Genomic DNA, 57,671 nt, shown 5'->3' with positions numbered 1-57,671 from the left:
GGGAGACGTGGCCCGGCCGGGAGAGATCGGAGGCGCCGATCGGGTTGCGCACGAACGACAGGCCGATGCCGTCCGTGGGGTGGAAGAGCTTGCGCATCACGGTGTCGCGGGTGGTCGCGCTGATCGCTCCGCCGCGCAGCAGGTAGGCGGTGGTGTCGGTGATCGAGGCGCCGCCCCCTTCGAACTGCTGGTAGGTGGTGCCCTCGTTGACGGTGATGGTGTGGTTGGCGCTGCCGCCGGCGGGCCCGAAGGCGATGGGGGACTGCTGCTGGAGGCCCCGTGTGACGGTCCGGCCGCCCGAGTCGGAGGTGGTGGTGAGCCAGATGTTCACGGACTCACCCGCGGCGAGGGCGGGCGAGGCGATGCCGGGCCCTGCCATCCACAGGGCGGCGACGCAGGCGAGGGCCAGGGTGAGGGCCCGGCGGGGAGGTCGAAACACGGCAGGGGTCCTTTCGGGGGGTGCGACAGGGCCGCGGGTGGGGCCGCGACGCTCTGGGCTGCTCGAATCGGGTCGCATTCGGCACCCCGGGAGCCGTCACTGTAACAAATGTAACAAGTAAGAAACCTGTCTGTTACAGGAAAGAACAACACGGTCGGGAATTGGTTGTCAAGGCCAGAATTACAGCGCTTTGTGCGCGCTTTGCCGGGGGCGAGTCAGCGCTGAAACAAATGAAACAATCAGTAAGGGGCGGGTCCGGTGGAGCCGCGGACGACCAGGTCGGTCCCCAGGGAGACGTGCAGCGCCTCCAGCCTGTGCCGGCTGAGCAACCGCGTCAGCAGCGTGACCGCCATCCGGCCCATCTCCTGCAGGGGCTGGCGCACCGTGGTCAGCATCGGCAGGGTCGCCCTGCCGATGTCGATGTCGTCGAAACCCGCGACCGAGAGGTCGCCGGGGACGCTCAGGCCGCGCTCGGCCGCCGCCCACAGCGCGCCGACCGCCATCTTGTCGTTGAACGCGACCAGGGCCGTCGGCCGCTCGGGCAGGTCGAGCAGTTCACAGGCCGCGCGGTAGCCGTTCTCCGTGTTGGGCTCCGGCACGTTGCGCAGCAACTCGGCCGAGGGCAGAACACCGACGTCGGCCAGCGACGCGGTGTAGCCGGCCAGCCTGGCCTCGCTGGGCAGCCACTTCACCGGACCGCCGATGATGCCGACCCGGCGGTGACCGAGCTCGACCACGTGCGCCATCAGCCTGCGCGCGCCGGCGAAGTGCGCCGCCGACACCGCCACGATGTCCTTGGGAGGGGGTGTCCTGGGGTCGATCACCACGAAGGGGAAGCGCCGGTCACGGAGCCGTACGAGCTCGTCACCCGACTCCGGGGGAAGGATCAGGATCGCGCCCGCGATGTCGGGGCGGTCGGGCAGGCCGGAGAGCACCGGGGTGTGCTGGGCGGACTCTCCGGTGCTCAGGATCATCTGCCCGCCGTGCAGTTCGACGGTCTCCCCGACGGAGGAGACGATGAGCCCGAAATAGTCGGTCAGCAGGTAGGGGCAGCGCACGTAGATCGTGCCGCCGGCCATCGCCTCCTGCCTCGCGCGCGGCCGGGGGGCCTGCTCTCCGAGGCGGCCGACGGCCTGTAACACCAGCTCCCGGGTGTGCGGGGCGACATTGGTCTGCCCGTTCAGGACCCGCGAGACGGTGGCGATCGACAGACCCGTCTCCGCCGCGATGTCGCGCACGGTCGCCCGCATCCCGGGTCTGGCCATTCGCGCCCCCTGGTCGCCGCGTCCCTGCCGTCAGAATAACCACCGGCGACCGCGTGATGCCCGGGGCGTGACGCCTTGCGGGGATAGCGGGTCACCTAGTCTGATGCGCGAAGGGCGAAGAGGAGGGTTGGCTCTCTGTCGTGGAGGCGTCTGTCGAGCAGCTGGTGTACGTCCGGGAGGACGAGTACACGATCGCGCGGATGAGCGCCGAGGGCATGCCCGGCTTCGTCGCCTCCGGCCGGGCGCTGGGCGGGGTCCAGCCGGGGGAGACGCTCCGGCTCATCGGCGCGTGGGGCGAGCATCCGCGTCACGGCAGGCGTTTCGAGGTCACGGCGTGCGAGCGTCTGGTCCCGGCCACGGTCAGGGCCATCCGGATCTATCTGGGCTCCGGCCTGATCCGGGGTATCGGGCCGAGGCTCGCCCACGCCATCGTCAGCCACTTCGGTGACACGACGCTGACCGTCATCGACACCGAACCCGAACGGCTCACCGAGGTCGTCAACATCGGCCCCGCGCGGCAGGCCCAGATCGCCGACGCGTGGCAGGAGCAGAAGGCGATCGCCGAGCTGATGGTGACCCTGCAGGGGTTCGGGATCAGCCCGCTGCTCGCGGCCAAGATCTACCAGGTGTTCGGAGCCGAGTCGGGCGACATCCTCACCTCCGATCCGTACCGGCTCATCGGCAAGGTCAGGGGCATCGCGTTCACCACGGCCGACAGGATCGCCCTGCGCTCCGGGGTCTCCGAGAGCAGCCCGCAGCGGATCAAGGCGGCGATCCTGGACAGGCTGGAGACGGCGGCCAGCCGCGACGGGCACTGCTACGTACGGCTGATCGCCCTGGTCACCCGGTCCGCGGAACTGGTCGAGCAGGACCACGACCTCGTCCGCCGGATGCTCGACGCCCTCGTCGCCGACCGCAGGGTGGTCGTCGAGGTGTCGCCCGACGACCAAGGGCAGGCCGTGGTGTACCTGAAGGAGACCCACAGCCGCGAACTCACCCTGACCGCCCAGCTGACCAGGCTCATCCAGGCCACTTCGACGCTGCCGATGCGCGCCTTCCAGGAGGATCCCGGGCTGGACGAGGATCAGCGGGCGGCGGTGAACATGGCGCTGACCAGCACCGTGTCCATCATCACCGGCGGTCCGGGCTGTGGGAAGAGCCATACCGTCAGGACCATCGCGGCGACCGCGAAGGCGATGGGCGGCTCGGTGACCCTTACCGCGCCGACCGGCAAGGCGGCCAAGCGTCTGTCGGAGCTCACCGGCATGCCCGCGATGACCGTACACCGGATGCTGGCCCACCAACCGGACTCCGACAGCGGTGCGCTGTTCGAGCAGACACCCGCGCAGGCCGACCTGATCGTGGTCGACGAGGCCTCCATGCTGGACCTGCACCTGGCCACCCGGCTCACCGCGGCCATCCCGGTGGGCAGTCACCTGCTGATCGTGGGCGACAGTGACCAACTGCCCAGCATCGCCCCCGGCAGCGTGCTGGCCGATCTGCTGCGCGTCGAGGAGATCGCGCGGATCCGGCTGACCCGGGTCTTCCGCCAGGCCGAGGGGAGCGGGATCATCAGGGCCGCTCACCGGATCCGGACCGGAGAGGTGCCGCCGATCCCCGGTGGCGGGGGCTTCTGGTTCGAGGAGGTCGACGACCCCGGGCAGGTCGCCGAGCGGGTGATGCACCTGGCGACGGTGGCGATCCCGCGCAAGCAGGGGGTGGGTCCGGACCAGGTCCAGGTGCTGTGCCCGATGCGCAGGGGCCTGACCGGGACCGCCGAGATCGGCCGGATGATCCAGGAGCGGCTCAACCCGGCTCGCGAGGGAGTCGCGGAGCACTGGTCGGGCGCCTCGGTCTTCCGGGTCGGCGACCGGGTCATGCCGATCCGCAACAACTACGACAAGGGTGTCTTCAACGGAGACACCGGCACGGTCACCGCCATCACCCCCGAGGAGAGGCTCGTCGAGATCCGTACCGACGACGGGCAGATCGTGAAGTACGGCTTCGGCGAGCTCGACGAGCTGACCCACACGTACGCCATCAGCGTCCACCGCTCCCAGGGCAGTGAGTATCCCTTCGTGGTCGCGCCGCTGGTCACCGAGTCCGGGGGTGTCATGCTGCGCCGCAAGCTGCTCTACACCCTGCTCACCCGGGCGCGGTCCTGGGTGGTCGTCGTCGGCGAGCGCAAGGCTCTGGAGATGGCCGTCAACCGGATGGACCACCGCCGCAACACGGGACTCGCCCGCAGGCTCGCGCTGAGCCTCGGTGCGGACCCGTACCCCGAGCCCGCCCCCGCCGCCGGATGACGGTTACGGGGGTTTGTTCAGCCTCGCGATCTTCTTGACAATTTTTATTCACATAACTTGAATTAAGTCAGACAAAAACCGTCCTCGGCTTGCCGAAGTTGTTGGTAACGCCGGTCTCCGTTATGCCCGTGGGCGGGGCGGGCTTCGCCTTTGTCGTTCGTCAGCTCGTCGCGAGACAGAGGAAACACATGACCAGGGAGAACATGGTCGGCGCGACACGGACGTGGGTGAGGCTGCTCGCCTTGCTCGCCCTCGCGCTCGGCCTCACGACCCTTCCCGCCGCAGGGAACGCGCGGGCGGCGATCGCCCCGAGTTTCAAAGTACTCGCCTTCTACAACGGGACGTGGGACGCGGCCCACATCAACTTCGTCCAGGAGGCCAACCGCTGGTTTCCGCAGATCGCCGCGCAGAACAACTTCACCTACACCGCGACCAACAACTGGAGCCAGCTGAACGCGAGCAACCTCCAGCAGTACCAGGTGGTGATCTTCCTGGACGACCTGCCGCAGAACGCCGCCCAGCGGTCGGCGTTCGAGCAGTACATGCGTAACGGCGGGGCGTGGATGGGCTTCCACGTGAGCGCGTTCAACACCAACGCGCAGAGCTGGGCGTGGTACCACAACGAGCTCCTCGGCACCGGGGCATTCAGGTCCAACACCTGGGGTCCCACCTCGGTGGTCATGCGCACGGAGGGCGGGGCACACGCCTCCACGGCGCGGCTGCCCGCCACCTTCACCTCGTCGGTGAGTGAGTGGTACAGCTGGGCCAACGACCTGAGGAACAACCCGAACATCAGGATCCTCGGGTCCATCGACCCGTCGAGCTTCCCGGTCGGCACGGACCCCAACCAGACCTGGTACAGCGGCTACTACCCGCTGATGTGGACCAACCGGAACTACAAGATGCTGTACGCGAACTTCGGCCATAACGCCATGAACTACAGCAACAACACCCCGCTGTCGTCCACGTTCGCCAGCGAGGTGCAGAACCGGTTCGTCATCGACGGCCTGCTGTGGCTGGGCGGTGGGAGCACCCCGCCCCCGCCGGACACCATCTCGCCGACCGCGTGGTACAGCCTCGCCAACCGCGGCAACGGCAAGTGCGTGGACGCCCGCGCGGCGGCCTCGGCGAACGGCACTGTGATCCAGCAGTACACCTGCAACGGCACCCTCGCCCAGCAGTTCCAGGTCCAGCCGACCAGCGGCGGCTTCGCGCGGCTCAACAACCGCCTCAACAGCGCCCAAGTCGTCGACGTGACCAACGTCTCCACGGCCGACGGCGCCCCGCTCCAGCTGTGGACGTACTCGGGAGGCAACAACCAGCAGTGGCAGGCGGTGTCCGAGGGCGGCGGCTACTACCACTTCGTCAGCCGCCTCAGTGGCAAGTGCCTGAGCGTGCCGGGCTCCTCGACGGCCGACAGCGTCCAGCTGGCGCAGAACACCTGCAACGGCGGCGCCGCCCAGTCGTTCCGGATCTCCCAGCAGCCGTAGCCTCCCGGGAGTCGGCACGCCCGGTCTTTCCCGCCGACGGGGGAGAGCGGGCACATGACCGAGGCCCAGGCCGGTGATCCCGGCCTGGGCCTCTGTTGTCGTTCCGGATGTCGCGGGTCTCCGCTAGGAGGCGTAGACCTCGAACTCCGACAGCTGCGCGGCGGGCCAGCCGGTGTTGGCGGTGACGTTGACCCGCAGGTAGCGCTGGCTACTGGCGGGGAAGGTGATCGTCACGGTGTTGCCCGTGGCGGGGTCGAAGACGCGGGGAGCGGACGCGGCCAGCGTGGTGAAGGCGGAGCCGTTGACGCTGCCCTGGATGGAGAGGGTCTGGGTGCGGGTGGCCCAGGCCGCGGCGGGCGGCAGCTTGAGGGTGACCCTGCTGACGCTGGTGGCGGCGCCGAGGTCGACGGTGGCCCACTGGGGGAAGGCGTTGTTGACGCTCTCCCAGTAGGTGTCGGCGTTGCCGTCGACGATGTTGCCCGAGCCGTAGACGTCGGCGTGGCCGCTCTCGGTGGTGCTCTTACCCCGGGCCAGGTTGCCGGTCGGAGGTGTGACGGTCGGGGTCGGGGTCGGGGTGATGGTCGGTGTCGGGTTCGGCGTGCCGTAGACCTCGAAGGAGGACAGCTGCGCGGCGGGCCAGCCGGTGTTCGCGGTGATGTTCAGCCTGATGTAGCGGGCGTTGGCGGCGCCGAACGGGATGCTCACGGTGTTGCCGGTGGCGGGGTTGAAGGTGCGGGCCGCCGCGGCCGACAGGGTGGTGAAGTTGGTGCCGTCGGTGGAGCCCTGCACGGCGATGGTCTGGCTACGAGTGGCCCAGGCCGCCGACGGGGGCAGCCTCAGGTCGACGCGCTGGGCGGAGACGGCCGCGCAGAGGTCAACGGTGATCGTCTGCGGGAAGGCGTTGTTGACGCTCTCCCAGTAGGTGTCGGCGTTGCCGTCGACGGTGTTGGCGGCGGCGAAGCCCTGGTTCTGGGTGCTCGCGGTGACCGGCTTGCTCCGGGCCAGGTCACCGCTGCCGGGGGTGCATCCGGGCGGGGTGACGGTCGGGGTCGGGGTCGGGGTGATGGTGGGAGACGGCGTGGGGTTGCCGCCGCCGCCCGGGTAGATGTAGTTCGGCGCGGGCCAGGTACCGGTGCAGACCGAGTCGCCGGGGCTCCAGCCGCTGTTCCCGGCGCCCGTGTTGATCACGAAGGAGGTGCCGACGCAGTTGTGCACCGACTTGCCGGCGCCGATGTGGGCGGCCCTGACGTTGGTGAACGTGGTGTTCGCCGCCGCCTGCGCCTGGATCATGTAGGTGCCGGTGCCGTCGATGTTCACGTTGTTGAAGTTGACGGTGGCGGTGCTGCCCTCGATGAAGTGGATGGCGGCGTAGGAGCTGTCCAGGATGTCGGTGTCGGTGACGTTGATCGTGGCGTTGATCGGCTCGTTCAGTCCGCTGAACCAGATGGCGCCGACGCCGAAGTTCCAGTTGAAGTCGGAGTTGCCCGCTCGGATCAGGGTGTTACGGGCGATGGTGGTGGTGCCGGAGACCGCGGTGCCCTGGCCGGAGTTGACGCCCGGGTAGCGGTTGGCGACGTGGATGCCGCCGCCGTTGGAGACGGTGTCGGCCACCACGTTGTCGGTGATCTGGATGTTCCTGCCGCCGTACGTGACGATGTTGTTGGCCAGCAGCGTGACGCCGACGGTGTTGAAGGTGAACTTGTTGTTCACGTTCGCCACCCTCTCGGCCCACATGGCCAGGCCGTCGTCCCCGGTGTTGCGGACGAAGGTGTTCGTCACCGTCGAGTTGGTGACGCCGATGTGGAAATTCACACCGTCGGCGGTCTGGTCGAGAATGCGGCTGTTCTTGATGGTGAAGTTGTCCATCGGGCCGTCCATCCAGGCCCCGACCTTGGTGTGCTGCATCCAGATGTTGTCCACGACGGAGTTGCTCATCGCGCCGCCGATGGCGTTGACCTGGTCGTCGTCCACCCGCTCCGTGATCTCGCCGATGATGGCGAAGTCCTTGAGCGTGACGTTGACGCTCGGGCCGCCCTCGTTGACGTACTTGCCGTAGACGCCGACGGCCTTGTGGCGCTGCGTGGGGTGGCGTCCGCCCAGCACGCTGTACCAGGGGCCGGCCCCGCGCAGGGTCACGCCGTCCACGATCACGTGGTCGTAGAGGTTGTAGGTGCCCTCGGGGATCCAGACCGTCTTGTTCTGGGCCTTGCCGGCGTTGACCGCGGCCTGGAAGGCCGCCGTGTTGTCGACGTTCGTGTTGTTCTTGACCGCGCCGAAGTCGTCGACGGAGAGCGAGTCGGCGGGGCGGGTGATCGGTGCGCCGACGAGCTCGAAGTCGGCCAGGTCCACCGTGATGGAGTTGGTGACGGCGGTCGTGGAGACCTGGATGCGGACCTTGGTGCCGGCGGGGAGCGTGGAGCCGAACATGGTCCGGGTCTCGTCATAGAAATGGTGCGGGTTGCTGCCGCCGGGGGTGTTGTTGAAGGGGTACCCGCCGTAGTACCAGCCGTACTTCGAGGTGAAGGTCAGGTCCTTGAGGTGGGAGCCGTTGATCCGGAGGCTGACCGGGGTGCTGAGGCCCGTTCCCGCCGCGTTGTCCGGCACGCTGTAACGGACGGTGACGGCGTTCGCGGGCTTGGTCAGCGTGAACTCGACGTACTTGCCGACGGCGTCCAGGAGCACGGCCCTGCGGCCCGAGGCCTCGGAGGCGAGGCGGCCGTAGATGCGGTCCGGTCCGATGATCTGGCCGTTCGTGGTGGCGTGCGCCGGGTCCTCGGCCTCGAACTCGGTGAAGGGAACTGTCGCTCCACGTCCTGTGACGTCGAAAATCGAATCGACCGCCACCGCGGCCGAGGCTCCCGGCGACATGAGGGCGGGGACCGCCAGCACTCCCGCCGTCAGTGCCAGGGCCGTGGCTGTCGTCCAGCCGCGTAACCTGCCGGTTTTCCTCATCGGGTGACCCTTCTTGGGGGGGAGAAGAGCCGGACCTCGGCGCGGCCGGGAACGAGCCGACCGCCGCCTGCCCGGAGAACTGCCCACACCATAAGATGACGGACAGATCACCGCAATGTTTCGACGAAAACATGCAAGGTAACGACTGCATTACGACATTTTAAGAACAGCTGTCTCGGTGTCGCCGCTGTCGGCCGCTGGGAAGCGGTCCCCGCCGGTGCTTTCGCGGCCACGAGCCGGATGTGGAGACGGGCCGTTCGGCCTCTCAGGGGCGAAGATGAGGTGGCAGATCATGATGCGTCTGCCATGGGGTACGGGCGCAAAGGCCTGAATATGCAAAGGTAAGGTGATTGTTCGTGACCACGTTTCGGATCAGTGAGGCCGCCGCGCTGCTGGGGGTGAGCCCCGACACCGTCCGCCGCTGGGTGGACGCCGGGCGGCTCGCGGCCCGGCGGGACGAGCACGGTCATCGAATGGTGGCGGGTGCGGATCTGGCGGCGTTCGCGCGTGCCCAGATCGAGTCCGAGAACGGTCTGGGGCTCTCCTCGGCGCGGAACCGTTTCCGCGGGATCGTGACCGAGGTGATCAAGGATGCGGTGATGGCCCAGGTGGAGATCGCCGCGGGACCGTACCGGGTGGTGTCGCTGATGAGCCGCCAGGCCGCCGACGAGCTGGGCCTGGAGGTGGGGGTGATGGCGGTCGCCGTGATCAAGTCCACCAATGTCGTCGTGGAGATCCCCGACCACGCCCGTACGGCGGGCTGACAGCCAGATGAGCGGCGGGGCACGTGGCGTGGCGGGCGGTCCGCCCAGCGGTACGGCGGGTGCCTCCTCCGGTGGGGTGGCGGGTCGCCTGCCCTGGGTGCTGGTGCTGCCCGCGGTGGCCGGCATGATCTTCCTGACGCTGCCGCTGGCCGGGCTGCTGGTGCGCGCCCCCTGGTCCACGCTGGTCGAGAGGCTGGGCGAGCCCCATGTGCTGGAGGCGCTGCGCCTGTCGCTGGTGACCGCGACCCTGGCCACGCTGATATGCCTGCTCCTCGGCGTGCCGCTGGCCTGGCTGCTGGCCCGTGTCGACTTCCCCGGCCGCCGCCTGGTGCGGGCGCTGATCACGGTTCCCCTCGTGCTGCCCCCGGTGGTCGGCGGGGTCGCCCTGCTGCTCGTGCTGGGGCGGCGTGGCCTGATCGGCCAGTGGCTGGACGCCACCTTCGGCATCACCCTGCCGTTCACCACGGCGGGAGTCGTCGTCGCCGAGGCGTTCGTCGCCATGCCGTTCCTGGTCATCAGCGTCGAGGGCGCGCTGCGCGCGGCCGACCTGCGCTTCGAGGAGGCCGCCGCGACGCTGGGAGCGTCCCGCTGGATCATCTTCCGCCGTGTCACCCTGCCCCTGATCGCCCCCGGCATCGTCGCCGGAGCCGTGCTGTGCTGGGCCCGCGCGCTCGGTGAGTTCGGCGCCACCATCACCTTCGCCGGCAACTTCCCCGGCCGGACCCAGACCATGCCGCTGGCCGTCTATCTCGCCCTGGAGACCGAACCCGAGGCCGCGATCGTGCTCAGCCTCGTCCTGCTCGCCGTCTCGGTGATCATCCTGGCCGGCCTGCGCGAGCGGTGGGTGAGTGCCCCGTGACGCTGAACGCCCGTCTTGTCGTCACCAGGCCCCGCTTCCACCTGGACATCGAACTGGAGGTCGCCGCGGGACAGGTCGTCGCCCTGCTCGGCCCCAACGGCGCGGGCAAGACCACGGCGCTGCGCGCGCTGGCCGGGCTCACCGCCCTGTCCGGCGGGCGGATCAGCCTGGACGGCGAGGCGCTGCACACCCTGGCGGCCGAACGACGCCCGATCGGCGTGGTCTTCCAGGACTACCTGCTCTTCCCGCACCTGTCCGCGCTGGACAACGTCGCCTTCGGGCCCCGCTGCCGTGGCGCCTCCAGGGCGGAGGCGCGGCGCGGCGCCGCGGTCTGGCTGGAGCGCGTCGGCCTGGCCGGGCACGCCACGATGAAACCCCGGCAGCTCTCCGGCGGTCAGGCCCAGCGCGTCGCGCTGGCCCGCGCCCTCGCGGTGGAGCCTCGCCTGCTGCTGATGGACGAGCCGCTGGCGGCCCTGGACGCCCACACCCGCCTGGAGATCCGCTCCCAGCTCCGCCGTCACCTGGCCGACTTCGGCGGCGCGACGGTCCTGGTCACCCACGATCCGCTGGACGCCATGGTGCTCGCCGACCGACTGGTCGTCATCGAGAACGGCGCCGTCGTGCAGCAGGGCACTCCCGCAGAGGTCGCCCGGCGCCCGCGTACCGACTACGTCGCCCGCCTGGTCGGCCTCAACCTCTACCAGGGCACCGCCGCCGGACAGCAGGTCTCCGTCGGAGAGGTGCTCTTCAGCGTCGCCGAGCATCTGGAGGGCCCCGCGTTCGTCGCCTTCCCGCCCAGCGCGGTCGCGCTGTATCGGACCCGTCCCGACGGCAGCCCGCGCAACCTCTGGCAGGCCACGATCGAGGGCATCGAACGGCACGGCGACAGCGTCCGCATCCACCTGGCCGGGCCGATCGCCGCCGCGGCCGACGTCACCCCCGCCGCCGTCGCCGACCTCGACCTCACCCCCGGACAGCGGATCTGGGCGTCGGTCAAGGCCACCGAGACCCACGTCTACCCGTTCTGACGCCCTGGCCGGCGGGATGGGCGGGATCCGCGTGGCGGCACGGCCGCCGGAACCCCGGTGAGCATAATGACGTGGAGGGGGGATGACCTATGCGCGTTGCCGTGCTCGGGATGGGCATGATGGGGCGGGCGCTGGCCCGGCGGTTGCTGGGGCTCGGTTTCCAGGTCACGGTGTGGAACCGCACGCCGGGCCGGGCGGACGAGCCGGTCAGCCTCGGCGCCGTCGAGGCGGCCTCGCTTGGAGAGGCGGTGCGGGCGGCCGATGCGGTGCTGCTGTCGCTCGCCGACGGCCGGGCGGTCCGCGAGGTGATGGCCCAGCTCGTCCAGGCAGGCCCGATCGAGTCGACCAGGCCGGTCGTGGCCGACCTGAGCACCGTCGCCCCGGCCACGGCCCGCGAGATGCGGGACCTGGTGCCGGGAGGCCGATTCGTGGCGGCCCCCGTGCTCGGCGGTCCCTCGGCCGTCGCCGAGGGGAAGGCCACGGTCCTGGTGGGTGGCGAGCGCGACCTCGTCGACGAGCTGAAGCCGGTGTGGACGGAGGCCTTCGCCTCCTACTCCTACTGCGGCGCCGACCCCGGCGCCGCGCTCGCTTTCAAGCTGCTGAACAACTACCTGCTCATGTCCGGAATCGCGGCGCTCGCCGAGGTGACGGCCACGAGCCAGGCCGCCGGCCTCGACAACGTGCTGCTGCACGACTTCCTCTTCCAGTGGCCCACCGTCGCGCCCGCCCTGCACAACCGGATCGACGACGTCCTGGCCGGCGACCACCAGGGCTGGTTCACGACGAGGCTCGCCGCCAAGGACGTGCGGCTCGCCGCAGAGCTGGCCGAGTCGAGCGGTCTTGAGCTGCCCGTCGCCCGGCTGGTCGAGCGGCGTTACGAGGAGGCGGCCGAGCGCGGCTGGGGCGACGCCGACATCGGCGCGATCGTCGAGCTGCTGCGCGGCGGATCACGCTAGGTGTACTGCCCGGACGGACGCCCCGCGGCGTTGTCGTCGTCGCCCATGACTCCGTCATGAGCTCCTCCGCCGTGCGGGGCGTCCGTCCGGCCGGTCCGCAGCACAGGCGAAGATCCACAGAACACGCCCTGGGGGCGTCCTCCCGCGGGCGGTCCGGCGTCAGCGGGTTCTCGCCACCTCGGCGGCCACGGCGCGGAACGCGGCCAGCGTCTCGCCCTGGTTCTGGTCCAAGGCGGAGCGGGCCGACTTGACGACGACCACCCCGTGCCTGGGCGAGACGTAGATGTACTGCCCGCCGAGCCCGGCGGCCATGAAGTCGCCCCGGCCGTCGCCGCCGAGCCACCAGTGCAGCCCGTAGCCGGGGCTGAAGGAAGCGGAGGGTGTGGTCGACTTCCTGACCCAGGAGCGCGGCACCACCTGGCGCCCTCCTGCCCGCCCGTCGCGGAGGTAGAGCAGGCCGAACCGGGCGAAGTCGCGGTCGGTGGCGTGGTAGCAGCAGTAGCCGAGGCTGTCGCCGCCCGAGTCGCTGTCGACGCGTACCGTGGACGCCATGCCGGCGGGCTGCCAGATCTTCTTCTCCACGTACCGGTGGTACGGCGTGCCCGTGGCGCGGCTGACGATCTTGGCGAGCACGAAGGAGTTCATGCTTGTGTACTCGAACCTGCTGCCGGGTTTCCAGCCGCGTACCTGCCGCGCCGCCAGTTTCGTGACCGACTGGCCCCGGATGGCGCTCCTGTGCAGGTCAGGCACGTCGGAGCGCTCGTCCCAGTCGATTCCCGACGACATCCGGAGCAGGTCGCGGATGGACACTCCGTTGTAGCCCGAGCCGCGTAGTTCGGGCAGGTAGCCGGTCACCGGGTCGTCGATCGAGCGGATGTGCCCCTCGTGCAGGGCGATGCCGACCGCGGCCGACGTGAAGGACTTCGCCATTGACCAGGACTGGAACCGGGTGTCGGGATCGGCCTGGACGTAGCGCTCGTTCACGATCTTCTGGCCGTCCAGGACGACGAAGCCGTTGGTCTTCGTTCGTGCGAGAAAGCCGTCAAGGGTGTGCTCGCGTCCCTGGTAGGTGTAGGTCACGGAGAGCCGCCTGGGGGCGCTCCGCAGTTCGACCGGATGTGCCGACGGCCACATGAGGTCGAAGGAGTCCGCCCTGGTGGCGGCCGGGGTGAAGGAGACCGGCGCCGTCCGGGCCAGGGCGGGAGCCGCCCCGGCGGTCAGTGCGAGCGCAGTGATCGTCGCGACGACCGGTCCTCGCAGGCGGTGGCTGATGTCGATCCTTTCCATGTTCCCTCCGGTGAACTCGGCGGTGGGGGAGTCGCTCGCGTACGGCGGGAATCGTGGCACGCTTTTCTGGCAGTTCTCTGGCAGGGGCCGGCTGGTTCCCCATACGGTCACCGCCCGGAGTCCTCCGGGTGAGGTCTCCCCGGTGAGGGCTCCCGGTGGTGGGCGCGGGCGGGCAGCCCGCCCGGGTCACGAGCCGCCCGATGGCCCGATGCGCCCGTACAGCACGAGGGCCCAGGCAAGGCAGCCGAAGGCGGCGACGCACGCCACGGTGCGGGCGAGGTTCCAGCGAACCCACATCGCCTCGAACCGCTCGCGCACCGCCGCGAGGTCGGCGACGCCGTCGGGCTCCCCGGCCGCGTCGAGCGCGTTGTTGAGCGGCACGTTGACCCGCATGGTGATGACGAGCACCACCACGTACAGGACGAGCGCGGCCACGATCCAGGGCAGCACGGGGCGTCCCTCCCGGTGGAGGTGGAGCACCGCGGCCAGGACGGTCAGCACCAGCGCGCCGCCGAAGCAGACGGCGAACCAGCCGTTGAGGATCGCCACGTTGATCCGCCGCATCGCGCCGACGAAGGTCCGGTCGTCCGTCTGGCCCAGGCCGGGCATGACGGAGCAGGTGTAGGCGTAGAAGAGGCCCGCCATGAGCCCCACGGTGATCGTCGCCGCGACCAGCGCGACGCCTCGGAACAGCATCAACATCACATCCTCCTTGACTGTCGTCGAAACTCCGGCGGCGGGAGCGGACGCGCTCGCCGCCACCGGGGTCCCGGGCGGGCGGAACCGACGAGAGGCGGCACCCGTGCGCCCCGCTCGCCGTCACCGGGCCGTCGGTCCAGAGCGACCGCGACCGAGATCGCGACCGTGGCGGCACCCGGGCGGGGCGGCACCCGTGCGCCCCGCTCGCCGCCGTCCCGCTAGCCGCCCCAGACACCGGTGGCGGCGGCCTCTCGCGCGTAGTCGGTGAAATCCCTGGGCTCCCTGCCCAGGGCACGCCGGACGCCGTCCGTCAGGTGGGCGTTGCGGCCGTCCAGGACATCGGTGAAGAGCCCGGCCAACTGCGTCGCGTACCCGGCCGGTACGCCGTGCTCGACCAGCCCGGCCGCGTACTCCTCGGGGGAGACCGGCAGGTAGCCGATCTCGCGGCCGGTCGCCTTGGAGATCTCCGCGGCCGCGTCGGCGAAGGTCAGCAGCCGGGGGCCGGTCAGCTCGTAGAGCCGCTCCACTCCACCACCCGGCGGCCGGTCTTGCCGGTGCCTCCGAGGACCAGCGTCGTGCTCTTCTCGTGCGTGTTCTCCGTCATACCGCCAGTGAACCGGGAAATGGTGAGACGGTCCATGGTTGAGAAGCGCAATTCCATGTTCCAACGTCTAAAGTGAGTCCGTGGACGCACTCACCGACCTCCTGGACGGGCCGAGAGCCCGTGGAGCGTTCCTGCTCCGCTCGATCCTGAGCCCGCCCTGGTCCCTCCGCATCCAGGATCGGGCGCCGCTCGCCCTGGCGGCCATGGTGCGGGGCGAGGCGTGGGTGGTCCCCGACGGCGGTGACGCGGTGCGCCTGGGCCCCGGGGACGTCGCGATCATCCGCGGTCCCGATCCCTACACCGTCGCCGACGACCCGGCCACGCCTCCCCAGGTGGTGATCCACCCCGGGCAGCACTGCACCACCCTCGACGGGCGGGACCTGGCCCAGGCGATGGATCTGGGCATCCGCACCTGGGGCAACAGCCCGGACGGGTCGACGATGATCCTCACCGGCGCCTACCAGATGCGCGGGGAGATCAGCCGGCGTCTACTGGAGGCGCTGCCCACGCTGCTGGTCCTGCCGGAAGGCGCCTGGAACTGCCCCATCATCCCGTTGCTCGCCGACGAGATCGTCAAGGACGAGCCGGGGCAGGAGGCCGTTCTCGACCGGCTGCTCGACCTGCTGCTCATCGCCGTCCTGCGGGCCTGGTTCTCCCGTCCCGAGGCCGGGGCCCCCGCCTGGTACCGGGCGCACAGCGATCCCGTGGTGGGCAAGGCCCTGCGCATGCTGCACAACAACCCCGCCCACCCCTGGACCGTGGCCGCCCTGGCCGCCGGGGCCGGCGTCTCCCGCGCGGCCCTGGCCCGCCGTTTCACCGAGCTGGTCGGTGAGTCCCCGATGGCCTTCCTCACCGGCTGGCGGCTGGCCATGGCCGCCGACCTGCTGCGCGAGACCGACGCCACGGTCGGCGCGGTGGCCGCTCAGGTCGGGTACGGCAGCTCGTTCGCGCTCAGCACGGCCTTCAAGCGGGTACGCGGGGTCAGCCCGCAGGAGCACCGTGCCGGGGCGAGGTAGCCGGCTCCCCGGGCAGGAAGTCCTCGACACAGGTCGTGACCTGGGCGTTCATTCTCGTACCGACCGGGAAGGCTAGCCGGTCGAGGGGGACGACATGGAATACAAGGACTTCATTCGCGCCGTGGCGGAGCGCGCGGCCCTGTCGCGCCAGGAGGCGGAAGACCTCGCTCGCGCGACTGTGGAGATGCTGGGAGATCGGCTGAGCGCGGGGGAGGCCAGGCGTCTCGCGATATCACTGCCGGAACCCCTGCGGGGTTCGCTTCACGTACAGGACAGGGTCGAGGACTTCGGGCTGCATGACTTCGTCACCCGGGTCAGCGAGCGCACCGGCCTGACCATGAAGGAGGCCACCGCCGGAGTGCGGGCCGTTCTGGTCACGGTGCGCGAGATGGTCGACGACGAAGTTTTCGATCATGTTCTGGCACAGCTTCCCGGGGAATTCCAGGAGATGGTGGAGACCACCACCTGACCCGGGGGGCCGGCGGGCGGGGGGCCTGGCGAAGCGGACAGCCTGGTTCCCCGCCGCGGACCGGAGATCCCGGAACCGGTGGGCGTGACGGCAGGTGTTCCCGAGCAGGGCGACCCGGGGGGAGAAAAGGGCTCATGACAGCGGATCCACCGGTGAGCGTGCTGGGCCACTCTCCCTTCCCGCCCATCGCCGACTACGCGTTCCTGTCCGACTGTGAGGTCACCGCGCTGATCGCGCCGAGTGGGAACGTCGAGTGGCTCTGCCTGCCCAGGATGGACTCTCCCAGCGTCTTCGCCGCCATCCTCGATCGGGGCGCGGGAGGCTTCAGGTTCGGTCCCGCGGATCTGAGGGTGCCCGCCGCGCGCCGCTACCTGCCCGGCACCATGATCCTGGAGACGAGCTGGGGCACGCCCACCGGCTGGGTCATCGTGCGCGACCTGCTCCTGGTGGGACCCTGGCACCACCACGAGGAGCTCTCCCACACGCACCGGAGGGCACCGACCGACTACGACGCCTCCCACGTGCTGCTCCGCACGGCGCGCTGCGTCAGCGGGGAGGCACAGGTCACGCTCGGCTGCGAGCCGATGTTCGACTACGGCCGCATCCCCGCCCGCTGGTCGTACACCGACAGGGGCTACCACCAGGGCGTCGCGAGGGCGGCGGGGCAGAGCCTGGAGCTCAGGCTCACCACGGACCTGCGGCTGGGGTTCGAGGCCGGCCGAGCGACGGCGCGCACCCTCCTCAAGGAGGGGGACACGCGCTTCTGCGCGCTGTCGTGGACCGTGCACGAGCCGCCGTACACCTTCGAGGAGGCCTACGAGCGGCTGGTGTGGACCGCCCACCACTGGCAGCACTGGCTCGCCAGGGGAAACTTTCCCGACCACCACTGGCGGAGCTACCTGGAGCGCAGCGCCCTCACCCTCAAGGGCCTGACCTTCGCCCCGACGGGCGCGCTCGTCGCGGCGGCGACCACCTCCCTGCCCGAGACCCCGGGCGGCAGCCGCAACTGGGACTACCGCTACTCCTGGATCAGGGACTCGACCCTCGCCCTCTGGGGCCTCTACACGCTGGGCTTCGACTGGGAGGCCGACGACTTCTTCTGGTTCATCGCCGACGTCGCGGAGCGGGACGAGGAACTCCAGATCATGTACGGCGTCGACGGTGAGCGTGAGCTGAAGGAGTACGTCCTCGACCATCTTCACGGATACGAGGGCGCCAGGCCCGTCCGGATCGGCAACGACGCCTACCAGCACCGCCAGAACGACGTCTGGGGCGCCGTCCTCGACTCCTTCTACATCCACACCCGGTCGCGGGACCGCCTGGACGAGCGGATCTGGCCCGTCCTGAAGCGACAGGTCGAGTCGGCCATCAGACACTGGCAGGAGCCCGACCGGGGCATATGGGAGGTGCGCGGAGAGCCACGGCACTTCACCTCCTCGAAGGTCATGTGCTGGGTGGCGATCGACAGGGGCACCCGGCTCGCCCTGCTCAGGGAGGAGTTCGAGCTGGCCGCGCACTGGCAGGCGATCGCCGACGAGATCCACGCCGACGTGTGCGCCAACGGTGTCAGCGAGCGAGGCGTGTTCAAGCAGCACTACGACTCCGACGCTCTCGACGCGTCACTCCTGCTCATCCCGCTGGTGCACTTCCTGCCGGCCAGTGATCCCCGGGTCCGTGCCACCGTTCTGGCCATCGCCGACGAGCTGACAGCCGACGACCTGGTCCTGCGCTACAGGACGGAGTACACGGACGACGGCATGTCGGGCGAGGAGGGCACCTTCACGATCTGCTCGTTCTGGCTCGTCTCGGCGCTGACCGATATCGGGGAGTACACCCGGGCCCGCAGGCTCTGCGAGCGGGTCCTCTCCTTCGCCAGCGCCCTCGGACTCTACGCCGAGGAGATCGACCCGGTGACCGGGCGCCACCTCGGCAACTTTCCCCAGGCGTTCACCCACCTGGCACTCATCAACGCGGTGATCCACATCATCCGCGCGGAGCGAGAGCAGTTCATCCCGACCGCCTGGCCGACGTAGCAGCGGTCAGACCGCACGCGGACGTGCGGGAGCACCCGAACGGCCTGGCTAGGCTTTCGGGTATGAACCGTCGGGTGATTGCGATAGTGGTGCTCGTCGGCCTGCTCGCGACGAGCGGTCTGTCGGTGGTGCTGGCCTGGGGACTCAGCGGCTGAACACGCGGGGCCGCTGAGTGGCCGAGCCGTCGCGTACGCCCCCCGACGCCGCGACCGCTCCCTCCGCGGATGTCGCTAGGCGACCACCATCGAGTTCTGGCCTGCGGGCTGTGCGTTCTGCTGAGGGGTGTGCGCGGGCTGCGGGTGCGCGACGGGCTGCTCCGCGGCGGGCTGGGGCTGCTGCTGCTCGGTGACCTGCTCGACGGGGGCCTGCGCGGCAGGGCAGCCGCAGTAGCCGTTGGTCAGGATCAGGCGACCTCGCTGTGCCGTGTAGGTGCGGGAGTCGGTGGCGAGGAGAACGCCCGTACATTTGACGCAGACGACGGACTGATGATCCATGGCCGGCTTCCTTCCTTGAGGGTAGCCGTCGAACGTCTCTCTGTCCGGCCGGCTGGCTGCTCGTGCCCCGCCGGAGAGAGGTGAATCTCCCTATTGGGGTTTCTATCTTACTTCGTAGCGCAGGGCGATCATTGAGCGACCCCAAGTGACAGATGTGAGACTTGGTGACGCTGCTTCATAACGGTCTCATGTGAAGCGATCCCGCGGGTGGGGAATGTCTCTCTCACCTCTCGGCTGATTCCTGGTACGACCGGGCGTCTCCCCGTGGTCTCGGGGCCTTCTCCCTCTCCCGCACCACCGGCCGGAACAGCAGCGCGTTGGCCGCCACCGCGATGCAGACCAGGCCGAGCAGGAAGCCCCAGCTCACGTCGCTCAGGTGGTGCATGCCGCGATACATGCGCGAGTAGCCGATGCCGAGGGGGATGCCCAGGCCGACCAGCCACCACAGCACGTTCAGGATCTTGTAACGGTGGGTGTGGACGGTCAGCACCAGGGCGACGCCGCAGTAGAAGGCGACAGCGGCACTGGTGTGGCCCGAGGGGAAGCTGGAAGTGGGCGGGGCGGGGTCGAGATGCTCGACGGCGGGCCGCTTGCGCTGGGCGAAGACGGTGGCCAGCAGGAAGATCGCCGACTGGGAGAAGACCGCCAGCGCGAGGAAGATCGATTCGTTCCAGCGCCTGAAGACCAGCCGGAAGCCGATGACGAGCAACGCGGTCGCAGTGATGATCACCGGGGTGTCGGACAGGCCCGACACCACGTCGGTGATCGAACTCCAGTAGGCGGTGCGGCCCTGGGCCAGCTGCTCGTTGACCCCCTGGTCGTTCGCCACGAGGGTCGTCGTCTGCAGGATCTTGGTGATGAGGAGTCCGACGCCGATCGTCAGGGCGGCCATGATGGCCAGCGGCACCAGGATGAGGCGCGTCACGCCTCTGAAATCCACCGACATTTTTGACATGGCGCGTCGGCTACCCCGAATGGCCTCACCGGAACGCCTCGGGTTCGATGCCCTCCATGGACGGCTCGACGGGTTTGCGGCCCTCTCCCCGGCGCCAGGCCTCGAAGCCCACGGCCGTCCCCACCACGACCACCACGCCCAGCGCGACCCCGGCGACGACGTCGCTGGTCCAGTGGACGCCGAGCGCCACCCGGCTGTAGGCGACGAACACCACGACGACCGCCGCGACGATCCAGGCGGCGATCCGGGAGGCCGGAGTCCGCAGGAAGGGCAGCCAGACGAGCACGAGGATGCACGCGCCCAGCGCGGCGCCCATCGCGTGGCCGGAGGGAAAGGAGGCGCCGGGCGCCGAGGCCACCGGATCGGGCAGGTCGGGCCGGGCGCGGTCGACGATCCCCTTGACCGCGAGGTTCAGCAGGCCGCCGAAGGTGGTCGTGGCGACCGCCCAGACGGCCAGCCGCGGCGCGCCCCGGTACCAGAGCCAGGCGGCGGTCAGCAGCACCAGCCCACGCCATGTCCAGGGGCCGAACACCTCGGTCGCCACGTTGAGGAAGGCCGTGTAGCCGGGGTGCTCCAGTGCCTGGGCGTGCAGCTGGAGGGCGATGCTCTCGTCGAAGCTCCTGAGCGGTGAGGAGGAGGTCTTCACGAGTACGAGCAGGACCACGAACGGCACCGTGAAGATCGCCACCGCCACCACCGCAAGCGTCAGGCGTATGCCCAGGCGCAGGTCGGCGGAGTTGTCATCGGGATTTCCGTGCGGCGATGACTCACCTTGGACAGTTCGGACCATCGTTCATGGCTACCCGATTTCCGGTGAATATTCTTTCCACTCCGGGTAAAGCCTCAGGCCGCGGGCCGGGATTCGCGCCGGGTGATCCAGCGCAGGACGTCGCAGTGCCGCCGCTCGGCCTCGGCGAGTGCCGCCTCGTCCGGGTAGGCGTCGAGGACGGCCCGTAGCTGCGGCATCTGCGCCGCGACGTCGTCCCACGCCTGGGACGGGTCGTCGACGCCGAGCTCGATCAGCGCGTCCAGATGCGCGGCGTAGGCGGTCCACCACTGCCGGCTCAGCTCGGCCAGAAACCCGCCGAGCCCGTCGAACTCCCGCTGGATCTCCTCCTCCCACCAGACAGGGAGTGTGACATCACCGGTTTCCGCGAGGTCGCGGAGCACGATGTGCGCCAGGGTGCGCCGCCGCCGGGCGATGGCCGAACGTGACAGGGTGTTCATGTATCCACCCTGCCGATCTCTGTTTGCCGAACGCTTAACGATGTGTTGACGGCGATATGCGGCCGGGGAGAGGAACCGCTTGGCCGGAGTCATCGGGCAGCACTAGGCTCTGATCCGCAGATCATTCCGCCCTGTGTCCGCGGAGCTACCTCGACGTGGAGGAAGCCCGCCCATGACACAGGTCCTCGAACTCTCCCGGCTCATCGATCGCACCCTCGGTGCTCTCGCCGACGTTCTCGGCGCCGACGGCGCGGCGCTCATGCTGATAGACGACCACGACCGGTTGCGAGCGATCGGCGGTTCCGACGACCACGGCCGGCGCCTGGAGCTGATCCAGGAGCAGATCGGTTCCGGGCCGGCCATCGAGAGCCTGGCCCGAGGGGAAGACGTCACGGTCGACGACCTGCGGGCGGCCAGACCCCTCGGGTTCCCCGGCGTGGCCGCGCGGGTCTCGGAGGTCCGTGCGGTGCTCTCGGTGCCGTTGCGAACCGAGGAACAGCTGATCGGCACCCTGAATTTCTACGACCGGATGAGCCATGAATGGCAACCCGCGAAAGTCCGGGCCGGAGAACGCCTCGGCGAGCTCATGGTGATGGTTCTCCAAACGCTGGCCAATAGAACTCCTATTTCTGGGCAGTCGTAGTGTGCATGTCAAGTAGCCAGGTCGACGCTGAAAGGCGCCCCACATATGACTCACATTGATCCGGAAGCGCTGGTCGCGAGTTTGAGAAAGCTCAGGACGACCTCGTCCGCCACAGGCATAGTCCATCAGTTGGAGCGTGCTGTGGACGTGGTGAACTCGCTGTTCGGGTATTCGGGTGCGGGGCTGATGTTCGCGGAGGAGGGCAAGGATCTTCGTTATTTGGTCGCCACCGACGATCCGGGGCGGAGTCTTGAGGGCGCGCAGCTCCATCTTGGTCAGGGGCCGTGCGTTTCCGCGTTTGAAGAGAATTGCGCGGTGACCTCAAGCGACGTGAGCGTCGATCCGCGCTGGCCGAAACTCGCCGACCGGCTCCACCCGGAGGTGCGGGCGGTGGCCGGGGTGCCCGTCCGGCTTGGCAGCGAGCCGGTGGGTACGTTGAACGTCTACCAGGCCACGGTTTACCAGTGGGACGAGTCGGACATTCAAGCCCTCTACGGCTACGCGGACGTGATCGAGCAACTGCTCGCCGCCGCGATGGCCGCCGAGGAGAAGAGCGCGCTGGCCGAGCAGCTCCAGTACGCCCTCGACTACCGCGTGGTCATCGAGCGGGCGATCGGCTACCTGATGGGAAAGCACGACCTGACCGCCACCCAGGCCTTCACCGGCCTGCGCAAGCAGGCCAGGGACAGTCGCCGTCGCGTCGCCGACCTCGCAGCCGAGCTGCTTGGTGAGGGAGCCGGAGAAATGCGGTGATCCTGCTCACGTCCCGGGGGTTGAACCCGGCGAATGCCCGCTGATCAGACACACCGGTGACCTGGTCGGCGCGAGCCGGCACTAACCTGATCGGTGATGTACAGATTCGTCTTCTCGCAGGTCCTCAGCCGCCTCGACGCGGAGGACGCGCACCATCTGACGGTGCGCGCGCTCCGTGCCCTCTCGGTCATGCCCGTGGTCAAGAGGCTGCTTCACCGCAGCCTCGCGCCGCGCGATCCCGCACTGCGCGTGCAGGCCTTCGGCGTGCACTTCCCCGGCCCGTTCGGGCTGGCGGCCGGCTTCGACAAGGACGCCGGCTGCGTGGAGGCCATGTCCGCGCTCGGCTTCAGCCACGTCGAGGTCGGCACGATCACCGCCCACGCGCAGCCGGGCAACGCCCGGCCCCGGCTGTTCCGCCTCGTGGGAAACCGGGCGATCATCAACAGGATGGGTTTCAACAACGCCGGAGCCTCCGCGGCGGCCCGGCTGCTGAGCAGGCCCAGGGGCGTTCCGGCGATCGTCGGCGTCAACATCGGCAAGACCAAGGTGGTGCCCGAGTCGGGGGCCGTCGACGACTACGTGACCAGCGCCAGAAAGCTCGCTCCACTGGCCGACTACCTGGTCGTCAACGTCAGCTCGCCCAACACCCCCGGGCTGCGCGACCTCCAGGCCGTGGAGCTGCTCGGCCCGTTGCTGCGGGCGGTGAAGGAGATCGCCGACGCCACCCCCAAGCGCACCCCGCTGCTGGTCAAGATAGCGCCCGACCTGGCGGACGACGATGTGGACGCGGTCGCCGACCTGGCCCTGGAGCTCGGTCTCGACGGCATCATCGCCACCAACACCACGATCAGCAGGCAGGCGCTGACCGGCGCGGAGCGTGACCGGGCTCAGCAGAGCGGCGGCCTGTCCGGCAGGCCGCTGAAGGCCAGGTCCCTGGAAGTGCTGCGCAGGCTGCGCGCGAGGGTGGGCGACCGCCTGGTGCTCGTCTCCGTAGGCGGCGTCGAGGACGTGGACGACGTCTGGGAGCGCCTGCTCGCCGGGGCCACGCTCGTTCAGGGCTACAGCGCGCTGATCTACGAGGGGCCCTTCTGGGCGCATCGCGTCAACCGCGAGCTCGCCCGCAGGCTCCGCCGTCACGGCGTGGTGGACCTCCGCCAGATAATCGGCCGTACCGCGGCCTGATCCGCCCCCGCCAGGGAGGCGATATACCCTGGGTGGGTAACCTTGGGGCATTGGAGGCACGATGAGCGTGATCACATACACCGTCACCGGCATGACCTGTGGCCACTGCGTGAGCTCGGTCAAGGAGGAGGTCGGCGAGGTCTCCGGCGTCACCGGTGTCGACGTCGACCTCGAAACCGGCAGGGTCGACGTCTCCGGTGACTCTCCCGACGACGCGGCCATCCGCGCCGCCATCAAGGAGGCCGGCTACCAGGTGGCGGGCTGATCCGCTGCCGGTTCTCTCCGGCCGACCGGGGCGGTCATGGGTCCTCCGCCCCGGCCCGCCCCGGTCGGCCGGGGTCAGAGGCTGGGCCGGGTCGAGTCGGCGTCGTGGGTCTTCTCCTCCAGATGCCTCATGGCCTCGTCCGCCCTGACGACCCCTGGCCGGTGCCGCCGATGGCCGGTACCGCCCAGCTGCCAGGGGTGCGGGCCGGCCGGCGGCCGGTACTCGACGCCGAGCGCGTCGAGGCGGCCCAGATGCGTCTCCAGCCGGGCGTCGAACCCGGCCCCGGCCGAGCCCGACCAGGTGACCTCGGCCAGCGCGCACCCCCGGGGCCAGGCCCGGTAGTCCACCGCGCGCCCGTCGGGCAGCCGCTCGCTCCACAGCTGGAACTGCGCCCCGAGCACGCGCTCCCGCTCCCCGGCCGTCCACTCCTGTGGCGCCGGGGCGAAGGCCGCGACGTCCGAGACGGTGATCGTGTCGCCGATCGCCACCGGCTCCAGCTCGGACGCGGCCTCGGCGTAGTCGAAGTACAGCGGGAAGACCGGAGTCTGCACCACGTCGTGCCCGGCCGCGGCGGCGCGCCTGGCCACCCCGGGGCCGCGCCAGGGCATCACGATCGTGTCGGGCCTGAGCATGCCGCTGACGAACGCCTCGTCCCACACCACGGCCCGGCTGCCACGTGTCGCCAGTACATCCGCCAGCCGGCGCAGGAACCAGGCGTGCAGGTCGGCGAGGCTTCCCAGCCCCAGCTCCGCCTGGAAGGCGACGATCTCGGGGGAGGCGGCCCAGTCGTCGAGCACGCATTCGTCCCCGCCGATATGGACGTACGGGGTCTCGCCCAGCGCCGCCAGGATCTCGTCGAACACGTCGGTCAGGAAGTCGACGGTGCCGGGCAGCGGGGCCAGGATCGCGGGGGAGATGCCCCAGCGCTCCAGCACCCGGAAGGGCTCGGGCCGCCGGCCGCCGGTGGCGCGGGCGTCCAGCTCGGGATAGGCGGCGAGGATCGCCGAGGCGTGTCCCGGCACGTCGATCTCGGGCACGACGGTCACGGCGCGGGCCCGCGCGTAGGCGCCGATCTCGGCGAGGTCGTCCAGCGTGTAGTAGCCGCCGTGCGGCACGTCGTCGAAGGCGAGGTCCTCCCGGTAGTAGCTGGTGACCGTGCGCGGGCGGTGCGAGCCCACCTCGTGCAGCCGCGGGTGCCTGCGGCTCTCGACCCGCCAGCCCTGGTCGTCCACCAGGTGCAGGTGGAGGCGGTTCAGCTTGTGCGCCGCCATGAGGTCGACCATCCTGAGCACCTCGCGCTTGGGCATGAAGTGCCGTGCCACGTCCAGGTGCACCCCGCGCCAGGAGAACCGGGGCGCGTCCCGCACCTGGCCGAGGGGGACGCTCCAGCCCGTCCCCGCCACCGTGCGGAACGCCGCGGCGGGGAGCAGCTGCCGGAGCGTCTGGCCCGCGTAGAAGGCCCCGGCGCGGTCTCCGGCCGCGATCCGCACGCCCTGGGCCGTCACGTCCAGGGTGTACGACTCGGCGCCGAGCGACGCGTCGGGTTCCACCCTGATCACACCTGCCCCGTCGGGACGCGGGTCGAGTACGGCGAGTGCGAGCCGTACCGCGTCGACCAGCCCGGCGGGGCCCTGGACACCGACTCCGGGAGAGAGCCCGAGGGAGCCGTCCACGGACGTGTACGCGGCAGGAAGCGGAAGGAGGTCAGTCATGGTTCGCATCATGCCAAACCCATCGGCGGATAAGCCTTTTACTTTGCCGATCCGGATCATGAGGCCAAGAACCATCCAAGACCGGCGGGGGAGGGCAGCGGAGGATCTTCCAGGTGGACATGCTGCTGCTCATGTTCCAAACGTCCTGGCATTCGGCCCGTACACCGCTGATGACCCTGATGGCGATACTGCTGGTCGCCGGATGTGGCGCCACCGCCGAGCGGCCCGCAAAGCCGCCCTCGCCCACTCCCTCGACGTCGGCGTCCGCGGTGCGGAGCGCCGGGGCGGCGGACGCCACCACGATCGAGAACGCCAGGCCGGGCACCCCTGACTGGCGAGTGCGCCACCGCGGCGCCGAGCACGAGATCGAGGGCTTCGCCGACCGGGTGAGCGTGCCGCCGGGAGAGAGCTTCCGGCTGTACGTCTCGACCACCGCCGACCGCTACACCGCCAGGGCCTTCCGCATGGGCTGGTACGGCGGAGCCGGGGCCAGGCAGGTCTGGCGGGCGAGCGGGCTGCCCGGCATGAGGCAGGCCCCGGCCAGGACGATCGCCGCCACCCGCACGGTGACCGCCGCCCACTGGAAGCCGGGCCCCGAGGTGGACACCTCCGGCTGGCCGGAGGGCTCCTACCTGATCAGGCTGGACGCCGCCAGCGGAGGCAGTCGCTACGTGCCGCTCACCGTCAGGTCCACCTCCACCAGGGGACGCCTGGTCGTCGTCAACGCGGTCACCACCTGGCAGGCGTACAACGACTGGGGTGGCCGCAGCCTCTACCGAGGGCCCGGCGGTTTCGAGGACAGGTCCCGCGCGGTCAGCTTCGACCGCCCCTACGACACATCGGGAGCGCGGCTCTTCCTGGACATGGAACGCGACGCCATCGAGGTCGCCGAGCACAGCGGTGTCCCGCTCGCCTATGTCACGAGCGCGGATCTCGACCGCGACCCGCACCTCCTCGACGGGGCAAGGGGCCTGGTCTCCCTGGGCCACGACGAGTACTGGTCGGCACGCATGCGCCGCACCGTCGAGGCGGCCCGTGACCACGGCACCAACCTCGCCTTCCTCGGAGCCAACGCCGTCTACTGGCGGATCCGCTTCGCCGCGACGCCTCTGGGCCACCGCCGCCTGGTCGTCTGCCACAAGGACGCCGCCGAGGACGCCCACACGGTCCTGTGGCGCGCGACCGGCAGGCCGGAGAGCTCGCTGACCGGCCCGATGTACGACTGCTTCCCCTCCGAGTCCGCCTACGTGGTCTGGCGTCCCGGCAACTGGATCTTCAAGGGGACCGGGGTGCGGCGCGGCACCACCTTCCCCGGCATGGTGGGGGTGGAGACCGACCGGGTCGGTGCGGGCGTGCCCCGCCCGATGGAGGTCCTGTCCGTCTCCCCGGTCGACTGCGGCGGACGCTCCACGGTCGCGCACAGTGCCTACTACACGGTGCCGAGCGGCGCCGCCGTGTTCTCCTCGGGCACGATGCGCTGGGTGTGCGCGATGCGGGGAGCCCGCTGCGGCCACGGCGTCACGGAACGGGCCGCCTCCTTCGTCCGCAGGGCCACGGCGAACATCCTGCGGGCCTTCGCGGCCGGTCCGGCCGCGCGCCGCCACCCGGCCGAGGACAACCTCGGGTCGCTGGGCCTGGCCGGTCCGGCGAGAGGCTGAGCGGGCCTCAGTGGGTCAGGTACTGCTGCAGCCCGTTGGCCAGGGAGAGCGCGATCTTCTGCCGGAACGCCGCCTGCTGGAACTTGGCCGCCTCGGTCGGGTTCTTCATGTTGCCGCACTCGACGAGGACCTTGGGAACCGTGGAGAGGTTCAGGCCGCCGAGGTCGTTGCGGTAGTCCAGGGCCGCCTTGCCGATGTAGGTGGAGTACGACAGGCCGGTGCCGCGCCTCATGGCGTCGCGCACGTCGATGCCGAGCCTCGCGGAGTCCTTGACCACCGGGTCGACCGGGCCGTTGATCTTCTTCGGCATGATCACGTGGAAGCCGTGGTTGGCGGGGCCCGCCCCGTCGGCGTGGATGGAGATCGCCGCGTTCGCCTTGGCCTTGTTGCCGATCGCGGCCCGCTGGGTGATGCACGGTCCGACGCCGTTGTTGTTCTGGCGGGTCAGCACCACCTTCGCGCCCCGGCTCTTGAGGATCTTGTCCAGGCGCTGGGAGACGTCCCAGGCGAAGGCGGCCTCGCTGTAGCCGTTCGCGGTGGCGGTGCCCGTGGTGTCGCAGGCCTTCCGCTTGGTCAGCACGTCGACCTGCTTGTTGATCTCCGCGGGGTGGCGGTAGTTCTGCCCGTTGTGGCCGGGGTCGATGACCACGACCTTGCCGCTCAGCGGTTTTCCGGCCGCGGTGGGACTCGCCGTGGAACCGCTCGCCGCGCCGGCCGCGGGGCCGGTCAGGGGGGCGGCCGTGTCGCCGGTCACGGGGCGGGCGGTCGTGGCGGCCGCCGGTGGGACTCCCACACGATCTCGCGCGAGGTCCGCGGTGCCGCCGCCGCAGGCGGCGGCGCTCAGGCCGCACAGGACAAGGGCCGTCGCGAGTGCTCTGCCGGTCACGCTCATCGCCCCCAAGTAGGTCGTCAACCACCCAACTTACGCGGCGCGACGCCATGGCTAGGCCGTTGTCGCGATATGTACCCGGCTGTCACCTTCTGTTACCAGGCGTGCTCGCCGACCTCCTGCTTCTGCAGGAGCGAGGCGAGTTCCCTGGCGTCCTCGGCGTCCAGCCCGAGGACCACGCGCGGGCGCCCCCACGGGTGGTCGATCGAATGGGCCACGTAACTGGCGACGGACTCGGCTCCGGCGTCTCCGCTGCGGCCCCGGGCGGCCCGCCAGTGCGCCCACGCCCGCTCAAGCTCGGCGGCGGCCCGCTGGGCGCATGACACCAGTTCTGGATCACGCATTGTTACCCCCCTCGTCTCGGCCAGAGTCAACACCGGCGGCACACCGGCGTTCGCGATGTTGACCTGATTTTGGGGAGTTGATGAAGCCTGCCTGGGCGTCCTGTAACGCTCCAGGCAGGCGCTTCAGCGCTCGGTGGAACTCGTGCTGTTCCGTACGACCAGCTGCGGCGCGACCTGGCGCAGGCGTGCGGCCTTGCCGGGGTCGCCGATCCGGTCGTTCAGCAGCGCGGCGGCGGAACGGCCCATGGCGCGGCGGGGCTGGTCCACGGTGGTCAGCGAGATCGGCTGGGTCCCGGCACGGTGGATGTTGTCGTACCCGACCACGGACAGGTCCTCGGGAACCCGCAGGCCCAGCTCGGCGGCCGCGGAGAGCACGCCCATGGCCACCAGGTCGTTGGCGGCGAAGATCGCTGTGGGCCGGGGGTCGCGGGTGAGCAGGCTGTGCGCGGCCCGCGCGCCGCCCTCCTCGCTGGAGGCCCCCTCCTCGACCATGATGTACGGGGCCAGGGAGTGCCTGCGCATCGCGACCAGGTAACCCTCGCACCGGAAGCGCCCGGAGGAGATGCCCGAGGCCTCTATGTGGGCGATTCGGCGGTGGCCGAGCTCCACGAGGTGGTCGACGGCCAGGCGGGCGCCGAGTTGGTCGTCGTCGACGACGATGTCCACGCCGCCGAGGTCGATGTCGCGCTCGCCCACCACGACCGTGGGCGTGTAGCCGGTGGCCTCGATGAGCGTGCCGCTGGTGGGCGCGATGCCGAGCAGGACGAGCCCGTCGACGCGCAGTTCGAGGAATGCCTCGACCGCCTCGTCCTCGAAGGCGGGGTCCCACTGGCTGTTGCCGATGAGGAGCCTCAGCCCGTCGCCGTGCAGGCTCTCCTGCAGGCCGTCCAGGAACTCGGCGTAGAACGGGTTGTGCAGGTCGGCGACGAGCGCCCCGACCAGATGGGTACGGCCCTCGACCAGGCTGCGCGCGACCGCGTTGGGCCGGTAGCCGAGGTCTCTGGCCGCCTGGAGCACGGCCTGCCTGCGATGCTCGCTGACGTGTGGCGATCCGCGCAGGACGAGCGAGACCAGTGATTTGGAGACACCGGCCCGTTCGGCCACATTGCGGATCGTGGGTCTCGGGCGTGGTCCGCACCCGTCGGATAAGACGGGCTCGGCGAACCCGCGGGCTCGGGTGACGGTGGTGTTGACCGGCGGTCCTGACATGGCTCTCCCCCGCGATGGTGGATGGGCACCTGTCACTCAAAACGATCGAGTTCCGAATGGGGTACGGCCTTTGGGGTAGGGAACTCCGATCTTGACCTCAACGCCGTGCGTACCGACTCCGATAGTCTGCACGGTGTGGGTTCGACATCCGGAGCCGCCGAACAGGCGAAACCTGCGGCGGGTGACGCGCGACCGGCGCGGCGCAGGCTCAGCGTGGACCGGCGCCGTGAGGAGCTCATGGCGGCGGCCCTGGAGCTGTTCAGCAGGCGGGACGCGGAAGACGTGTCGATCGATGACGTGGCCTCCGCGGCCGGCGCGTCGCGGGCTCTGGTCTACCACTACTTCGGCGGCAAGCAGGAGCTCTACGTCGCCGCGCTGAAAAGCGCCGCGGCCCAGTTGGAGGCAAGGCTCAAGCCCCACGAGGACGGCCGCCCGCTGGACGAGCTGGCTGGAGGGCTCACCCGATACTTCGACTTCGTGGAGGAGCACGCGGCGGGTTTCGCCGCGCTGCTCAGGGGCGGTCCCGCCAACCGCAGCGGCGACATCGGGGAAATCGTCGACTCGGTCAGGAACCGGCTGTTCATACTGATCATGAAGCAGATGCGGGTCGAGGAGCCCGGCCCCGCGCTCCGCATCACGCTGCGTTCCTGGATCGCCTCCGTCGAGACCGCGGGCCTCGACTGGCTGGAGCACCGCGACATCGAGCGGCCGACCCTGGAGCGCATGCTGGTCGACCACATGGTGGCGCTGCTCGGTGTGGCGGCCAGGCACGACTCGCAGGTCGGCGAGTTGCTGGACAACCTGCTCCGGGACCAGACGAGCTGATCCACGGCCCGGGAAGGACACCGGGCAGGTGGCTGGGGCGGCGCCGGGCGGGCGACGCCGCTCCCCATAAACCTGTGTGGCCTACGCGCTCACAGGGTGAGCGCGCACCAATCCCCCTAGGTCAGTGACGGCCCCCGTCTTACTCTGAGCGCTGCTGCGGAATCCCCGCGAGCAGCGCGCGAACCTCGGTCTCCCGGTACCGGCGGTGTCCACCCAGGGTGCGGATGGACGTCAACTTGCCCGCCTTCGCCCACCGGGTCACGGTCTTGGGATCGACGCGGAACATGGTTGCGACCTCCGCCGGGGTGAGCAGCGGCTCTGCCTCGGGTGTACGAGCTGACATTTGTGCGGCCTCTCCTCCATGTGGACCGGCGACAGCGATCCTGCGACTTGACGCTTGTCACGGATGTCCGCCTATGGCCATTGCGTGCGGCAGTTTGGGCCATATACGGCATCACCCGATGTGACCATACAGCCACGTAGAGCGATTGGCGAGTCTTTGAGTGACTCATCTCTCTTGTGCACGTGTTGTTGTCACGCTCGGTGATTCTAGCGACACGTTTCGTGGTATCGCAGTGAAAACGGCAAACTACTCAGTTCGTAGGTGCATCCCCGGTCATCGACGGACCTACTTACGCAGGTCGAAGGGATGATTTGCGAGTCAGTTTGCCGATTCGAGAAGTTGTATTGATCGCCAGCGGAGGATGACGCGCTGGTACATGGCGAACGCCAGTTCTTCCTCGCCTTTTTCCAGACCTGTCAGCGCCGCCGCGAGCTCCGCCACGGACTCGTCGGCCTGGAGTGTCTCGTCGTCCATGAGGTTGACGATGCCGCCGTAGTCGAGCTCGACCAGCGAATGCGGGTGGAACTCCTCCAGCCAGCGCGCCACGTCCTCGACCTCGGCGGTGATCGAGACCTCGCCGACCTGCCTCCTGATGATCTGCAGGGCACGGGCGCTGCGGCGCCTGGCGTGGGCCATGGAGGTGACGTAGATCAGATTGCGCGTGGTGGTCGTGCCCCCCTGGCTCCCGTCGCCGTCGATGACCAGCCAGCGCTCGTTGCCGTCGAAGGGGACGAACCACGAGGTCGGAACGTGCCAGGTGGAGCCGCGGATGTGCGTGCGCAGCGCGGCCGAGTCGGTACGGCGCTTGAACCGGTCGAAGTCGTCGGCGGTCTGCTCCGCGACGGCGGGTGGCACGAACCGCTCCATCAGCTTGGGCGGGGTCGCCCCACGGAAGCGTGAGAAGGCCAGCCACGACCTCAGCCTGCTCTGCCATGGGCAGACGTACAGGACCTCCTCCACGCGCCTCAGATAGGCGTTGGGGCTCTCCTGGGCGGGTGCCGGGGCCGGTGGGATCCCCAGGAGGCGCCGCACCGCCTCGCCGTGTTCGGCGTGGAGGGCGCCGGCTCGGCGCGGTCGGTCGGCCGCCTCGGCGTAGGCGGCCCACGAGACGCGTTCCGCGGGGGTGAACGCGACCAGTGGCTCGTAGACGCGGAGGTACGCGGCGTAGGGCAGCACGTCCGCATCGTGTCACGAACGACGGGCCGCTGTCCGTACCGGACCGGCTTTCGTGGCCGCCGTCCGGGCGACTCCTCCGCTCCTTCGAAGGCCTGACCGTTTCGAACGCGGGAACCACGGCGGCGAGGCGGCCTCCTCGTCAAGCGTGATGAGACCTTCGCGTGAGTCGTCCCGCTGCGGGCTTGTGGTTACGCTGAAGGCGATCTCCGCCGCAACGGAGCGGCGGGAACGGACGACTGGGAGTCACCACAGTGACCGACGTCTTCGGGCTGTCCCACAAGGACGCGGGCCCGGTAACCGGCCAGAACAGGCACGAGCAGGTCGTTTTCTGCTCCGACGAGCGCAGTGGCCTGCGGGCCATCATCGCCATCCACAACACGGCCCTGGGCCCAGGCCTGGGCGGCACCAGGTTCTACCCCTACGAGAGCGAGCAGGCCGCGCTGGCGGACGTGCTCAATCTCTCACGGGCGATGGCCTACAAGAACGCCCTGGCGGGACTCGACCTCGGTGGCGGCAAGGCCGTCATCATCGGCGACCCGGCGAAGGACAAGAGCGAGGCGCTGCTGCGCGCCTACGGCCGGTTCGTCCAGTCACTCGGGGGCCGCTACTACACCGCGTGTGACGTCGGCACCTACAGCGAGGACATGGACGTCGTGGCCCGCGAGAGCTCCTACGTGACCGGCCGCACGCTGGCCAACGGCGGAGCCGGGGACTCGTCGATCCTGACCGCCTACGGCGTTTTCCAGGGCATGCGCGCCGCCGCCGAGTACACCTACGGCACGCCGACGCTGCGCGGCAGGCGCGTCGGTGTCGAGGGCGTGGGCAAGGTCGGCCACCGCCTGGTCGATCACCTGGTCGAGGACGGCGCCGAGGTCGTGGTCTGCGACGTGAGCGAGGCGGCCGTGGAGCGGCTGCTGCGGCGTCACCCGCGGGTGGAGGTGGTCGCCGACCGGCTGGAGCTCACCGGATCCGACATCGACGTCTACGCGCCGTGCTCCCTCGGCGGGGCGCTGGACGACGAGACGGTGGCCCGCCTGCGCGCCACGATCGTCTGCGGCGGGGCCAACAACCAGCTGGCCCATCCCGGCGTGGAGAAACAGCTCGCCGACCGGGGAATCCTCTACGCGCCCGACTACGTGGTCAACTCCGGCGGGGTGATCCAGGTCGCGGACGAGATCGCCGGGTTCGACATGGACCGGGCGCGGGCAAAGGCCACCCAGATCTACGACACGACTCTTAAGATCTTCTCCACTGCGGCGGAGGACGGCGTTCCTCCGGCTGTCGCAGCCGATAGGCTGGCTGAGCGAAGAATGTCGGAAGTCGGGCGAATTAGGGGCATTTGGCTGGGCCACTAGCCCCACACGCCCATACGGCGTACCGAGCCGGGCGTAAAACGGGTACGGTTGTAGGCGAACGAGAGCTGGCGCCTCAAGTCAGGTGGCGTCAGTGCGTGGTGCGTTAGCGACGAGGGGTCGGGCACGACCCCACACGAGGGGGTCGAGCCAATGGGGCGCGGCCGAGCAAAGGCCAAGCAGGTCAAGGTTGCTCGCCAGCTGAAGTACAACAGCGGTGGCACTGATCTTGAGCGTCTTCGCGACGAGCTCGGAGTCAGAGACGACTCCAACCACAACGACGACTCCAACGACGCCTACGACGAGCTGGCGGATCGGTACGCCGATTACGCCGATGACTTCGGCTCCAAGGATGACCGCGACGACGGGACATCCGGGCGCCGCTAGGCGGGTTTCGGTTTGACGGTGAGCAGGGCACCCGGCGGTGAGCACATAGCGGCCGGGTGTCCTTCTCGCTGGGAGTCGACAATATGCGGCGCTCCGGTGGTCCGGGGCGCTTTTCGTGGTACTCGACTTATCCGGGATCTTCCCCGCCCCGGCCCGGGGCGGGGAAGATCCATCGGGTCATCGGAAACGTGCCTGGCCGGAGCCCTCGACGATCTCGCCGAGCACCCAGGCCGGAAGGTCACGCTCGCCGAGCAGCGCCAGGGCGGGCTGCACGGCCTCCGCGGCGACGATCGCGGTCATGCCCACGCCCAGGTTGAACGTGCGGTCCATGTCGGCCTGGGCCACCTGGCCGTGTCCGGCGAGCACCTCGAAGACGGCGGGCGGGGTCCATGACGAGCGGTCGAGCAGCGCGTCCAGCCCGTCGGGCAGCGAACGGGCCAGGTTGCTCGCCAGGCCGCCGCCCGTGATGTGCGCGTACGCGTGGACGTCGACCGTGCGGGCCAGCTCCAGGCAGTCGAGTGAGTAGATCCTGGTCGGCTCCAGCAGCTCCTCGCCCAGCGTCCGGCCCAGCTCGGGCAGTTCGGCCTCCAGCGACAGCCCGGCCCGGTCGATGATGTGCCGGACCAGCGAGTAGCCGTTGGAGTGCACGCCGGAGGAGGCCAGCGCGAGGACCACGTCGCCCTCGCGGACCCTGTCCCGGCCGAGCATCCGGTCGGCCTCCACCACGCCGGTGGCGGCACCCGCGAGGTCGTACTCGTCGGCGCCCATGGCTCCGGGATGCTCGGCGGTCTCCCCGCCGATGAGGGCGCAGCCCGCCAGGCGGCAGCCCTCGGCGATGCCGCCCACGATCTCGGCGATCCGCTCGGGAACGACCTTGCCGCAGGCGATGTAGTCGGTCATGAACAGCGGCTCGGCACCGCAGACCACCAGGTCGTCCACGACCATGCCGACCAGGTCGAGGCCGATCGTGTCGTGCTTGCCCAGCCGCTGGGCCAGCATGACCTTGGTGCCGACGCCGTCGGTCGACGTGGTGAGCAGCGGCCGCCGGTACGACAGCAGGGCCGAGGCGTCGAAGAGGCCGGCGAAGCCGCTGGCGTCGTCCACGACCTCGGGCCGCCGGGCCCGCGCGACCTTCGACCTCATCAACTCGACGGCGCGCTCACCCGCGTCGATGTCCACTCCTGCGGCCGCGTAGCTGGTCATGGGGCCTCTCTCGTCGGCCGGGCGGTCTGACTGCCTGACCTGCTCAATGCTTGGCCTCCAGCACGTATTTGCCCACGTTGTCCTGGTCGATCGGGATCGGGTAGTTACCGTCGAAGCAGGCGCGGCAGAGCCGGTCGGCGGGGATCGTGGTGGCCTTGGTCAGGCCCTCCAGCGAGATGTATCCGAGTGAGTCGGCGCCGAGCGAGGCGCGGATCTCCTCCACGCTGAGCGAACCGGCGATCAGCTCGGCCCGGGTGGCGAAGTCGATGCCGTAGAAGCACGGCCAGCTGACCGGCGGGGAGGAGATCCGGACGTGCACCTCCCTGGCGCCCGCCTCGCGCAGCATCTTGACGATCGCCCGCTGGGTGTTGCCCCGGACGATCGAGTCGTCCACGACGATCAGGCGCTTGCCGGCGACGACCTCCTTCAGCGGGTTGAGCTTCAGGCGGATGCCCAGCTGGCGGATCGTCTGGGACGGCTGGATGAAGGTCCGGCCCACGTAGGAGTTCTTGACCAGGCCCTGGCCGTACGGGATCCCGCTCTCCTCGGCGTAGCCGACGGCGGCGGGGGTGCCCGACTCGGGCGTGGGGATGACCAGGTCGGCCTCGACCGGGTGCTCGCGGGCCAGCATGCGGCCGATCTCGACGCGCGTGGTCTGCACGCCGCGCCCGGCGATCGTGGTGTCCGGGCGGGCCAGGTAGACGTACTCGAACAGGCAGCCCTTGGGTTCGGCGAGCGCGAACTTCCGCGAGCGCACGCCGCGCTCGTCGATGGTGATCAGCTCACCCGGTTCGATCTCGCGGACGAACGTGGCGCCCACGATGTCCAGGGCCGCGGTCTCGGAGGCGACCACCCAGCCGCGCTCCAGGCGCCCCAGGACCAGCGGGCGGACGCCCTGGGGGTCACGGGCCGCGTAAAGTGTCCGCTCGTCCATGAAGACGAGCGAGTAGGCGCCCCTGACCTGCGGAAGAAGTTCGGCGGCCGCGTCGTCGATGGACTGGCTGCGGTCCTGGGCCAGCAGCGACGTCAGCACCTCGGTGTCGGTGGTCGCCCGGGTGGACCCCGGGGCCAGACGCCTGGCCAGCACCGGGGTGTTGATCAGGTTTCCGTTGTGGGCGAGCGCGAGCCCGCCACCCTCGGTCGAGCTCAGCGTCGGCTGCGCGTTCTCCCAGACGCTCGACCCGGTCGTCGAGTAGCGGCAATGGCCGATCGCCAGGTGGCCGCGGAGGGTGCCGAGCACGGACTCGTCGAAGACCTGGGAGACCAGTCCCATGTCCTTGTAGACGAGGATCCTGCTGCCCTCGCTGACCGCGATGCCCGCGGACTCCTGACCGCGGTGCTGTAACGCGTACAGTCCGTAGTAGGTGAGTTTGGAGACTTCCTCCCCAGGAGCCCAGACCCCGAAGACGCCACATGCGTCCTTCGGAGGCCGGTCGTGGGGGTCAAGGTCATGGCTCAGATGGCCGTCGCCCTTCAACACATGCTTCATTCTAGGTCGGCTTCTTCCCTGCTCGCACCTAGGGTCCGTTCCGTGGCATGTCGCACCCTGACCGAACGATCATCGGTGTTTTGCCGTGTCAGCCTGTTTCGTCGGCAGGTGACAGGGGAGTGTGAGATATCCGGCATGCCCAAGCGTCGGGAGAAGAGACGTGACAACACCTGTGGACCCGAACCAGCCCGATCCGCGGCGGGAGCCGTGGAAGGAGCCGGATCCCGAGTCGCCCGTACCCGACCCCGGCGAGACGCCGAACCGGCCACCGCCCCCCGTTCCCGAAGAGCCGAGGGTGCCGCCGCACCCGGACACGCCGGTCGCGCCGGAGGTCCCCCAGCCTGACCAGGCCGGTGATCCGGACGCCCCCAAGGGGGACGAGACGCCGGAGTCCGGTGGGCGGGAGCGGGAAGTCCCCGAACCGGAGGAACGGCCGCCGCACCCCGTGCCCGGTGCCACGCCCGCCGCGTATCCCGGCTGGGAGGGCGCCTCGGAGGCTCCGGGCGGTCCTGATCACCCCGGCCCCACCCAGCCCTCGCGCTACGAACCGCCTGAGCCCTCGGCGGAACCCGCGGCCCAGCCTCGGCCCACCGAGCCCGCTCCCGGCACTCCCCAGCCGGGCTATTCGGGCCGGCACGCCTACGGGGAGCAGCCGAGATACGGGGAGGCCCAGCAGGCCGGGCAGCCCTACGGAGGTCCCGGCCCGCAGACGCCGTCCGCGGAGGGCCCCTACCAGCCGCCTCAGGGCGCGCCAGGCCCTTACCAGCCGCCGCCGTACCCGCCGCCTGGCATGCCCGCCTATCCGGGCGCCGCGCCTTATCCGGCGTATCCGGGTGAGGGGCGCAGGCAGAGCGACGGGCTCGGCACCGCCGCGCTCGTGCTCGGGATCGTGGCCATCGTGTCGCTCGTCGTCTGCGGCCTCGGTGTGCTGGTGGCGATCGTCGGCCTGATCGTCGGCATCGTCGCGCTCGTCAAGAAGTCCGCCCCGGGCAGGGCCTGGGTGGGCATAGCGCTGAGCGTCCTCACTCTGATCATCGCGGCGGCGTTCCTGAGCTGGCTCTACAGCAAGATCGGCGACTGCGCCAACCTGCCACCGGAGCTACAGCAGCGCTGCATCGAGGACAGGTTCGGCGTCCGGCTCCAGCCCACCCCCTGAGGGGCGGTGGGGCGGTGAGCCTCCAGAGAGGCTCAGCGTCCCACCATGTGCCGGGGAACGGCGAGGGCTATCGCAGAGGCAGATGCTCCGACAGGTCGGCGCGGGCTCCGCTCGCCGCGACCTTACCGGCGGCCATCGCCGCAGACCAGGTCAGACGGCCGGTGGCCAGGTCCAGCCAGGTGCGCGCGTCGGTCTCCACCACGTTGGGCGGGGTGCCGCGGGTGTGCCGGGGACCTTCCACGCACTGCACCGCCGCGTAGGGCGGGACCCGGACCTCGACGGTCCGGCCGGGAGCGGCCGTCGCCAGCCTGTCCAGCAGGTGCCGTACGGCGAAGCGGGTGATCTCCCGTTCCGGGCGGATCTCTCGCTCGAAGGCTCGCAGCACCACGCTCACGCAGGCGTCCAGCAGCGCCGTGACCCCGGTAGGGCCGTCGTAGGGCGGCTCGTCGAGGGAGCTCAGCTGGGTGTCGAGAACGGCGTGAACCTTGGCGGGATCGGGCTTGTAAGGCGGCACGCCCTCCATGATGCCCGCCGGAGCGGGCCGTCCCGACGACAGGGCACCGCCGAGCTGCTCGATCCCGATGATCGCCGGGCCCGCTCCACCGAACGGTTCACCGTCCGGGCAAATGTCGTTCACCTCAGGTTTGGCCGGCGCACGTAGCGTCCGGGCGGTAAGACTCCACCCCTTTTTGGAGGACCCTGTGGCGAACATGTCGCCGCGTCGCCTGCTGCCCCTGCTCATGAGCCCTCACAAGGGTGGCCGCAGCGCGCTCACCTGCCGGTTCCGTTGCGGTGACCAGTGCGCCCACGATGTGATGAACACCAGTGACAACACCTACTTCGGCGACGTGGTCGCCGAGGCGATGACCCGGCGCGGGGTGCTGCGCGCGGGCGCCCTGGGCGCCGTCGTCGCCGGGGTGGGGGTCGGTACGGCGCTCCCTGCCGTCGCCGACCCGGACCGGGGGGCGAAGGCCACCGGCCGGAAGGGCGGCCCGCGCTTCACCGCCATCGCGCCGAACACCGACGACAAGGTGACGGTCCCCACGGGCTACCTGTCGGCGGTCGTGGTGGGCTGGGGTGACCCGGTGCTGCCCGGCGCTCCGGCGTTCGACTTCGAGAACCAGACGGCCGCCGCGCAGGCCAAGCAGTTCGGCTACAACTGTGACTACGTGACGCTCTTCCAGCTGGGGCAGCACCGTGGCCTGCTCTGGGTCAACCACGAGTACACCGACGAGAACCTGATGTTCCGCGGTTACACGGACGGCACCGCCGCGACGGAGGAGCAGATCAGGATCGCGATGGCCGCGCACGGCGGCTCGGTGGTCGAGGTCGAGCGGGTGGGCGCCTCCGGCCAGTGGAGGCTGGTGACCAAGGGCTCCCGTCGCTACAACCGTCGCATCACCGTGCAGACCCGGATGAGGTTCACCGGCCCGGCGGCCGGCAGCGACCTGCTGAAGACCGCGGCCGACCCGAGGGGCACCACGCCGGTCGGCATGCTGAACAACTGCGCGGGCGGCACCACGCCGTGGGGCACGGTGCTCAGCGGCGAGGAGAACTTCAACCAGTACTTCGTCAACGGCAACGGCGTGCCCGAGGCGCAGAAGCCCTACCTCACCCGGTACGGGGTGAGCGCCACGACGGGCATCCCGAGTGGAAACCGCAGGTTCGACCGGGTCGAGGACCGGTTCGACCTGGCGAAACACCCGAACGAGATCAACCGTACCGGCTGGATCGTGGAGATCGACCCGTTCGATCCGGACTCCACCCCGATCAAGCGCACCGCCCTGGGCAGGCTGGCCCACGAGGGCGCCACCACCTCCCTGGCCGCCGACGGCCGGGTGGTGGCCTACATGGGGGACGACTCCCGGTTCGAGTACGTCTACAAGTTCGTCTCCAGGAAGCGCTACATTCCCGGCTTCGACCGGAACAACCGGGACCTGCTGGACGACGGCACGCTGTACGTGGCCAAATTCACCGGAGACAGCCCCGCCACCGAGATCGACGGCACCGGCAGGCTCCCGGCCGACGGGCAGTTCGACGGCTCGGGCGAGTGGATCCCGCTGGTCACCGGTGACGTCTCGCACGTGCCGGGGATGACGGCCGCGGAGGTGCTCGTCTACACCCGGGTGGCGGCCGACAAGGTCGGGGCGACCAAGATGGACCGCCCCGAGGACGTGGAGCGCAACCCCGTCACCGGCGGCGTCTACGTGGCGCTGACCAACAACACCAACCGGACTCCGGCCCAGGTGGACGAGGCCAACCCGCGCCCGGCCAACAAGCACGGCCACATCCTGGAGATCGTCGAGCGGCGGAACGACGCCGGGGCCACGACCTTCGCCTGGTCCCTGCCGCTGGTCTGCGGCGATCCGAACGACCCCGCGACCTACTTCGCCGGGTTCGACAAGACCAAGGTCTCGGCGATCTCCTGCCCGGACAACGTGGCCTTCGACGCCGACGGCAACCTCTGGATCGCCACGGACGGCAGCCAGCTCGGTGCCAACGACGGCCTGTTCGTCATGCCGGTCCGTGGTTCCGAGCGCGGCCACCTCAAGCAGTTCCTGAGCGTGCCGGTCGGCGCGGAGACCTGCGGCCCGCTGGTCAGTGCGGACCAGCGCAGCGTCTTCGTGGCCGTGCAACACCCCGGCGAGACCAACGGCGCCACCCCCGAGGCTCCCAGCAGCCACTGGCCGGACGGCGGCACCTCCCAGCCCCGCCCGTCCGTCGTGGTCGCCTGGCACGCGAGGGGCGGCAAGATCGGCTCCTGACCGCCGTCTCCGCTTCCGGGAAGCACGGGTCCGATCCTCGTGGCGTGAGGATCGGACCCGTTGGCGACACCCGATCAGTCGAAGAACTGCCAGATGCTGAATCTCCGTACGAAGAGCGGGGCGGAGGACCGGCCGGTCACCCGGATCCGCCTGATCCGGGTTTTCTTGTTCATCGTGACCTTCACGCACTTCAGGCAGGCCCCGTGGGGTCCGGGCAGGGCGAAGTAGGAGATGGACGCGGCGCGGTGTGCCAATCCCCGGTCGGAGAGTCCTACCCCGATCTCCCGGTAGATACGGTTCGACCCTTTCAGGTTGAACGCGGTGGAGCCGACGATCGCGTGGTTCGACGAGGGAGGGCAGTGCACGAATATCCGGACGTGGCTGGCCTGGCGGGGCCACGGGGGAAGGATGCGGAGCGACGGGACGTTCTTCAGCGCCTTGGGGATGGTGTTTCTGCCCCCTATAGGGGGAATTGTCACCGTCTGATGGTTTTTGGTGGTGACGGTGGCGGTGGTGTCGGAGGTGGCGCTGGACGTCACTGTGGCGCTGGGTGTGGGTGTGGGGGTGGGGGTGGGGGTGGGGGTAGGGGTGGCGCTGGGGGTGGGTGTGGACGTCGTCGTGGGGCTGGGTGTGGGCGTGGGTGTGGGGGTGGCGTCCGGTTCTATCGGAACGCCCGGACTCATCATGAGCGCGGTGGCCATCCCGATTCGTGTGACGAAACGCATGTGCTCCTCCTGTCGGACACCCGAGGGGCGGTGCGACGCGGGTTTCTGGGGAGAAGACATGTCCGGGACGACCCGGGCGGGGGTGCCGGCATCCATCCTGATCAGGCGGGCCGTCTCCATTATGTCGGCCATATCGCACAAGGAGGGGGAGACACGCTGGTACGGGGCCATGTCCGGTTATCGGGCCCGCCGCCGAGCCGATCAGTCGTTCCCGGCCACCCGAAGGGGACGGCGAGGGCGGGCCAGCGCCGCGGCGACGGCCCCGCACAGGGCGACGGAGAACAGGACCGCGTAGGTCCGCTGGAAGCCGGCCATCAGGTGGTCCACGGCGACGGGGGAGAGGCGCGACAGCGTGCCCGCGTACACCTGCCCGCGTAGCTCGGCGCTGACCGAGCCGGTCAGCACGCTGAGCGTGAGGGCGACCCCCAGCACGATCCCGACATTCATGATCATAAGCCGGAAGCCGTTCACCACTCCCAGGCTCCCCGCCGGCAGAGCCGCCATGACCTGGGTGGTGTTGCCGGTCAGGAAGGTGCCGCTGCCGCAGCCGCACAGGAACAGGCCAACCCCGATGATCCAGTACGGCGTGGCGGGAGCGGTGTTCAGGAGCAGGATGCCCAGCCCGGCCGCGCTCATCAGGGTGCCCCCCACCGACAGCGCGTACGGCCTGATCCGGCGGCCGAGGGCGCCGGTGACCGGGGAGGCCAGGGCCATGCCGATCGGGACAGGGAGCACGCCCAGGGCCGCGGTGACGGCGTCGACGCCCCTGGCGGCCTGGAAGTAGAGGGCGACCAGCAGGATCAGCGCCGAGCGCGCCAGCGCGTTGCAGAAGGAGGCGAGGTTGGCGAAGGCCAGCATGCGCTCGCCGAACAGGCGCACGTTGAGTACGGGGTGCGACGCCCGGCGCTCCACCAGGACCAGCACCGGGACCAGCGCCACCGCGATCGCCATGCCGACGGTCACCACGGGGCTGGACAGGCCCCGGGACCCCGCCTCGGAGAGCGCGATCAGGGCCGCGGAGAGGGCGGCGAACACGATCAGGTTGCCGAGCGCGTCCACCGGCCTGCGCGCCCCCCGGGGCCCCCGGCGCAGCGTGAGCGCTCCCCAGACCAGGGCGGTCAGCCCGGCCGGTACGTTCATCCAGAAGATCCACTGCCAGCCGGCGGTCTCGGCGATGAGGCCGCCCAGGGTGGGGCCGGCGAGCTGGGCGACCGAGAGCGTGCCGATGTAGACGCCCATGCCCTGGCTGAGCCTGTCCGGCGGGAAGGCGTCGGTGATGATCACGGTTCCGTTGGCGAGGACCATCGCGGCTCCGATCGCCTGCACGGCGCGCATCGCGATCAGGAACCAGACGCCGGGTGAGAGCCCGGCGAGCAGCGATCCGACGGTGAACAGGAGGAACCCCGCCAGATAGATCTCCCGTCGGCCGAGCAGGTCGGCCACCCGGCCGAAGAACACCAGCGTCGCGGTGTTGACGAGGAGGAAGGCCAGCAGGACCCAGCCGGCCGCGAACGCGTCCGCGTGAAAGTGCCTGACCACGGTGGGAAGTGCGACGTTCAGCGTGCTGCCGGAGATGCCGATCATGACCATGCCGAGGCTGGTGACCGAGCAGACCCGCCACGCGTACCGGAGTTTGGATAGGTATTCAGGGGATCCGGGCAGGTCTTGGGGGATTGCGACCATGAGCTACAGTCTGACGTACGTTGTACGTCGATCTTGATCCAGATCCGCCACAGAGCACGTCCAACCCGCTCGCGCCTCGCGTCAGGCCACATCCGGCGCGGACGGCAGCCGGGTGGCGGGGCACAGCACGCCCGTCCGGATCGCGTCCCGGGTCAGGCCGGAGGCGGTGATCGTGGTGCTCGTCACCGCCGGGGGCGACGTTTTCCCTCTCGCAGGTAGGCGCGCCCTCAGCGCGCCCGTCTGCGCAGGCCCTCCAAATCGTGGATGATCACGCGGCGGCGGCCCGTCTCGATCAGCCCGCGGTCGCGCAGGGAGCGCAACGCCTTGCTGACCGCCTCGCGGGAGGCTCCGGTCCAGCCGGCCAGCTCGTCCTGGGAGAGCGGCAACGTCACCCGGACCCCGCCGTTGGTGGGCTCGCCGTACCGCTCGGCCAGCTCGACCAGCCGGGTGGCCACCCGGCCCGTGGTGTCGAACGCGCCGTACTCGATCCGCTTGCGGTCGGAGTCGCGCATCTTGCCGATCACCATCCGCATGAGCAGCACCGCGACTCTCCCGTGGTCCCGCAGGTAGGCGGGAAAGTCGCGGACCGTGACTCCTTCGACGGGTTCGAGGGCGGTGATCGTGGCGGACCTGGGCAGCCCGTCGATCGCCGCGAACTCGCCGAGCAACGCCCCGGGTCCCCGGATCGCCAGGACCACCTCGCTGCCGATCGCGGTGTGCGAGGACACCTTGACCCGGCCGGATGTCAGGATGACCACCCAGTCGTTCACGTCGCCTTCGGTGAACATCGTCGCGCCCCTGTCCCAGCGCCGGGGACGCCCGGCGGCGTACAGAGCCGCTACCTCATCGCTCGTGAGCAATGTGATGAACTCACCTGGTTCGGGGGAAGAAGTCATAACCACCTCATGGTGATCTCGATCGTGTCCGTACGGCTCCCGGGGCGAGAGGCGCTGCTACGAGAGCCCGGACAGCACGTGGGCATGGACGGGTTGTTCCCTGCCCTTGAGGTTGAGCGGGCCCAGGGAACGAGTCTGGGCCCGGGGGCCGATCAGGTCGAGGGTGCTCTGGCCGATCACGACGCTGCCGGGATCGGCGATTCCCTCAAGTCTGGCGGCCACGTTGACGCAGTCGCCCATCGCGTTGAAACCGCGAAGCTCGGGGCTGCCGATGTTTCCGACAAGCGCCTCACCGGTATTGATCCCAATCCTGAAGCGGGGATAGCCGGGCATCCCCGCTGCGATCTTCTCGGCGGCCTCCTGCATCGCCAGGCCCGCCCGCACCGCGGCGAGGGCGTGGTCGGACTGCCGGGCGGGGGCGTTGAACAGCGCGAGCAGCGCGTCACCCACGAACTGCACGATCGTGCCGCCGTTGCCGAGCACGATGGGCACGGCCGCGGTGTGGTAGCGGTTCAACATCTCGACGATCTCGCCGGGCGCCACCCGCTCGGAGAAGCTCGTGAAGCCCTTCAGGTCGGCGAAGAGCGCGGTCAGTTCGACCAACTCGCCGCCGAGCGCGGCGGTCTGCGGGTCGGCCAGCAGTGACTGGGCCACGTCCGGCGACATGTACTGCCGAAAGAGGGTCTCCAGCTCGCTGTAGAGGCGGGCGTTCTCCAGGGAGATGGACAGCTGACCGGCCAGCATGGCGGCGAGCGCCTCGTCCTGCGGGGTTCTGCCGGTCGGCACCTCCAGCGCCCCGGCGAGCCTGCCCTTCACGGTCAGGGGGTGGACGACCTTCCTCTCCAGCCGGATCGGCTGGTCGCCGGGGAAGTCCTTCGGACCGTACTCCCTGGAGTTCACGGTGACCCGGCCGTTGTCGACCAGCTTGATCCGGACGTCTCCGTACGCCTGCCGTACGCGGTCGAGGCTCTGCGCCAGCAGTTCGCGCTCCGGCAGGCCCACGCGGGCCTTCCTGCCCACCTCGACCAGCGCGGCGAGCCTGTCGGTCAGCTCCCGCTCGTTGGCCAGTGCCTCACCCGCCCGGTCGAGCACCGCCACCTGGGACTCGGTGAGCTCGAACTTGCCCGCCAGCCTGTTCGCGATCGGAACCCTGCTCTCCTCCCTGCGCCGCAGGTGGCCGACGAGTTCCTCCAGGGCGGCCTCGTAGTCGGCTCTGATCCTGCGGACCGTCGCCGACAGCGCCACCGAGTCGAACAGCCCGGCGCTCGTGCCCTCCCGCCGGAACTGCAGGTAGGCGCTGTAGGCGACGAAGAGGAACGCGGTGGTCAGCAGCACGTGCCAGAGCCACCACGACAGGTGCCAGTTGTGGTGGGACAACCCCGCGACCAGGGACTCGGCGAGCAGCGTGTACGCGGTGACCAGGCTGATCAGCACGACCGCGGGGCGGCCACGGTGCAGCTGGAACATCATCGCGGCCGCCACCAGGTACAGGGCCACCCCGATCCACTCCAGGCCGCCCAGGCCGGTGCCCTCGGGGGGCGAGTCGCTCAGCGGGGTCAGGCCCGGCACCAGGCAGGCGATCCCCCACCCGGTGATCAGGGTGGCCAGACCGCCGCGTAGCCACATCTGGCGCCGCAGGACGATCTCGGCCGCTCGGTCCCCCAGGGGCAGCGCCGATATGAACGCGAACACCGAGGCGATGAGGAGGCCCACCGGGTGGGACAGGTCGAACCCGTGGCTCGGGGTGCCCAGGATGATGCCCGGGGTGCTCAGCCCGTGCACCAGGAAGGATCCGGCGCTGCTCAGGAAGACCAGCGAGACCAGGAGCAGGCGTGCGTCCGCCCGCCTGGCCGACGCCTCGCTGATCATGAGGCCCAGAACCAGGCTGATCCCGGCGACAGTGATGATCAACCAGAAATGACTGGGATTGTCCTGCAGGACGATGTTCAGGTCGGGCTGGGCCAGCAGCAGCCAGAGTCCGAGCATCGGCAGTGCCAGATGCAACGCCCACACCAGGGTGCGGACCGGCTGGGTCGCGGGCGGCAGGTACGGTTCCCGTTCGGAACGGTCTTGTGGGGCCGTGTCCGTCGGGTTGATGGTCGGCACGGTGGCCTCCGTGTCTGGAGAACCCGGTTGGTTCCCTGTGTTGTTCGTCCACGCCCAGTGGGCGGGTTCCCCCGAACGGCCCGATTATCCCGCACGCGACCGCTGTCGGCAGGCATCCGGACATTTGTGCTTCCGAGATCAAAGTGTGATGTTTCGCGAGTCAACCATTGGAACGGTTGAACCGTGTACTACGTGTATCTCTCCCATCACACCAGACTCTGGTGTCGCAGAAAGGAAGCCCAGTGGCTATCAAGTTGCCGGGCGGACGCACGCTCGCCGTCGTGACCGTTGGTGTGCTCGCCGGAACGTTGTTCACCGCGAGCGGCAGTGCCGTAGCCTCGTCGGCGGGTGCGGAGATCCACGCGTGTGTCCACAAGCAGACGCGCTACGCCCGCATCGTCAATGCGACGGCCAAGTGCAAGCCCACCGAGATCCGGATCAGATGGGGCCAGGAGAGCGAGGGCCAGCAGGGCATCGCCACCGCCGGACCGCAGGGACCGCAGGGAGCGCGCGGTGCACAGGGTCCCAAGGGCGACACCGGTTCGCAGGGTCCGCAGGGGCTGCGCGGTCTCCCCGGCAAGGACGGTGCCACCGGTCCGCAGGGCCCCAAGGGCGACACCGGTGCTCAGGGTCCGAAGGGCGAGGACGGCAAGGACGGCGCCCCCGGGGCGAAGGGCGCCGACGGCAAGGACGGTGCCACCGGTCCGCAGGGGCCGAAGGGTGTCGACGGCAAGAACGGCAAGGACGGCCGGAACGGCTTCAACGGCAAGGACGGCAAGGACGGCAAGGACGGTCTCCCCGGCAAGCCCGGTGCCGACGGCAAGCCCGGTCTCCCCGGTAAGGACGGTGTCGACGGCAAGGACGGTGCCAAGGGTGCTCAGGGTCCGGCCGGCCCGGCGGGTCCGACCGGTCCTGCGGGTCCCGCGGGTAAGGACGGCACCGGCGCCAAGCCCACCATCACCACCGTCACCGACTCCTTCACCTTCGGCGGTCAGGGCGGAAGCGAGACCGTGAGCTGCGGTGCGGGCAAGGTCGTCACGGGCGGCGGCTTCAGCAGCAGCCCCGGTGGCGGTGGCGGCAGCTCTTCCGGTCAGATCTACACGAGCGCGCCCAGCGGCTCCTCCAGCTGGACCGTGAGCGGCAAGAACTCCAGCGGCACCGTCTACGCGCTCTGCATGGGCTGATCCCCGACTGAGCACGACAGCGCGACAGAGGGCCTCCCGGATGGCTTCCGGGGGGCCTTCTCCCATGTCGGGGGCCTTCTTCCAGGTTGGAGACGGACCCGACCGGGTGCCGTGCAAAGCATGGAAAACGAAAAGGGGGTACGGCTCATGCGAGCCGTACCCCCTCCGCGGTGCCTGAGGATCAGCCGAAGATGCCCGGCAGGGTGGACGTGTGGGTCTGGCGGAGCTCGGTGACCGGGATGTCCAGCACGCCCTTGATGTTCAGGGAGTCACCGCCGGTGGTGCCCAGGCCGTAGCAGGGCACCTCGTGGGCCGCGCACAGCTTCGCGAAGGTGTCGAACGACTCGGGCCTGATGGTCACCAGCGCGCGGGCCGACGACTCGCTGAACAGCTCGACGAACGCGTCGTCGCCGGTCAGGGAGACCGCGCAGCCGATGCCCTGGGCGAGACAGGCCTCGGCGAGGGCGATGGCCAGCCCGCCGTCGGACAGGTCGTGGGAGCCGGTCAGCAGTCCCTGCGAGGCGGCCGTGGTCAGGACGAGAGCCAGGTCGCGCTCCGAGGCCAGCCGTGCCTTGGGCGGCAGGCCGCCCAGGTGGCCGTGGGCCACGTGCGCCCACTCCGAGCCGCCGAACTCCGCCTCGGTCTCGCCGAGCAGCACGATCCGGTCGCCGTCACCGGTGAAACCGGACCGTACCCGGGTGGCCACGTCGTCGATGACACCGAGCACGCCGACGACCGGCGTCGGGTGGATCGGGACGGATCCCGTCTGGTTGTAGAACGAGACGTTTCCGCCGGTCACCGGGACGCCGAGGATCTTGCAGGCGTCGGCCAGGCCGCGCACGGCCTCGGCGAACTGCCACATGACCTCGGGGTCCTCGGGGGAGCCGAAGTTGAGGCAGTTGGTCACCGCCAGCGGCGTCGCGCCGGTGGTGGCCACGTTCCGGTACGCCTCGGCGAGGGCGAGCTGGGCACCCGCGTACGGGTCGAGGCGGGCGTAGCGGCCGTTGCCGTCGGTGGCCAGCGCGATTCCGCGCGTCGTCTCCTCGGCGCCGGGCATGGCCTCGCTGATCCGCAGCACGCCCGCGTCGGCGGGCTGGGCCAGCACGGTGTTGCCGCGGACGTAGCGGTCGTACTGGGAGGTGACCCACTCCTTGGACGCCAGGTTCGGTGAGCCGAGGAGCTCCAGCAGCGCCGCGCGCAGGTCGGTGGGGCGGGCGAGGCGCTTGGGAGTGTCGCTGTTCAGCGCGACCTGGCCGGCCGGCTCCTGGAACGGCCGCTCGTAGACCGGGCCCTCGTCGGCCGCGGTGCCCGGCGGGATGTCGACGATGGTCTCGCCGTGCCAGGTCATCACGAGGCGGCCTCCATCGGTGACCTCGCCGATCACGGTCGCGGGGATGTCCCACTTCGCGCAGATCGCCATGAAGGCATCGATGTCGTCGGGTGTGACGACCGCCATCATGCGCTCCTGCGACTCGCTCATCAGGATCTCCTCGGGCCGCAGCGAGGGATCGCGCAGCGGCACCAGGTCGAGCCTGACGTTCATGCCACCGGTGCCCTTGGCGGCGAGCTCGGTGGTCGCGCAGGAGACACCGGCGGCGCCGAGGTCCTGGATGCCGACGACCACGTCCGCCTGGTAGAGCTCCAGGCAGCACTCGATCAGCAGCTTCTCCATGAAGGGGTCGCCGACCTGGACGCTGGGGCGCTTGGCGTGCGAGGAGTCCTCGAAGGTGGCCGAGGCCAGCACGGACGCGCCGCCGATGCCGTCGGGGCCGGTCAGCGCGCCGAACAGGACCACCTTGTTGCCCGGTCCGGGGGCCACCGCGAGCTTGATCTGGTCCTTGCGGAGCAGGCCCACGCAGAGGGCGTTGACCAGCGGGTTGCCGATGTAGCAGGGGTCGAAGACGACCTCGCCGCCGATGTTGGGCAGGCCCAGGCAGTTGCCGTAGTGGCTGATGCCCTCGACCACGCCGGGCAGCACCCGCCGGGTGTCGTGGGCGTCGGCGCCGCCGAAGCGGAGCGCGTCCATCACCGCGACCGGCCGGGCGCCCATCGACATGATGTCGCGGACGATGCCGCCGACGCCGGTCGCCGCGCCCTGGTGGGGCTCGACGTAGGACGGGTGGTTGTGCGACTCGATCTTGAAGGTGGCGGCCCAGCCGTCACCGATGTCCACGACCCCGGCGTTCTCCCCCATGCCGACGAGCAGAGCCGCCGACTTGGGGGCCTTGGTGCCGAACTGACGCAGGTGCACCTTGGACGACTTGTAGGAGCAGTGCTCGCTCCACATGACGCTGTAAATGGCCAGCTCGGAGCTGGTGGGACGGCGGCCGAGGATCTCGCGGACCCGCTCGTACTCCTCGACCTTCATACCCAGCTCGGCGTACGGCTGACGCTCGCCGGGGGTCTCCTCGGCCCGCTTGACGGTGTCGAGACTCATGCGTTCACCAGCTTCTTCAGGATCGAGGAGAAGAAGGCGCGCCCGTCGGTGCTCGGGGCGCCGGTGAGGTCCTCGACGGCGTGCTCGGGGTGCGGCATGAGACCGACGATGTTGCCGGCCTCGTTGCGGATGCCCGCGATGTCGTTCAGGGAGCCGTTGGGGTTGCCACCCGTGTAGCGGAAGACGACCTGGCCGCCCGCCTCCAGCGCGCCCAGGGTCGCCTCGTCGGCGACGTAGCGGCCCTCCCCGTGCTTGATCGGCAGCACGATCTCCTGGCCCTCGGTGAAGTCGGAGGTCCAGGGGGTGGTGTTGCTCTCGACCCGGATGCCCTGGTCGCGGCAGATGTAGTGCAGCCCGGCGTTGCGCATCAGCGCCCCGGGCAGCAGGTGGGCCTCGCAGAGGATCTGGAAGCCGTTGCAGGTGCCGAGCACGGGTAGCCCGGCCCTGGCGGCGGGGATCAGCTCCTCCATCAGCGGGGCGAACCTGGAGATGGCCCCGCAGCGCAGGTAGTCCCCGTAGGAGAACCCGCCGGGCAGGAAGACCGCGTCCACCCCCTTGAGATCGGGATCCGCGTGCCACAGCGGCACGGCTTCGCCACCCGCGTGGCGCACGGCGCGGGCCGCGTCCTGATCGTCAAGAGTTCCTGGAAAAGTGACGACGCCCACGCGGGCAGCACTCATGGCAACGTTCCCCTCCGCAAACGGGCGCCGCGCCGGCGTCTCTTACATCGGACGTCGGTCTGCGGCGGTGCGTCCAGGCTATCCGCTCCGGACAAGCGGTCATACGCGGAGTGCCGGATCACACAACCGGGCAGCGGGCATGGGCGTCTTCCGGCCCGTATGAGGCCGGAGAGAGCGGCGGGACTATACGGCGGCGAGCACCCGGTCGCGGGAGAAGACGGCGTCGTCATCCCAGTCCAGGTGTTTGCGCAGGTGCACGACGGTGCCCCTGCCCGGGGTGATGTCGAAGGAGATCTCGTCCACCACCGCCTGCATGATGAGCAGGCCCCTGCCGTTCTCGACGTCGGCCGACGGGTAGTGCTCCGGCACTCCGACGAGGCCCTGGCCCCGGTCGATGATGCGGACGTCGCAGCGGCCGTGGCCGATGGCGGTCTCGACCTCGTAGCGGTTGGCCGGACCCCCGTGCCGCACGGCGTTGGCGCATGCCTCGGTCACCGCGAGCAGGATGTCGGAGACGCAGTCCTCGGTGACGCCGAGTGAGCGCAGGGAGTCGCCGAGCGCCCTGCGGACCATCGGGATGCCGATGGCCTGTCGTGGCAGAGCCAGCGAGAACTCCATGTCCACCGGTTTCCTCCCGGGGTCAGACGTCACCTCGTGAAGGCTTCCCTGCAGAATCCGGGCTAACCGCAAAATAACCGTAATGTTATTGACTAGTGGTCAAGCCGTGGGATTGCTCCGCCCATATTGCCGGATATAGCTGGATCTGGGCGGTTGATCTGCGCGGAGTGACGGCCTAGGACTCGACAGTGACGGTGTAGTCCTCGATCACCGTGTTGGCGAGCAGGGTTTCGGCCATTTTCCGGACGTCCGAAAGTGCCGCCTCGTCGGCGGGCCCATCGACCTCCACCTCGAACCGCTTGCCCTGCCGTACCGCTGAGACACCGGAGAAGCCGAGCCGCGGCAGCGCGCGGGCGATCGCCTGCCCCTGCGCGTCGAGAATCTCGGGCTTCAGCATGACGTCGACGATGACGCGCGCCACGATGTTCCTCCTGGTTGCGACGGGGACGGTTCGGCGCCTCAAGAGTAACCGGCTCCGGCCGTGCTCAGGCGCGGGGGCCGGACCCGCGCCACGCGGACGAAACGGGCGGGTGAAAGGGAGCGCGCGGGGAACGGGGAGCATATGGACGCCGAGGTAGGTCTTGCGCACACGTATGTGACCTCTGCCACGATGGCCACAAGCGCGTACGAACCACCATCAGACGGGTCGAACGCGTCGCGAATCGGCCGGACAGCGGTGGCGAACCCATCCAGACGGCCCCTAGCACACAGGAGTGGCACGTGACAGCCGACGCCTCTCGTGGTGCGGAAGCACCCCCGGAGCTCATTCAACTGCTGACACCGGAAGGAGAACGGGTCGAGCATCCCGACTACGACATCGATCTGACCCCCGAGGAGATCCGAGGTCTCTACCGGGACCTGACCCTGGTCCGCCGCGTCGACCTGGAGGCCGTGGCCCTGCAACGCCAGGGCGAACTGGGTCTGTGGGCATCGCTGCTCGGACAGGAGGCCGCGCAGATCGGCTCCGGCCGGGCGCTGACCGAGGCCGACATGGCATTCCCGACCTACCGCGAGCACGGGGTGGCCTGGTGCAGGGGCGTCGACCCGGTGAACCTGCTCGGCATGTTCCGCGGCGTCAACCACGGAGGGTGGGACCCCGCGGAGCACAACTTCCACCTCTACACCATCGTGATCGGCAGCCAGACCCTGCACGCGGTCGGCTACGCCATGGGCATCCAGCGCGACGGTGCCGAGGCCGCCTCGATCGTCTACTTCGGCGACGGCGCCACCTCCCAGGGTGATGTGAACGAGGCCTTCATCTGGGCCTCCGTGTTCAACGCGCCGGTGGTGTTCTTCTGCCAGAACAACCAGTGGGCCATCTCCGAGCCGCTGGAGAAGCAGACCCGCATCCCCCTGTACCGCAGGGCCAGCGGGTTCGGGTTCCCCGGTGTCCGGGTCGACGGCAACGACGTCTTCGCCTGTCTGGCCGTCACCCGAAAGGCACTGGCCGAGGCCAGGTCGGGGCAGGGGCCCGTGCTGATCGAGGCGTTCACCTACCGGATGGGCGCCCACACCACCTCCGACGACCCGACCCGCTACCGGGTGGCCGCAGAGTTGGAGGGATGGAAGCTCAAGGACCCGATCGAGCGGGTCAGGGCCTACATGTTCAAGAACCAGATCGCCGACCAGGACTTCTTCGACACGATCGACGCGGAGGCCGACGAGCTCGGACGGGACGTCCGCAAGCGCTGCCTCGCGCTGCCCGACCCCGAACCGCTGGCCATCTTCGACCATGTCTACGCCGAGCCGCACTCCCTGATGGACGCCGAGCGCGCGGAGTTCGCCACCTACCTTGAGGGGTTCGAGGCATGACCATTCTCACGCTGGCCAAGGCGCTCAACGAGGGCATGCGCAAGGCCATGGAGGACGACTCCAAGGTCCTCGTCATGGGGGAGGACGTGGGCAAGCTCGGCGGTGTGTTCCGGGTGACCGACGGCCTGCAGAAGGACTTCGGCGAGCAGCGGGTCATCGACACCCCGCTGGCCGAGTCGGGCATCATCGGGACGGCCATCGGCCTCGCGCTCCGGGGCTACCGCCCGGTCTGCGAGATCCAGTTCGACGGATTCGTCTTTCCCGCGGCCGACCAGATCATCACGCAGCTCGCCAAGATGCCGTTGCGCTCGCTGGGCAAGCTGAGACTGCCGGTGGTCGTCCGGATCCCCTGCGGCGGTGGCATCGGCGCGGTGGAGCACCACAGCGAGTCGCCCGAGGCGTACTTCACGCACACCGCGGGCCTGCGCGTCGTGGCCTGCTCCAACCCGGCCGACGGCTACGCCATGATCCAGCAGGCGATCCGCTGCGAGGACCCCGTCGTCTTCTTCGAGCCCAAGCGGCGCTACTGGGAGAAGGCCGAGGTGGATGTCGACTCCTCGGACTGGACCCCCTTCGACGAGGCCAAGGTGGTACGGCAGGGCACGGACGCCACCCTGCTCGCGTACGGGCCGATGGTGAAGACCTGCCTGGAGGCCGCGAAGGCGGCCGAGGACGACGGCCGGTCCCTGGAGGTCGTGGACCTGCGCTCGCTCAATCCGCTCGACGTCCCGAAGATCACGGAGTCGGTGCGCAGGACCGGGCGCTGCATCGTGGTGCACGAGGCGCCCGTCTACAACGGCTTCGGCGCGGAGATCGCCGCCCGCGTCACCGAGGAGTGCTTCTACAACCTGCAGTCCCCGGTCCTGAGGGTCGGAGGGCCCTCCACTCCCTATCCGCCCTCGCGGCTTGAGGACCACTACCTGCCCGATCTGGACAGGGTCCTGCACGCCGTCGACCGCGCGTTCGCGTTCTAGGGGAGGGCTGAAATGAAGGAGTTCAGGCTCCCCGACGTGGGAGAGGGACTGACCGAGGCGGAGATCGTCCGCTGGCACGTGAAGGTCGGAGACCCGGTCAAGGTCAACCAGACCATCGTGGAGATCGAGACCGCCAAGGCGGTCGTCGAGTTGCCCTGCCCGTTCGAGGGCGTCGTGGCGGCCCTGATGGCGGACGAGGGCGAGACCGTGGACGTCGGCAAGCCGATCATCTCGGTGGACGACGGTGCCGGTCCCGGGGCTCCCGTCGCGGAGCGGCCGGCGGCCCTGGCCGACGCCGCCGCCGACCTGGTGCCCGCGCCACCCGCCGAGGTGCGGCAGCCGGTGCTGGTGGGCTACGGCGTCAAGCCGGGTGCGGCCAAGCGCCGCCCCCGCAAACCGTCGCCGTCCGGCACCTCTCCCACCGGCGGCTCCCCTGCCGGTACGCCTCCCGCCGGTGCGTCCCTTGCCGGTACGGCCACCGGGTTGCGGTCACCCGAGGCGGTGCCGTCCGGTGTGCGGGAGGGCGGCGCCGGCACGGCCGCACCGCCTACGAATGCCGCGGTGCTGGCGAAGCCCCCGGTGCGGAAGCTGGCCAGGGATCTGGGCATCGACCTGACCGTTCTCACCGGGACCGGCCCGCACGGCTCGATCACCAGGGACGACGTCCAGGCCGCGGTCGGCGCCGCGACGGCCTGGCCGCGGTCGGCGGCCGTGACGCAGGCGGCGGAGGACGAGGAGCGGATCCCGATCAGGGGGGTGCGCAAGGCGACCGCGCAGGCCATGGTGGCCTCCGCGTTCACGGCGCCGCACGTGACGGAGTTCCTCCAGGTGGACATGACGGAGACCATGGACGCGGTCCGGCGCCTCCGGGAGCTGCCCGACTTCGCCGAGGTCAAGGTCTCGCCGCTGCTCCTGGTGGCCAAGGCCGTGCTCGTCGCCGCCCGCCGCCACCCGATGATCAACTCTGTCTGGGACGAGGCGCGTCAGGAGATCGTGGTCAAGCACCGCGTCAACCTGGGTATCGCCGCGGCCACCCCGCGCGGCCTGCTCGTCCCCAACGTCAAGGACGCCCACCTGCTGTCGCTCCCCGCTCTGGCCGGCGCCCTCGGCGCTCTCGCCGAGACCGCCAGAGCGGGCCGCACCCAGCCCGCGGACATGGCCGGGGGAACGATCACGATCACCAACGTGGGCGTCTTCGGGGTGGACTCGGGCACCCCGATCCTCAACCCCGGCGAATCGGCGATCCTGGCCCTCGGCCAGGTCAGGGATATGCCGTGGGTGGTGGACGGGCAGGTCGTGCCGCGTAAGGTCTGCACGCTCGCGGTCTCGTTCGACCACCGGGTGGTGGACGGGGAGATCGGCTCGCTGTTCCTGCGCGACGTCGGCGCGATGCTTGAGGACCCTCTCCGGATGCTCGCCTGGGGATGACCCGGTGATTCCGGAGCCGGTTTCATGACAGAGCGGTGATTCGCCTGCCGGGTAAATCCGGCAGGCGAATCGCTAAACATGACGGCCGGGCCTGTCAATTGGTGTTACGGGAAATGGGTGAGGACTCCGGGACGGCCCTCCCGGCCGCCGCGACGCCGTGCGGGCCGCCGTCCCGGCGATAATCGGGAAGCCGCTTTTTGTCCCCTGTGGATCAGGGTTTGTGGTGCGTATCCCCAGTTCGGGCAGGCGGTCGGGCTGCCGTGTGAAACTTTTGTCAGGCTTTGCTCTCGATACGTTTTACGGCCTTTCTGAATTGGTTGTTAAAACATCTTTAATGCGCGTCGATATGGGGTGTTTGTCTGGGTATGGGTGCTAGTGTCGTGGTTGGTAAGCGCGACAAGCTCAGCACGAAGGGGGAAGCCATGACTTTCAAGCAGCTCTTCCCGTCCAGCCAGTACGTGACCTGGGGTGGATGCTGCTGCCGGCGCCGCCGCTGTGGATGTGGGTGTGGCGGCGGGTGGTGGTGGTAACCAGATCCGGTGCTAGCAGAAACAAATGAGAGCCGGCGGGTGAACCGCCGGCTCTCATTCTCAGAGTCGCTCTCGCCCCACGGGGCGAGGGCAGCGGTGCGTCGTCCTCCCACGGCGCCGACGGTCTCCATCCGCAGGACCTTCCGGGAGTTCTGGCCGTACACCCGCGGCCTCCGCCGGCTGCTCGTGGCCGGTGGCGTGCTCGCCATCGTCGCGGCCGTCTGCGAGGTCGCCGCGATCGGCCTGTTCGGCTTCATCACCGACGAGGTGCTCAGCAAGCAGAACCTGGGGGCCTTCTGGCTCCCCGCGGCGGCCTGGCTGGGCCTCGCGGCCGTCGCGGGGCTGGTCTCCTTCGTGGGGTCCTACCTCACGGCCCTGGGCGGCGAGCGCTTCCTGCTGCGGCTGCGAGACAGGGTGTTCGAGCACATCCAGACGCTCACGCCCGACTTCTTCGACAACCGCCGCCTGGGTGACCTGATGGCCAGGCTCACCGACGACATCGAGGCCATCGAGGAACTCATCGCCTCCGGCCTGGTCAAGCTCTTCACCACGCTCGCCAGTGTCGTCTTCTTCGCCGGTGCGGCCTTCTACATCCGGTGGGACCTGGCACTGCTGACGTTCCTGCTGGCCCCGGCCTTCCTGCTGGTCTCCAAGGTCTTCGCGGGCAGGTTCAGGACCGTGTCGGCGCGCGAGCGGCTCAGCAACGGGACCATGAACAGCGTCATCGAGGAGAGCCTGTCCAACCAGGCGCTCGTCCAGTCCTACAACCGTCAGGGCACCGAGGCCGAGCGGCTGCACGCGGAGGGGAGCACCTGGATGCGGGCCAACGTGGCACAGGCGTGGCTGTCCTCCCTGTACGGGCCCGTCGTGCAGGTGATCGAGACCATCTGCCTGATCGCCATCCTCGGGTTCGGCGCGTGGGAGATCTCCTCGGGGCGCCTCACCATCGGCGGACTGCTCGCCTTCGCCGCCTACCTCGCCTACCTCTACCCGGCGGTGCAGAGCCTGGGGCAGATCGCCCTCACCGTCTCCGAGGCGGCGGCGGGCTCCGACCGGGTCATCGAGATCCTGCGGGCCCGGCCGGCCGTCACCGACCGCGAGGCCCCCGTCCATCTGGGGCGTGGCCGTGGCCGCGTCGAGTTCCAGGACGTCGGCTTCACCTACCCGAACAGGAGGAGGCCGACGTTGCGCGGCATGTCCTTCGTCGCCGAGCCCGGGGAACTGGTCGTGTGCACCGGGCCGAGCGGGGTGGGCAAGTCCACGCTCGCGAAGCTGCTGCTCCGCTTCTACGATCCCACCGCCGGGCGCATCCTGCTCGACGGAACCGACATCCGGGATCTGTCGCGCGAGTCGCTCCGTGACAACATCACCATCCTGCAGCAGGAGAACCTGCTCTTCTCGGGGACCGTACGCGACAACATCGCCTACGGCCGCCCCGGCGCGGACCTGGACGACATCGTCCGCGCCGCCGTCATGGCGGACGTCCACGACTTCGTCAACACGCTTCCCCGCAGGTACGACACGCCGATCGGGCAGCGTGGGCGACTGATGTCGGGCGGGCAGCGCCAGCGGATCGCCATCGCCAGGGCCATCCTGCGTGACGCCCCGGTGCTCGTCCTCGACGAGCCGATGACGGGGCTCGACGTGCTCACCGCGGAACGGATCATGGAACCGCTCAAGAGGCTCATGGCCGGCCGCACGACCATCCTGATCACCCACGATCTCCGCTTCATTCCCGAGGCGGCCCAGAAGATCGTGCTCGAAGCCGTGCCGCGGCGTTCCAGCCGGATAAGGATCAGCCGCCGTTCCGCACCGCGCTCGGTGTGAGCGCGGATCACCTCTCGACGGCGATTCAGGTCCCGGACGGGCCGCGACACCCGTCCGGGGCTCGCCGTCGTCCGTCACCCCGTCCCGCCCTGCCCCGCTCCGCGGTCGCGGGGCCGTTGCCGGTTCCGGTGACGCCTGGCCTTACGCTGGCCGGGCACCCAAACGAAGGGAAGATCATGTTCCGGCATGTCGTGCTGTTCACCTGGGCACAAGAGGCCACCGATGAGCAGAGGGCCAGGGTCGCGACGGAGCTCGGCAAGTTGCCCGAAGCCATCACGGAGATCCGCTCCTACACCCTTGGCACGGACGCGGGCGTGAACCCGGGCAACCACCAGTTCGCGGTCGTCGCGGACTTCGACAACGTCGACGACTACCTGGCCTACCGGGACCACCCGCTGCACCAGGCCGTGATCGCCGAGCACATCAAGCCGATCGTGGCCTCGCGGGCGGCGATCCAGTTCGAGCTCTAGGGCCTATCCCGCGGATCTTGCCGTGGCGAGGATCGGTCAGGTGGTGTCTCGCAAGGCGGAGGAGGGAGCCGCAGCGTGCTGCGGTGACCGGCGACAACGCGGCGAGG

52 protein-coding genes (1 of these 52 running past the window's edge) are annotated in these 57,671 nt (G+C 69.7%); 25 read left to right on the top strand and 27 right to left on the bottom strand.

Features of this window, described 5'->3' with window-relative positions; all coding sequences use genetic code 11:
• Both ABT130_RS25040 and ABT130_RS25035 read right to left on the bottom strand, forming a co-directional pair.
• Positions 1–439 carry the 5' end (the start) of a ricin-type beta-trefoil lectin domain protein gene (locus ABT130_RS25040; protein ID WP_350959085.1) on the bottom strand. 1,433 nt of this gene lie to the left of the window's left edge, so only the first 439 of its 1,872 coding nucleotides appear in the window; the start codon lies at positions 437–439; the stop codon falls past the left edge of the window.
• 239 nt (positions 440–678) lie between these two features.
• Positions 679–1,704, bottom strand: coding sequence for a LacI family DNA-binding transcriptional regulator (locus ABT130_RS25035; protein WP_350927805.1), 1,026 nt, complete (start codon positions 1,702–1,704; stop codon positions 679–681).
• 140 nt (positions 1,705–1,844) lie between these two features.
• On the opposite strand from ABT130_RS25035, the gene recD2 reads away from it, so the two are divergent.
• A complete protein-coding gene (gene recD2 / locus ABT130_RS25030; protein WP_350927807.1) occupies positions 1,845–4,010 on the top strand; it encodes an SF1B family DNA helicase RecD2 in 2,166 nt (721 codons plus the stop codon).
• A gap of 188 nt (positions 4,011–4,198) precedes the next feature.
• Positions 4,199–5,500, top strand: a complete 1,302-nt coding sequence (locus ABT130_RS25025; RefSeq protein WP_350959082.1) for a ThuA domain-containing protein — start codon at positions 4,199–4,201, stop codon at positions 5,498–5,500.
• 123 nt (positions 5,501–5,623) lie between these two features.
• Here ABT130_RS25025 and ABT130_RS25020 read toward each other — a convergent pair whose 3' ends face one another.
• Positions 5,624–8,452: a galactose-binding domain-containing protein gene (locus ABT130_RS25020; RefSeq protein ID WP_350959080.1), complete on the bottom strand. Its 2,829-nt coding sequence runs from the start codon at positions 8,450–8,452 to the stop codon at positions 5,624–5,626.
• Between the two features lie 356 nt (positions 8,453–8,808).
• On the opposite strand from ABT130_RS25020, the gene ABT130_RS25015 reads away from it, so the two are divergent.
• The 4 genes from ABT130_RS25015 to ABT130_RS25000 all read left to right on the top strand — a co-directional run bounded on the left by ABT130_RS25015 (position 8,809) and on the right by ABT130_RS25000 (position 12,059).
• On the top strand, positions 8,809–9,216 hold the full coding sequence (locus ABT130_RS25015; RefSeq protein ID WP_350959077.1) for a TOBE domain-containing protein: 408 nt from the start codon (positions 8,809–8,811) through the stop codon (positions 9,214–9,216).
• 124 nt (positions 9,217–9,340) lie between these two features.
• Entirely contained in the window at positions 9,341–10,075 is a 735-nt protein-coding gene (gene modB / locus ABT130_RS25010; RefSeq protein ID WP_350959093.1) for a molybdate ABC transporter permease subunit, read from the top strand.
• Positions 10,072–11,103, top strand: coding sequence for an ABC transporter ATP-binding protein (locus ABT130_RS25005; RefSeq protein ID WP_350959074.1), 1,032 nt, complete (start codon positions 10,072–10,074; stop codon positions 11,101–11,103). The genes modB and ABT130_RS25005 overlap by 4 nt, the downstream gene beginning before the upstream one ends.
• An 89-nt stretch (positions 11,104–11,192) precedes the next feature.
• Positions 11,193–12,059: an NAD(P)-dependent oxidoreductase gene (locus ABT130_RS25000; protein ID WP_350959071.1), complete on the top strand. Its 867-nt coding sequence runs from the start codon at positions 11,193–11,195 to the stop codon at positions 12,057–12,059.
• A gap of 159 nt (positions 12,060–12,218) precedes the next feature.
• Here ABT130_RS25000 and ABT130_RS24995 read toward each other — a convergent pair whose 3' ends face one another.
• From ABT130_RS24995 to ABT130_RS24985, 3 genes are all read right to left on the bottom strand, one after another.
• Positions 12,219–13,406 carry a serine hydrolase domain-containing protein gene (locus ABT130_RS24995; RefSeq protein ID WP_350959068.1) on the bottom strand — a complete coding sequence of 396 codons (1,188 nt, stop codon included), beginning with the start codon at positions 13,404–13,406 and terminating at the stop codon, positions 12,219–12,221.
• A 126-nt stretch (positions 13,407–13,532) separates the two neighbouring features.
• Complete coding sequence (locus ABT130_RS24990) at positions 13,533–14,048, bottom strand: anthrone oxygenase family protein (RefSeq protein ID WP_350959065.1); 516 nt, start codon at positions 14,046–14,048, stop codon at positions 13,533–13,535.
• A 215-nt stretch (positions 14,049–14,263) separates the two neighbouring features.
• Positions 14,264–14,572, bottom strand: coding sequence for a Rossmann-fold NAD(P)-binding domain-containing protein (locus ABT130_RS24985; protein ID WP_350959062.1), 309 nt, complete (start codon positions 14,570–14,572; stop codon positions 14,264–14,266).
• A gap of 157 nt (positions 14,573–14,729) precedes the next feature.
• Here ABT130_RS24985 and ABT130_RS24980 point away from each other — a divergent pair, with 157 nt between their 5' ends.
• The 3 genes from ABT130_RS24980 to ABT130_RS24970 all read left to right on the top strand — a co-directional run bounded on the left by ABT130_RS24980 (position 14,730) and on the right by ABT130_RS24970 (position 18,167).
• Positions 14,730–15,665, top strand: a complete 936-nt coding sequence (locus ABT130_RS24980) for an AraC family transcriptional regulator (protein ID WP_350959059.1) — start codon at positions 14,730–14,732, stop codon at positions 15,663–15,665.
• A 94-nt stretch (positions 15,666–15,759) separates the two neighbouring features.
• Positions 15,760–16,134, top strand: coding sequence for a DUF2267 domain-containing protein (locus tag ABT130_RS24975; protein WP_350959057.1), 375 nt, complete (start codon positions 15,760–15,762; stop codon positions 16,132–16,134).
• Between the two features lie 134 nt (positions 16,135–16,268).
• Entirely contained in the window at positions 16,269–18,167 is a 1,899-nt protein-coding gene (locus ABT130_RS24970) for a glycoside hydrolase family 15 protein (RefSeq protein ID WP_350959055.1), read from the top strand.
• Between the two features lie 230 nt (positions 18,168–18,397).
• Here ABT130_RS24970 and ABT130_RS24965 read toward each other — a convergent pair whose 3' ends face one another.
• The 4 genes from ABT130_RS24965 to ABT130_RS24950 form a co-directional block, all read right to left on the bottom strand.
• Positions 18,398–18,661, bottom strand: a complete 264-nt coding sequence (locus ABT130_RS24965; protein ID WP_350959052.1) for a hypothetical protein — start codon at positions 18,659–18,661, stop codon at positions 18,398–18,400.
• Positions 18,662–18,884: 223 nt separating this feature from the next.
• A complete protein-coding gene (locus ABT130_RS24960) occupies positions 18,885–19,586 on the bottom strand; it encodes a phosphatase PAP2 family protein (RefSeq protein ID WP_350959049.1) in 702 nt (233 codons plus the stop codon).
• A gap of 55 nt (positions 19,587–19,641) precedes the next feature.
• Positions 19,642–20,406, bottom strand: a complete 765-nt coding sequence (locus ABT130_RS24955) for a phosphatase PAP2 family protein (RefSeq protein ID WP_350959046.1) — start codon at positions 20,404–20,406, stop codon at positions 19,642–19,644.
• Between the two features lie 53 nt (positions 20,407–20,459).
• Positions 20,460–20,843 (bottom strand): hypothetical protein, encoded by a 384-nt coding sequence (locus tag ABT130_RS24950; protein ID WP_350929740.1) that lies wholly within the window; start codon positions 20,841–20,843, stop codon positions 20,460–20,462.
• A 172-nt stretch (positions 20,844–21,015) separates the two neighbouring features.
• Between ABT130_RS24950 and ABT130_RS24945 the strand changes: the two genes are divergently transcribed.
• The 4 genes from ABT130_RS24945 (at position 21,016) to ABT130_RS24930 (ending at position 23,686) form a co-directional block, all read left to right on the top strand.
• Positions 21,016–21,486, top strand: coding sequence for a GAF domain-containing protein (locus ABT130_RS24945; protein WP_350959043.1), 471 nt, complete (start codon positions 21,016–21,018; stop codon positions 21,484–21,486).
• Positions 21,487–21,615: 129 nt separating this feature from the next.
• On the top strand, positions 21,616–22,239 hold the full coding sequence (locus tag ABT130_RS24940) for a GAF and ANTAR domain-containing protein (RefSeq protein ID WP_350959040.1): 624 nt from the start codon (positions 21,616–21,618) through the stop codon (positions 22,237–22,239).
• 96 nt (positions 22,240–22,335) lie between these two features.
• Entirely contained in the window at positions 22,336–23,421 is a 1,086-nt protein-coding gene (locus ABT130_RS24935; RefSeq protein WP_350929744.1) for a quinone-dependent dihydroorotate dehydrogenase, read from the top strand.
• A 61-nt stretch (positions 23,422–23,482) separates the two neighbouring features.
• Positions 23,483–23,686 carry a heavy-metal-associated domain-containing protein gene (locus tag ABT130_RS24930; protein WP_350929745.1) on the top strand — a complete coding sequence of 68 codons (204 nt, stop codon included), beginning with the start codon at positions 23,483–23,485 and terminating at the stop codon, positions 23,684–23,686.
• A gap of 74 nt (positions 23,687–23,760) precedes the next feature.
• On the opposite strand, the gene ABT130_RS24925 is transcribed toward ABT130_RS24930, so the two are convergent.
• A complete protein-coding gene (locus ABT130_RS24925; RefSeq protein WP_350959037.1) occupies positions 23,761–25,398 on the bottom strand; it encodes a beta-N-acetylhexosaminidase in 1,638 nt (545 codons plus the stop codon).
• Positions 25,399–25,517: 119 nt separating this feature from the next.
• Here ABT130_RS24925 and ABT130_RS24920 point away from each other — a divergent pair, with 119 nt between their 5' ends.
• Positions 25,518–27,056, top strand: coding sequence for a N,N-dimethylformamidase beta subunit family domain-containing protein (locus tag ABT130_RS24920; RefSeq protein ID WP_350959090.1), 1,539 nt, complete (start codon positions 25,518–25,520; stop codon positions 27,054–27,056).
• 7 nt (positions 27,057–27,063) lie between these two features.
• On the opposite strand, the gene ABT130_RS24915 is transcribed toward ABT130_RS24920, so the two are convergent.
• The 3 genes from ABT130_RS24915 to ABT130_RS24905 form a co-directional block, all read right to left on the bottom strand.
• Positions 27,064–27,969, bottom strand: coding sequence for an N-acetylmuramoyl-L-alanine amidase (locus tag ABT130_RS24915; protein WP_350959035.1), 906 nt, complete (start codon positions 27,967–27,969; stop codon positions 27,064–27,066).
• A 71-nt stretch (positions 27,970–28,040) separates the two neighbouring features.
• On the bottom strand, positions 28,041–28,289 hold the full coding sequence (locus ABT130_RS24910; protein WP_030917491.1) for a hypothetical protein: 249 nt from the start codon (positions 28,287–28,289) through the stop codon (positions 28,041–28,043).
• 123 nt (positions 28,290–28,412) lie between these two features.
• Positions 28,413–29,498, bottom strand: a complete 1,086-nt coding sequence (locus ABT130_RS24905; RefSeq protein WP_451935509.1) for a LacI family DNA-binding transcriptional regulator — start codon at positions 29,496–29,498, stop codon at positions 28,413–28,415.
• Between the two features lie 135 nt (positions 29,499–29,633).
• Between ABT130_RS24905 and ABT130_RS24900 the strand changes: the two genes are divergently transcribed.
• A complete protein-coding gene (locus tag ABT130_RS24900) occupies positions 29,634–30,323 on the top strand; it encodes a TetR/AcrR family transcriptional regulator (protein WP_350959033.1) in 690 nt (229 codons plus the stop codon).
• 139 nt (positions 30,324–30,462) lie between these two features.
• On the opposite strand, the gene bldC is transcribed toward ABT130_RS24900, so the two are convergent.
• Positions 30,463–30,666 carry a developmental transcriptional regulator BldC gene (gene bldC / locus ABT130_RS24895; protein WP_013133571.1) on the bottom strand — a complete coding sequence of 68 codons (204 nt, stop codon included), beginning with the start codon at positions 30,664–30,666 and terminating at the stop codon, positions 30,463–30,465.
• Positions 30,667–30,984: 318 nt separating this feature from the next.
• Positions 30,985–31,842: a DUF8083 family protein gene (locus tag ABT130_RS24890; RefSeq protein ID WP_350929750.1), complete on the bottom strand. Its 858-nt coding sequence runs from the start codon at positions 31,840–31,842 to the stop codon at positions 30,985–30,987.
• A gap of 251 nt (positions 31,843–32,093) precedes the next feature.
• Between ABT130_RS24890 and ABT130_RS24885 the strand changes: the two genes are divergently transcribed.
• Positions 32,094–33,197, top strand: a complete 1,104-nt coding sequence (locus tag ABT130_RS24885) for a Glu/Leu/Phe/Val family dehydrogenase (RefSeq protein WP_350959030.1) — start codon at positions 32,094–32,096, stop codon at positions 33,195–33,197.
• 150 nt (positions 33,198–33,347) lie between these two features.
• Entirely contained in the window at positions 33,348–33,581 is a 234-nt protein-coding gene (locus tag ABT130_RS24880) for a DUF3073 domain-containing protein (RefSeq protein ID WP_030917477.1), read from the top strand.
• A 177-nt stretch (positions 33,582–33,758) separates the two neighbouring features.
• Here ABT130_RS24880 and purM read toward each other — a convergent pair whose 3' ends face one another.
• Both purM and purF read right to left on the bottom strand, forming a co-directional pair.
• A complete protein-coding gene (purM, locus tag ABT130_RS24875; RefSeq protein ID WP_350929752.1) occupies positions 33,759–34,784 on the bottom strand; it encodes a phosphoribosylformylglycinamidine cyclo-ligase in 1,026 nt (341 codons plus the stop codon).
• 43 nt (positions 34,785–34,827) lie between these two features.
• The gene (gene purF / locus ABT130_RS24870; protein WP_350929753.1) at positions 34,828–36,273 is read right to left on the bottom strand and encodes an amidophosphoribosyltransferase; all 1,446 of its coding nucleotides are present in this window, start codon (positions 36,271–36,273) and stop codon (positions 34,828–34,830) included.
• A 160-nt stretch (positions 36,274–36,433) separates the two neighbouring features.
• Between purF and ABT130_RS24865 the strand changes: the two genes are divergently transcribed.
• Entirely contained in the window at positions 36,434–37,429 is a 996-nt protein-coding gene (locus tag ABT130_RS24865; protein WP_350959028.1) for a hypothetical protein, read from the top strand.
• 67 nt (positions 37,430–37,496) lie between these two features.
• Here the strand turns inward: ABT130_RS24865 and ABT130_RS24860 are convergent, their stop codons facing one another.
• On the bottom strand, positions 37,497–38,066 hold the full coding sequence (locus ABT130_RS24860; RefSeq protein ID WP_502992209.1) for a sterol carrier family protein: 570 nt from the start codon (positions 38,064–38,066) through the stop codon (positions 37,497–37,499).
• A 64-nt stretch (positions 38,067–38,130) separates the two neighbouring features.
• On the opposite strand from ABT130_RS24860, the gene ABT130_RS24855 reads away from it, so the two are divergent.
• The gene (locus ABT130_RS24855; RefSeq protein WP_451935537.1) at positions 38,131–40,194 is read left to right on the top strand and encodes a PhoX family protein; all 2,064 of its coding nucleotides are present in this window, start codon (positions 38,131–38,133) and stop codon (positions 40,192–40,194) included.
• Between the two features lie 74 nt (positions 40,195–40,268).
• Here the strand turns inward: ABT130_RS24855 and ABT130_RS24850 are convergent, their stop codons facing one another.
• From ABT130_RS24850 to ABT130_RS24835, 4 genes are all read right to left on the bottom strand, one after another.
• Complete coding sequence (locus ABT130_RS24850; protein ID WP_350959025.1) at positions 40,269–40,919, bottom strand: hypothetical protein; 651 nt, start codon at positions 40,917–40,919, stop codon at positions 40,269–40,271.
• 201 nt (positions 40,920–41,120) lie between these two features.
• The gene (locus tag ABT130_RS24845; RefSeq protein ID WP_350929756.1) at positions 41,121–42,602 is read right to left on the bottom strand and encodes an MFS transporter; all 1,482 of its coding nucleotides are present in this window, start codon (positions 42,600–42,602) and stop codon (positions 41,121–41,123) included.
• Between the two features lie 227 nt (positions 42,603–42,829).
• Entirely contained in the window at positions 42,830–43,462 is a 633-nt protein-coding gene (locus ABT130_RS24840; RefSeq protein WP_350959022.1) for a Crp/Fnr family transcriptional regulator, read from the bottom strand.
• Positions 43,463–43,555: 93 nt separating this feature from the next.
• Entirely contained in the window at positions 43,556–45,604 is a 2,049-nt protein-coding gene (locus tag ABT130_RS24835) for an adenylate/guanylate cyclase domain-containing protein (protein WP_350959020.1), read from the bottom strand.
• Positions 45,605–45,846: 242 nt separating this feature from the next.
• Between ABT130_RS24835 and ABT130_RS24830 the strand changes: the two genes are divergently transcribed.
• On the top strand, positions 45,847–46,788 hold the full coding sequence (locus ABT130_RS24830) for a collagen-like domain-containing protein (RefSeq protein ID WP_350959017.1): 942 nt from the start codon (positions 45,847–45,849) through the stop codon (positions 46,786–46,788).
• A 181-nt stretch (positions 46,789–46,969) separates the two neighbouring features.
• Here ABT130_RS24830 and purL read toward each other — a convergent pair whose 3' ends face one another.
• The 4 genes from purL to purS form a co-directional block, all read right to left on the bottom strand.
• Positions 46,970–49,225 (bottom strand): phosphoribosylformylglycinamidine synthase subunit PurL, encoded by a 2,256-nt coding sequence (gene purL / locus ABT130_RS24825; protein ID WP_350959015.1) that lies wholly within the window; start codon positions 49,223–49,225, stop codon positions 46,970–46,972.
• Positions 49,222–49,905, bottom strand: coding sequence for a phosphoribosylformylglycinamidine synthase subunit PurQ (gene purQ / locus ABT130_RS24820; protein WP_350929761.1), 684 nt, complete (start codon positions 49,903–49,905; stop codon positions 49,222–49,224). The genes purL and purQ overlap by 4 nt, the downstream gene beginning before the upstream one ends.
• A gap of 183 nt (positions 49,906–50,088) precedes the next feature.
• Positions 50,089–50,556: an ATP-binding protein gene (locus ABT130_RS24815; protein ID WP_350929762.1), complete on the bottom strand. Its 468-nt coding sequence runs from the start codon at positions 50,554–50,556 to the stop codon at positions 50,089–50,091.
• Between the two features lie 142 nt (positions 50,557–50,698).
• The gene (gene purS / locus ABT130_RS24810; protein ID WP_350929763.1) at positions 50,699–50,944 is read right to left on the bottom strand and encodes a phosphoribosylformylglycinamidine synthase subunit PurS; all 246 of its coding nucleotides are present in this window, start codon (positions 50,942–50,944) and stop codon (positions 50,699–50,701) included.
• 299 nt (positions 50,945–51,243) lie between these two features.
• Here purS and pdhA point away from each other — a divergent pair, with 299 nt between their 5' ends.
• The 5 genes from pdhA (at position 51,244) to ABT130_RS24785 (ending at position 57,564) form a co-directional block, all read left to right on the top strand.
• A complete protein-coding gene (gene pdhA, locus ABT130_RS24805; RefSeq protein WP_350929764.1) occupies positions 51,244–52,335 on the top strand; it encodes a pyruvate dehydrogenase (acetyl-transferring) E1 component subunit alpha in 1,092 nt (363 codons plus the stop codon).
• Positions 52,332–53,309, top strand: a complete 978-nt coding sequence (locus ABT130_RS24800) for an alpha-ketoacid dehydrogenase subunit beta (RefSeq protein WP_350929765.1) — start codon at positions 52,332–52,334, stop codon at positions 53,307–53,309. The genes pdhA and ABT130_RS24800 overlap by 4 nt, the downstream gene beginning before the upstream one ends.
• Before the next feature lie 12 nt (positions 53,310–53,321).
• Positions 53,322–54,737 (top strand): dihydrolipoamide acetyltransferase family protein, encoded by a 1,416-nt coding sequence (locus ABT130_RS24795; RefSeq protein WP_350959012.1) that lies wholly within the window; start codon positions 53,322–53,324, stop codon positions 54,735–54,737.
• A 626-nt stretch (positions 54,738–55,363) separates the two neighbouring features.
• A complete protein-coding gene (locus ABT130_RS24790; protein WP_350959010.1) occupies positions 55,364–57,094 on the top strand; it encodes an ABC transporter ATP-binding protein in 1,731 nt (576 codons plus the stop codon).
• Between the two features lie 176 nt (positions 57,095–57,270).
• The gene (locus tag ABT130_RS24785) at positions 57,271–57,564 is read left to right on the top strand and encodes a Dabb family protein (protein ID WP_350959008.1); all 294 of its coding nucleotides are present in this window, start codon (positions 57,271–57,273) and stop codon (positions 57,562–57,564) included.
• Positions 57,565–57,671: the final 107 nt, after the last annotated feature.

Source organism: Streptosporangium sp. NPDC001681, assembly GCF_040298085.1.
GTDB lineage: Bacteria > Actinomycetota > Actinomycetes > Streptosporangiales > Streptosporangiaceae > Streptosporangium.
Note: the sequence above shows the minus strand (reverse complement) of the source record. Positions and strands in the feature narration are given on the sequence as shown.

Coding starts and splice junctions, on each gene's coding strand:
- ABT130_RS24935 (WP_350929744.1), top strand. CDS start 22,336: ATGTACAGATTCGTCTTCTCGCAGGTCCTCAGCCGCCTCGACGCGGAG.
- ABT130_RS24785 (WP_350959008.1), top strand. CDS start 57,271: ATGTTCCGGCATGTCGTGCTGTTCACCTGGGCACAAGAGGCCACCGAT.
- ABT130_RS25025 (WP_350959082.1), top strand. CDS start 4,199: ATGACCAGGGAGAACATGGTCGGCGCGACACGGACGTGGGTGAGGCTG.
- ABT130_RS25000 (WP_350959071.1), top strand. CDS start 11,193: ATGCGCGTTGCCGTGCTCGGGATGGGCATGATGGGGCGGGCGCTGGCC.
- ABT130_RS24990 (WP_350959065.1), bottom strand. CDS start 14,048: ATGTTGATGCTGTTCCGAGGCGTCGCGCTGGTCGCGGCGACGATCACC.
- purM (WP_350929752.1), bottom strand. CDS start 34,784: ATGACCAGCTACGCGGCCGCAGGAGTGGACATCGACGCGGGTGAGCGC.
- ABT130_RS24930 (WP_350929745.1), top strand. CDS start 23,483: ATGAGCGTGATCACATACACCGTCACCGGCATGACCTGTGGCCACTGC.
- ABT130_RS24955 (WP_350959046.1), bottom strand. CDS start 20,406: ATGGTCCGAACTGTCCAAGGTGAGTCATCGCCGCACGGAAATCCCGAT.
- ABT130_RS24920 (WP_350959090.1), top strand. CDS start 25,518: ATGCTGCTGCTCATGTTCCAAACGTCCTGGCATTCGGCCCGTACACCG.
- modB (WP_350959093.1), top strand. CDS start 9,341: ATGATCTTCCTGACGCTGCCGCTGGCCGGGCTGCTGGTGCGCGCCCCC.
- ABT130_RS24975 (WP_350959057.1), top strand. CDS start 15,760: ATGGAATACAAGGACTTCATTCGCGCCGTGGCGGAGCGCGCGGCCCTG.
- ABT130_RS24795 (WP_350959012.1), top strand. CDS start 53,322: ATGAAGGAGTTCAGGCTCCCCGACGTGGGAGAGGGACTGACCGAGGCG.
- ABT130_RS24800 (WP_350929765.1), top strand. CDS start 52,332: ATGACCATTCTCACGCTGGCCAAGGCGCTCAACGAGGGCATGCGCAAG.
- ABT130_RS24910 (WP_030917491.1), bottom strand. CDS start 28,289: ATGCGTGATCCAGAACTGGTGTCATGCGCCCAGCGGGCCGCCGCCGAG.
- ABT130_RS24880 (WP_030917477.1), top strand. CDS start 33,348: ATGGGGCGCGGCCGAGCAAAGGCCAAGCAGGTCAAGGTTGCTCGCCAG.
- purL (WP_350959015.1), bottom strand. CDS start 49,225: ATGAGTCTCGACACCGTCAAGCGGGCCGAGGAGACCCCCGGCGAGCGT.
- ABT130_RS24965 (WP_350959052.1), bottom strand. CDS start 18,661: ATGGATCATCAGTCCGTCGTCTGCGTCAAATGTACGGGCGTTCTCCTC.
- ABT130_RS24905 (WP_451935509.1), bottom strand. CDS start 29,498: ATGTCAGGACCGCCGGTCAACACCACCGTCACCCGAGCCCGCGGGTTC.
- bldC (WP_013133571.1), bottom strand. CDS start 30,666: ATGTCAGCTCGTACACCCGAGGCAGAGCCGCTGCTCACCCCGGCGGAG.
- ABT130_RS24845 (WP_350929756.1), bottom strand. CDS start 42,602: ATGGTCGCAATCCCCCAAGACCTGCCCGGATCCCCTGAATACCTATCC.
- ABT130_RS24970 (WP_350959055.1), top strand. CDS start 16,269: ATGACAGCGGATCCACCGGTGAGCGTGCTGGGCCACTCTCCCTTCCCG.
- ABT130_RS24945 (WP_350959043.1), top strand. CDS start 21,016: ATGACACAGGTCCTCGAACTCTCCCGGCTCATCGATCGCACCCTCGGT.
- ABT130_RS24925 (WP_350959037.1), bottom strand. CDS start 25,398: ATGACTGACCTCCTTCCGCTTCCTGCCGCGTACACGTCCGTGGACGGC.
- purQ (WP_350929761.1), bottom strand. CDS start 49,905: ATGAGTGCTGCCCGCGTGGGCGTCGTCACTTTTCCAGGAACTCTTGAC.
- ABT130_RS24850 (WP_350959025.1), bottom strand. CDS start 40,919: ATGCGTTTCGTCACACGAATCGGGATGGCCACCGCGCTCATGATGAGT.
- ABT130_RS24950 (WP_350929740.1), bottom strand. CDS start 20,843: ATGAACACCCTGTCACGTTCGGCCATCGCCCGGCGGCGGCGCACCCTG.
- ABT130_RS25020 (WP_350959080.1), bottom strand. CDS start 8,452: ATGAGGAAAACCGGCAGGTTACGCGGCTGGACGACAGCCACGGCCCTG.
- purF (WP_350929753.1), bottom strand. CDS start 36,273: ATGAAGCATGTGTTGAAGGGCGACGGCCATCTGAGCCATGACCTTGAC.
- ABT130_RS25035 (WP_350927805.1), bottom strand. CDS start 1,704: ATGGCCAGACCCGGGATGCGGGCGACCGTGCGCGACATCGCGGCGGAG.